Genomic DNA, 57,489 nt, shown 5'->3' with positions numbered 1-57,489 from the left:
GCTTCTCATCTGATGAACATTTTGCAGCCCATGAATATTAAAAGAAAATATCGATTGAAAAAGTGATTTATCCACATGGAATAATAGGTCCTTTAGAAACTCCTCTTCTCCCCTTGTCCCATCTTCTAAAATAACACTTACATCACCAGCTGCCTTTCCCTTTATACGTTCAATCACAGCTCTCCCTTTTTCCGGGAAGAAAGCAGTTATTTGCCCTCCGTACTTTGTTCCTTCTTTCGGTTCATATCGAAGCTCTGATTGCTGCTTAGTTGGAAAGCCAAATAAAATGCTATGGATAAACGACATAATCGTTGACTTTCCTGCTTCATTTTCTCCAAATATAACTTGAAGTTCATGCAAATTAGAAATCTTCAAATTAGAGAGCTTGCCATACCCATAAATATGAATATCTGTAATTCTCACGTTTTCACCTCCACTACTTTCATGTTGCATCTTCTATTGTTTAAACAAAAGATTTACTAATAGGGTCTCAGCCTCTTTAGCTAGTTCTATTGTTTCTTCTGCTGAAAATGGATCCAAATACTTTTTGGCTACGGGATGATTATACAGTGCTGAAATATAGCCATCGAGCATATCATACTGATCTGTGTTGGTAAAAAGCTCATGAAAGAAATCAGATTCTTTTGCTAACTGATCACGATTCCAATTTATTTTTTCGGTAATGGATATTTTAGAAACCCATACAAACTCTTCTTCGTCCTTTTCTTCCTCCTGCAAGGTTTCTAGTAGCTCACCATTCAAAATGCTCTTCATTTCTTGAGGAAGGAGATAAATATTATCAATAAATAAAGACAGAATGATTCCCTTATTGTCTTTACGGTTCTCTTCGATTAAATTTTTGCAAAGAAGATATATGTCCTGAAATGATGCCGCACTAGAAGCTTCGATTGTCTTTTCCCCCCAAATAACAGAGGATGTCTCGATAAATTCAAAATCTGCTTCTAATTCCGATAAATGAATTAAATAACACCCTTTTGAACCCGTTTCCTTCCTATTCCGTCCTTGAATATTGCCGGGATAAACAACCGGAGGCTTCACATTTAAAATATTTCGTTTATGTATATGACCAAGTGCCCAGTAATCAAAGTCTTTTTCATACAAATCATTTAGTGAGAAAGGTGCATATTTATCATGGTCACTGCTTCCTTCTAAATTTCCATGGAGAATGCCAATATGAAAATCTGCTCCTTGCTTTTTTGAATAATAGTTAATCATCTGATTATACACATGCCTTTTTGGATAGCTAAATCCATATAAATGGACAGAGACTCCCTCATTTTTTGAAAATCTCATAACCTCTACCTCGTGTGAGAAAATATGAACATTATCCGGCATTGATATTTGTGTCCAGTTTCCTTCCATATGATCATGGTTTCCATGGATCACATAAACTGAAATATTTTTCTCAGCTAGTCTCTCCATTTCTTTACGGAATCGTATTTGGGCACGAATACTTCGATCCTCACCATCGAATAAATCCCCTGCAAAAATAACGAAATCCACCTGATGAATAAGGGCTGAATCAACAATTTTAGTCAATGCTTCAAATGTACTTTCTTGAAGCTTTTTAAAAAGGCTCTTGGGCAAATGGTTCAATCCTACCATTGGGCTGTCCAAGTGCAAATCTGCTGCATGGATAAATGTCACCTTTTTCATATATGAATCCTCTCGATCTCTTTTTTTCCATTTTAGCCGATTTCACATACGAATGCACGTTCTTATATAATTAAAATTTCTTTCATAATAAAAAGTTCTGCAAATACATGCAGAACTTTTTACGGCTTTATTCATTTTTCGTCAGCTGTATAGCCTTTTTAATATCTTTAAAGGAATTCGATTTTCCGTACATTAGTACTCCGCCTTTATATACCTTGGCACCAAAAATAGCAAGAATGATTATGGTAATAATCAGAATGGCAATTCCAATCATTGGCTCCCAAACTGGCAGAGTTAGCATCCCAACACGCATAAACATCAGCATAGGTGTAAAGAAAGGAATATAAGATGCAATCGTAATAAAGGATGTATCTGGCTGACCAAGGCCAAACATAGCAATCATAAAGCCAGCAACTACTAGCATTGTCATTGGCATAATCATTTGCTGTACATCTTCAATACGGCTAACGAGTGAACCAAGAAACGCTGCTAAGGTTGCATATAAGAAATAGCCGAGCAAGAGGAAGACTAGAGCATATATGATTGTCGAAATTGGAATATCATTAAATCCGAAAAATTCAAAAAAGCCACCTTGCATCGATTCTAAATTCTTTTTGACGAAATAGAAGCCGACGACAAAAAGAACTACCATTTGTGTTAGGCTTAGCAATGCTATGCCGATAATTTTGGCAAACATTTGCTTAACAGGGGAAACACTTGAAATAAGAATTTCCATAACTCTTGACGATTTTTCAGTTGCTACTTCCATTGCAATCATATTTGCATACATGAGAACGGCAAAATAGATGATGAATAAAAGAACATAGACAAGCCCTCTCGCTTGGTTCAATTCCTCTTCGGTTTTTGCATTTTCCTCAAGTGCCGTTTTACTAAAAGAAATTGGCTCATAGAGTTTGGTTAATTGATTCTGTGTTAAATTAATATGTGAAGCGGCCAGTTGGGTCTTCATTTGCTGCAAATATTGCTGAAGCTCAGATGGAAGTGTAGTATCTGCAATGCTTCTAGCCTTATATGCTGCTTCAGGCAGCTTCTCATCGTTGAATGATAGAATTAGCAGTCCATCATATTCATTTTCTATTACAGCTTTCTCAGCTTCTTCTACTGTCCCTTTAAACTGCTCAATAAGGATGCTGCTGTCATTCAGCTTCAACTGCTCCATTAAAGGATTTATCAGCTCACCAGATTCATCAATAACAGCTATCTTTTCTTCATTTTCATCACCTTTATTAAAAAGGTCCATTATTCTTGACATATTTGTCAATCCAGCAACGAGCAGTACGGTAATTAATGTTGTAATAATGAATGATTTCGATTTAAGCTTTGAGAGATAAGTATGCCATAGAATAATCCAAAAATTACTCATAAGAAGCACCTACCTTTTCAATAAAGATATCATTTAATGAAGGCTCTTCGAGGACAAATTTTCGAATAAACCCTTTTCCTACAATCTCTTTTAATACACTCTCTGCTATTTCTTCACCCGAAATTTGTAAATGAATCCCTTCTGTTGTTTGCCGTACCTTTGTGACACCAGGGTGGCTTTTAAGAAATTCCAGATCAAAATCGGCATGGATAACTAAATTCTTTTTCCCAAAGGCACGCTTAATTTCTTTTAAAGTCCCTTTTACAACAGGCTTTCCTTTATGCATAATGCATAGATGCTCACACATTTCTTCCACATGCTCCATCCTATGAGATGAAAATACAATCGTGGTGCCTTTATCCTTCAATTCCAAAACAGCATCTTTCAACTGCTCGACATTAACTGGATCTAAACCGCTGAAGGGTTCATCAAGTATTAACAATTTCGGTTTATGAATGACGGCTGCAATAAATTGAATTTTTTGCTGATTCCCTTTCGATAGCTCTTCCACCTTTTTCTCTGCGTATTCAGGTACTTTAAAGCGGTTTAGCCAATAATCCAGTTCTTTTATTACATCTTGTTTTTGCATTCCTCTTAATCTAGCCAAATATACTATTTGATCCTTTACTTTCAGCTTTGGATATAAGCCTCTTTCTTCAGGTAAATATCCGATCAGTGGGCTAGTTGAATAATCAATCGAATTTCCATCCCAGGTGATTTTTCCTTCACTGGCATCAATCAACCCAAGAATCATCCGAAAGGTTGTTGTCTTTCCAGCACCATTTGCACCAAGGAAACCGAACATTTCCTTTTCTGGGATGGAAATAGAAAGATCATCCACAGCTGTAAACTTTCCAAAGCGCTTCGTTACATGCTCAAGCTGTAATCCCATTCTTTAACTCCTCCTTTACTCTCCATATGTTTTTACGAATAACTAGTTAAAAAGGTTCAAAATTAATCTATTTTTTTCTTTTTTTTCCAAAACAATAATGCTTTGCACAATGACAGAAGTTATGTAAGAATAATAGTAATAATCTGATTTTTTAACATGGAGGGATAAAGATATGAAAACATACAAATTAACGGTTTTTGAAAAGAATGGTGAAAAGCTTCTAAATGAATCTTTTCAAGCTGCAGATGATCATGAGGCAAAAGGAATGGGAGAAAAAATGTTAAAAGAAAAAGGTTTTGATGAAAAGACATTTCGGTGCACATCACCTGCAGGAAAGCTAATATTATTTCATTCATAGAAAAGAGCTAGGGGCCATCAAATAAATTAAAGTCATGCTTTCGTTTTTAGAAAACAGGGAAATCCAATTCGGAACTCCCTGTTTTTTTAACTTCACCGGAAAGATTAATGACCTTTATATACAGGTCTTCTTTTTTCTATAAATGCTTGTATGCCTTCTTGGTGGTCTTTTGTTTGTCTCATTTTAGATTGGCCATCTTTTTCAAGCTCTAATACTTTAAGCAATTGAGGCATATTTTTTTCAGCATATATTTTTTTCGTTTCTATCATAGCCTTTATAGGGCTGTTAAGCAGTTTTTGCAGTAATCCCTCTATGGCTTCTGTTAATTGTCCGTCTACAATCATTTGGACTAACCCTAAATGATATGCTTCATCTGCTGTTAAAGGCTTTCCTTCCCAAATCAAATGCTTTGCCTTATCTTCGCCAAGTCGCTTTTCCAAAAAGAAATGACCACCACCATCAGGAATTAATCCTATCCCAATAAAATTCATGGCAAATTTACTAGCTTTATCTGCTATTATGTAATCAGTTGCTAAAGCAATACTAAGTCCCAGACCTGCTGCTGCACCTGTAATAGCACTAAGCGTTAATTTCGGCATATCGTAAAGGGCTGTAACGACTTCACTAATACTCTCCATGACAGCTGGGAACACACTTTCATCTGCTTCAGCAAGCATTGTCTTTATATCTCCGCCAGAACAGAATGCCCGCCCCTTCCCAGATAAAACAACAATATCTACTTCATCTAAAAGACTAATCTCCTTTAAGATAGCGGCCAATCCCTTAAGCATTTCGATATTTAGCGCATTTAATGAATCTGGCCTATTCAATTCTACAGTGGCAACTCGTCCATTGACATGTAAATGGACTGTATCTGTTTCAAATTTAATAGTCAAAATATTCCCTCCCTTTATATTCTAACCTCATTATAATAAAAAATATTATATTTAAAAACCTTTTTAAATAAAAATTCAAAATATTCGTTATGTTTTTTCTCGATTTGAATGACAAAAATGGAAAACAGCCGGAATTTTTCTTTCGGCTGTCTTCTTCCTTTATTTTTTTGCTTCTTCTAGATCCTTCTGAACTTGATCTCTTAATGCCATTTTCAAAAACTTCCCAACTGAGGTTTTCGGGATTTCTTCGAGAAATAATATTTCATCAGGAAGCCACCATTTAGCAAACTGAGGTTTCAGGAATTCGTAAAGCTCCTGTTTTTCAATTTTTCCTTTATAAGCATCCTTTAATACAATACACGCAACAGGACGCTCTTGCCATTCCTCGTGCGGTACGGCAACAACCGCTGCTTCAAATACTGCTTCATGCGCCATTAACGCATTTTCAATGTCTACAGAGGAAATCCATTCTCCTCCGCTCTTAATCAAATCCTTTGTTCGATCCACAATTTTCATGAAACCTTCTTCATCGACTGTGACAACATCCCCTGTAAATAGCCATCCATCCCGGAAGGCTTCTTCGGTTCTAGCATCTTTATAGTATTCAGAAGCAATCCATGGACCACGGATTGCGAACTCTCCCATCTCTTTCCCATTCCATTCTACTTCTCCGTCCTTGCCGACAATTTTCATTTCTAGACCAGGTACGAGAATGCCTTGCTTCGCTCTTATATCAAGGCGTTCTTCATAGGAAAGCTCCTCCTGATAGCTTTTCAAAGTTGAAATGACTACAATTGGGCTTGTTTCAGTCATTCCATACGCATGCATGAAAGGAATATTATGTTTTTGTTCAAATGCTTTAATCATGCCTTTCGGTGCGGCTGAACCACCACAAAGAACTCCTCGTAAGGAACTCATATCATAGTTATGTTCATCCAGCTCCTTTAAAAGTCCTAACCAAATAGTTGGAACTCCTGCTGTAATCGTTACCTTTTCTTCCTGAATTAGCTCAGCTAAAAGCTTTGGTGTGAAATATGGACCAGGCATAACCAAGTTCGTACCAAACCAAACAGACGCAAACGGCAATCCCCATGCATTCACATGAAACATTGGAACAACCGGCATAGCAATATCCTTTTCACTGACACCTGCAGTATCTGCCATACCTAACGCCATGCTGTGAAGAACAATGCCTCGATGTGAATAAATAACACCTTTCGGATTCCCTGTTGTTGCAGAAGTATAACACATTCCAGCTGGCTCATTTTCATCAAGATCATCTGGATACTCATATTCTCCACTAGCTTCTTCTAGCAATTTTTCATAGTGATAAACGGGTGAGAGTGTCGTTTCAGGAAGCTCTGGCTCATCCGTCATAATAATGAATGCCTTAACAGTCGGCAACTTGTCCTTACAAGCCTCAATTAAAGGAACAAGATCTGGATCTATTAAAAGCACTTTATCCTCAGCATGATTAATAATGAAAACAATATGCTGTGGTGAAAGCCGAATGTTAATCGTGTGAAGAACAGCACCACTGCATGGAATCGCAAAGTAAGCTTCTAAGTGGCGATGATGATTCCATGCAAGTGTACCGACCTTATCTCCTCTTTCTACTCCTAGCTTTTGAAGACTTTCAGCTAGCTTTCTAGTCCGTTCCGCTATCTGCTTGTATGTAAATCTCTGTATCCCGCTTGCAGTTCTTGATACAACCTTTTTCTTTGGAAAAAATCTTTCTGCCCTCTTGATCATTTGCGTCATTGTCAAAGGTGTTTGCATCATCATACTGATTCCTCCCTTAATAAAAGCGATTACATTTCATTCAATGAAGTTTATGATCTTTTGTACCTGAATCATTCTATTTATTTTGAAAAAAACCTTTATTTTTGTTTCAATTTTTCAGAAAAACTAAGGCATTCGCCAAGTCCTTTTTGGCGAATGCCTTAGTTTTTCTTATGCGATCTTATTAGCAGATATTTAATTGAACACGCACTTTACTTTAGTACGCTAATTCACTTAAATTTTCCTATTAGCCAAAAAATAAAAAATCCCTACCAATGTGGTAAGGAAGTCTTATTTTTCAAGTTTTGTCCATGACTAGGAAAACTATTTATTAAATAATTCATTTAGTATTTTTAACTTTTCTTCTGTATATTTTTCATAGCTATCATTATAAGATTTCGGATCTTTTGGATTGGCAAAATGAGTAATTTTTCTTGTTAGTGGATGGACAAATTTACTAGCTGCCCCACAGCCTAGGCCAATGATCGTTTGCTGTTCTTCCATAATCATAATATTATAGATGCTCTCTTGGTTAGGAAGTGAGTATCCAACATTCTCTAGATTGCCAAGAATATTCTTTTGTCTGTATAGATAATAGGGTGCATATTGATGCTTTTTCGTCCAGCTCTCTGCCATTTCCATCATTTTTTCAACTTCGCTTCGATCTGCTACCTTATATTTTTCCTTATTTTTCGTCATCTCAGATGCACGTTTGAAAGAAAGTGTATGGACAGTGAGTGATTCAGGCATCAGCTTTTCGGTTTCACTAAGTGTATAAGCAAATTCTTCTGTACCTTCTCCAGGCAGTCCAATAATTAAGTCCATATTGATATTGTTCATTTCCATATCTCGTGCTAAATAAAACTTTTCAATCGTTTCTTCAACAGTATGATGCCTTCCAATCGCTTTTAACGTTTCCTGGATATATGACTGAGGATTGATGCTGATGCGGTCTATATGCCATTTTTTCAATACTTCTAGTTTTTGAGGTGAAATCGTGTCCGGTCTTCCAGCTTCTACAGTTATTTCACGGATTTTTTCAACTTCAGGAAAAGAAGCATACATTTCCTCGTAAAGCATGTCCATTTCTTCTGCAGTAATACTTGTTGGTGTACCGCCACCATAATATACGGTTGTAATTTTTATCTTGTTCTCTTTAAGCCATTGTCCAACTTTTCTCATTTCAAAATGAAGACCACCAAGAAAAGAGTTTACAGAGCCTTGTCTGCCATTAATAGCATAAGCTGGGAATGTGCAATAAGCACACTTCGTCGGGCAAAATGGGATTCCGATATAAATGCTTACCTCATTTTGAAGCTCGTAAAGATCAGGAACGACAACTAACTGTCGATCAACAATCTGCTGCATAAGCTGGATTTTTTCATCAGTGATTAAATAATCCTGTCTTAATTGTTGATGCGCAGAAGATTGAGGGGTTTTCAATTGCATATGGCGATGGAGAAGTTTAGTTGGCCGTATACCAGTAAGAATTCCCCATTTTTGAATGACACCTATCCAATCTTGAAGTACTTTCAAATATACATGCGAAACTGTAGTTTTTATAAGCTTAAAATGCTCTTTCTCTGACTCAAAAGAAGGAACTAAAGTTTCATAGAATGCTGCTTTCTCATTATTCTCTCGATCTGTAAGGGTTGCATGAACTTGAATTGAATCTCCAATTTCTATCTTAAATTGAATCTTTAAGTCTGCATTATTCTGAGAATCCAGAAATACATGACATTCCTCAAAAAATAAATTTGCAATTAATTGAAGCGGGCGATGAAATCGTTCATCCTGTATACCATAAATCGAAATTTCCATAATAATCACCTTTTGTTCATTATCTTGTAATTAAAATTCATCAAAAAAAGATGGAATATTTTCGTCTTCATTTCTTGAAGATAATTAAATAAGCTCTTTATGAACTTATATCAGTGTACAAAAAATGACTAATTAAGGTCAATGATAATACTAAAGGCAATAATTAAAAGAAGGATTTAATAATTTAGTAAACAAAGTAAAACTTGAGGATAAAAAAATCCTCAAGCATAAAGAAGGCTATTTTCAATTCTACTTTTTCAATATATTCATTTTACGTAAAAATTCGATTGGCTGTTGTTTTCGAAAATGCTCCTTGACCATATAAGTAACTCCGTGCTGGTTATTCGGACGAGTAATCCAATCAGCCGCTTTCTTCAATTCTACTGGTGCATTCCCCATCGCTACACCAAGCCCTGCTTCTTTAATCATGTCGAGATCATCGATTCCATCTCCAATTACGACCATTTCACTGCGTGAAATATTTAAATGGTCTCCCAAATATAACAATCCATTAAGTTTAGAAACTCCTGCAGGCATAATATCAAAACGAAGATTATTCAATTGAAAAATATCGATTTCACTAAACATCCCTTTTATGGCTGCCTTTGCATCTTGTAAATCAGTTTCTTCCTCAAAATAAACTTCAATCATTGGAGGGGTGACTGGCTCATCGAGAATCGTATCGCTTAAAGAATCAACAAATTGCTGGGAATAAAAAATAGGATCACCTGATGAAAAAACTGTTTTAGCTAATAAATTGTGATTTAGCTTTGATTTATTTGCAAGTGAATACTTCTCATGCACTAATCTGATTTGGCAGGAAAAACCTTCAAGCAGACGGACGATTTCATAAGTAACGTCCTCTGCTATCCGCTTCACAAAGATTGGCTTATCTCGCGAACTGGCAATATATGCTCCACTATGAGCAATAATCAATGAGTTTAATTTAAGCGCCTTTGCTACTTTTTTCGCTGAAGGAAAGCTTCTTGAGGTGACTAATGTTACATAGATTCCCTTTTGCTGTACATATTCGATTGCATCTTTTGTAGATTTATGAAGTCTTCCATTCGATTGAAGAAGAGTACCATCAATATTTATAGCTAACAGTCTGTATATCATCGTAATGCCCCCTATTCGTGGTGTAAAAATGTTCTATTACACATTTATGAAAATATAAAAAGGAATAGAACAATCGTAGGACAATGTACGATTTTTATTTAAGCAGGTAAAAGCCCTCAGTACACTGAAGTCTATTCATTGAAGTTTTCACAAATGTGAAATAATTACCAATAAAATCATTGTATAAATATTAATATTCCACAAAAAACTAGTATTGTAACATTTAATTACACCAAAGGAGATGATTTACATGGCAAGAAGCAATAATTCAAATCAGCTAGTAGTACCAGGAGTTTCTCAGGCAATTGAGCAAATGAAGTACGAAATTGCATCAGAATTCGGTGTAAACCTTGGCCCAGAAACATCTTCAAGAGCAAATGGTTCTGTTGGTGGAGAAATTACGAAGCGTCTTGTTCAAATGGCTGAGCAGCAGCTCGGAGGCAGATTTTAAAACCAAATTTAATGCTATAATAATTACAAAAACCGCTCCTATATAAATATAGAGCGGTTTTTATCATCAATTATTTTATAATCATTAACCTAATGGACCGTATAGCTCTTCAAGAGGCTTCATAATAATTTTATTCATTTCCGCTATCATCATGCTCATCCGCTGTTCAGCTTCCATAAGCTGAGCAATTTTTGCATTTTGCTGAGCAAGTGCAACTGTTCTTTGAGCCTGCTCCACTTCTTCCTGAGTAATGTCCTGACCCATCATTTGCTTCTGCTGAAGGTGCATTTGTATATTACGAAAGTTATCAAACATTGCTTTAGCAGCTGGATCTGCATTTAATTCATTATATGTTTGCTTTAAAAATTTATATTCATTACTTTGTCTAACAGTTTTTTCTAATTCATAAGCTGAATCATATAAGTTTACTGCCATAATTTCCACTCCTTTTTCTATTTGGGCAATTCACTTCACTTTAACAAATTATGCTATTAAAAGCGAGACGTGAATACGAAAAGCGCAAGCGCCTTTATATGAATAGGGCTATGAGTCCTTGGAAAAGTCCGATTATTCCTCCTAGTAAAGCTCCTAAATACGTAATCATCTTTAATTCGCTTTTGGTAATGGAGAGAACCATTTCCTCTAGTCGTTCAACTGAAAAGGTTTCTACCTGATCTCGGACAATTTCCTGTAAACGAAGTCGTTTCATTAGCTCATCTACCCGATTTGAAAGCCAATCAGAGAGAAGCTTAACAGTACTTGGGGCAAGCGTCTCAATGATTTCTGTGCGGTAAGGATCGGTAAGATTCGAAATAGGCGCTTGGAAATAGTGATCTAACTTAATTACTTTATTTACGCTGTTTTTGATAAATGAGAGGACATTCTCTTTCTTAAATTGTTCTTCTATCTTTACAGCTTTCCATTCTAACACCTTCTCCCACTCGTTTTTCAATAAAGTGGTGATAATGTCAGCAGTTCCTTCATTTCTTAGGAATTTAATAATTTCTGGTTGAATTTTGTCAGCAATATTTATGTTACCCATAAACATTTGCAACATGCTCCCGAGAACTCCGCTTCTTTCCTTTAGGAAATCATCTGCCATTCTTTGAATTCTTAAGTTCCCTTCATAGCTTGAAAAATAATCAATTCCCTTTTGTAGAATAAAATTGCTAATACTAGGAATTTTCTCATTCACTTTATCCCTGAGATTTTCAGGAATAATCTGTTTCAATGGCTGCTCTCGGTATTTCTCCATTAAATTTTCATACTTTTGTTCAATTGCTTCATTCAACCGTTTTTCTATTTTGCCTTGTACATCCGAAACACCAAATTTTTCTAACAATTCAGCTGGAGATATAGTTGTTTTTAAGAAATTCTCCATTTCATTCTGAACAACACCGGTAAACTCCTTTTGAAAACCTTCATTTAAAAATTTCCTTTGAATACTTTCTGGAGTCAGTAGATGATTTACAACCATTTTTCCCATTTGTTCAGCCAATTCATCTCTTCGCTTCGGAATTAAGCCCGGGGTAAATGGGACCCTCCATTTTCCTACATATAAAGCTTTATATGGCCTAAAAAGCATTTTTATCGCAAGGGCATTTGTAACTCCACCGATAATGGCTCCAATAATGACCATTAATATTATAGTAAGCATGATTTGCATTCGATTAAACATCTGCCTTCCATCTGGACTTGCGCACCATTTTAACTTTTTTTACATACGATACTTTATCAGCTTTTGCCTATTTTTTCATTAATAATGTCTTACTTTCCTATACTCTAACCAATTCTTATGTAAAAGAGGAATGATCATGACTTTATCATTATTACCTATTACGATTGTTCCGATTAAAACGTTTCAAAATTCTTTGAAAATTAGCCACTCTTTAATTAATTATTGGAAAATAAATACGACAAAATCATTAATTATTGCTGTTGGAGGCAATCGAGTCGAAGTAACAGTTGAGGGAGCAGCCATTACGAAAGACGAAATTCATCTGGATGAAAATTTATTTTATGAGTTTTTGATACCTCTACAAGAAAGACAGCTAATCGCAAGCTATTCAAATAAAGTAAACTCTTTGTTCCTTGGACCAATTATTGGATTATTAACGGAGATCAGCGATTCAACTGAAGAGGAACCCTATTTTCCTTCCATTCAGGACTTTTGCAAAGAAATGGACAATCAAGTATCAGAAATAGGCGGCTTTTTCTTTGTATTTCAACTACAAGATTATACTGAAGGGAAAATCAGCGGTTATTATATTCAAAATGAAATATGGCAGAAATCTACTGTACCCCTTCCAGATGTCATCTATAATCGAATACACTCTCGCAAAATTGAAGCGAGTCCTATTTTTCAAAAATTCAAGGAAAGTACAATTGCTCATAATATTCCATTATTTAATGATCAATTTTTATCGAAAGAAAAAGTTTACGAATTATTAAATTCTGAGGAATATATGCAGCCTTATCTTCCAGAAACTGTTTCTGTCACAAAAGACACGTTAGAAAACATGATTAGTAAATATGATTCTTTATTCATTAAACCGATCCATGGGAGCCAAGGCAGAAATATCATAAAAATATCAAAAGAAAATAACCATTTCATTTCAGAAATATCCACAGGTAAGGGGCTTGATAAAAATTCCTTGTTCCTAGACTTTGATCAACTATTTAAGTGGATAAAGCCATTCCTTAAGAAGAGATCATATCTTGCACAGCAAGGTATTAATCTAATGAAATATAAAAATAAACAGCTTGATTTTCGTATCCTTTGCCATCGGAATTATCAAAATGCATGGGAAGCAACTTCTTCTGTAGCGAGAATTTCCGCCGATGAGCAATTTGTTTCAAATATCGCAAGGGGCGGAGAAGTAATGAGGCCATTACAAATCCTTTCACAATTATCAAATAGAAAAACAGCTATCCAGCAGCTTGCCCTAATAAAGGAGCTTGCTATCGAAGTATCTTCCATTATAAGCCAAAATACAGATGGTATAATTGGTGAACTTGGAATTGATATCGGTGTTGACGAAAATGGAATGCTATGGATTATTGAAGCGAATGTAAAACCTTCAAAGAACTTGGATGTCTATGACAAAAAGGTTCGCCCATCAGCCAAGGCACTAATTGAATACATGACATTCTTATCATTCTCAAGGAGGTATGAATGATGCTTTCATTCGGACTGTTAACCTTACACACAAATAATGAAAAAACATATTTCATGGAAATTGCAAAACGTGCACACCTACTCGATATTGAATGCTTCCGGTTTATCCCCTCTAATATTATTCCAAATTCAGAAAAGGTGCACGGTGACAAATTTAACCCACTTACAAATGAATGGATGCCAAGTGAATTTCCCATACCAAAAATCCTCTATGACCGCTGTTTTTACGGGGAAGATACTCACTCCAAACAGTGTAAAGCGATTGTAAAATGGTTAAAAACAAGAAACGATCTCCTCTTTTTAGGCCATGGACTGCCGAATAAATTAGATTTATACAATGCTCTTGCAAATTCGAAATTGTCACCATATTTATTGCCTTCAAAGCTTGTAACTTCAGGTGAAAGTATCGTTCACCGGCTTATTCCTCATAAGCCAGTCATGATCAAACCGATAAGCGGCTCACAAGGTCGAGGAATTTATTATTTAGAGAAAAAGAATAATGAAATAATTGTGAAAACAGATAAACAAAAAAAGTCAATAACCCGAACTTTTCCTTATGAAGATAAAGCAATTGCATGGATTAATTACCTTATCAAAGATCGTAGTTATCTTGTTCAGGAATACAAGGAGCTCACAAATGAAAACAATCAGCCCTTTGATATTAGGGTTTTATTACAAAAGGATGAATATGGAAATTGGCATGTGATTACAAAAGGGATACGAACTGGAAAGCAGGATGGCATAGTTTCTAATGTAAGTGCAGGCGGAACTATTTCCCCATTTGAAACTTGGATTGAATCGTTTTCTGTTTCAGAAAAAGAGTATTTAGTTCAAGAGATGAGCGACATACTTGATAGCATGCCCATTATTCTGGAACAGAATTTCCCCCCACTCTTTGAATTAGGTATAGATTTGGGTGTAAGTAAAGATCATTCCATTTGGATTCTTGATATTAATTCTAAGCCTGGTCGAAAAGTGGCTTTAACAATCAATCCTTTTCTTGAGGAAAAATTATATACCGCACCCCTTCTTTATGGGAAAACATTAGTAAAATAAAGGAGACTTTCAAATGAGACGACAATATCAAGTAGAAATTCTTCACGACATCTCCCAAAAAGTCCGTATTCCAAAAGATTTTAACCATAAAAAGAAATTATCGAAGTTAGCGTTTGGTTCTCACTCAATTGATATATTAATTGAATATCAACCAAGCGGCAGAAATGTTATTAGTTTAAGTAAAGATGTAGCAGATCAACTTAAATTCCCAAATATGAATGTTCCACTTCATTTATTCACTGATAATGAAACCTTATTCCTTGGCCCGCTTGTAGGTATATTCACATCAGGCTTTACATTCTTTCCAATGAGACCAATAGGAGAGAGAAGTATGTTTTTCGCTAAATTGCTTTCTGTCAAAAAGTCAGTAGGTGCTTTACCATTTGTATTCGGTGAACAGCATATTAATTGGGAAGATGGAACAATACAGGGATTATTTTATCAAAAAGATGGCTGGGAGATTTATGAAGTTCCCTTTCCTAATGTTATATACGATCGTCTGCCAAATCGAAAAAGTGAACGGCTGACCGAACAAAAAAAAGTTAAAGAACGGTTGCAAATAGAATATTTAATCCCATGGTATAACCCTGGCTTTTTCAATAAGCTTGATGTATATGAAAGGCTTCTTCAAAATGATCAAATTTCAATGTATTTGCCAGAAACACATTCCTTTACGTCTTTTTCAGGAATAGAAAGAATGCTTGCAGAATACGGTCATGTTTATATTAAGCCCGTAAATGGAAGTCTCGGTCTAGGAATTCATCAAATTTTATACAATAAAGCAGAGGGTTTCTATTATTGTCGCTTCCGTGATCATCTTGGTGAAAATAAACTCCAAAAGTATAGCAGCTTAGAATCCTTAATGAGCCAAGTCTTTGCAGGAAAAAAACTAAACCGAATGCTTATCCAGCAGGGGATTCATTTGATTCGAACAGAAGGTCGACCACTAGATTTTCGAATTCATACAAATAAAGATGACCATGGCAACTGGGTTGTTACAGCAATTGCTGCTAAGATTGCGGGGGCTGGAAGTGTGACAACACATGTCAACAGTGGTGGAGTAATAAAAACAATTTCCGAAGTATTTACTTCCATGGAAGAACAAATTCTAGCGGAATCAAAATTAGAAGAAGCTGCCCTTTCATTGAGTAAAGCTCTAGAAGAGAATATAGAGGGAATCATTGGTGAAATAGGCTTTGACCTCGGACTGGATCGAAAAGGGAACGTCTGGCTATTTGAAGCAAACTCAAAGCCTGGAAGATCTATTTTCAAACATCCTCAGCTAAAGGATTTCGATTTTCTTACTAGGAAACTTTCACTTTCTTTTGCAGTATTTCTTGCTGAAAGAGCTATTACTAGTCCAGAGGAAGTTTTTAAATGAATTTATATTATTCCTTAGAGAATAAAGAATGGTTTACTCATTCTAAAGAAAAGCTCATAACGATTGGCAGCAATCTGCACCAAGTGAAAAAATATCATACAATTCCAGCAGAAAATCTTCTTGCCTTTAGCGTCGACACAATTAATTCCATTCCACTAATCGGCATTCTAACAGGAAGAAATAAGAGTAATGACGTCATAGGAAATGGACAATTATTTAAAGAGCTGCAGAAAGAAATCTTAAAAAACGGCGGAATTTCCGTCGTTTTCACTCCTCAAAATATTTCTGATAGTCTAAACGGTTTTATTTACGTCCCAAATGAGGATAAATGGTTTCCTGTAAAATGTCCTCTTCCCCATGTTGTCTATAATCGTGTTCCCTTTCGAACACAAGAAAAATCTATTTCTTTTTATCAAACCTATCATTATTTTCAAAGTAAAAAAATTCCCTTTTTTAATGCCTTTTTTCTTAATAAGTTTGAGGTTAATCAATTGTTATCTCGAGACCCTTTTCTTCAGCCATTCATTCCTGAAACCATTATGGCTGCTGAAGAATCCTCACTACTTCAGCTCCTAAACAAATATAATAGTCTATATTTAAAACCAGCACTTGGATCAAAGGGGAGTGGTATCTATAAGATCTATTTGAATCAGGATGGATCTATCAAAATGAATGGCTTAAAAAATTGTTATGCATTTAAAGATTTCCCTTCATTTTGGGCAGAGTGGGGTTCGAAGCTTTTAGAAAAGACATATATCGCTCAAGAGGCTATTACTCCATTATTATATAAAGGTAAGCGTTTTGATTTCCGTGTACTCGTTCATTTTTCAAAGAATAGATATCAGCCGACTGGAATTGGCATTAGACAATCTCAGAAACAGGAAATTACTACACATATACCTAATGGCGGTCTTTTAATTCCCTATCATCATATTCAAACGAAGGAACATGATCAATTTTTTGCAGATACTGCAGATCGTATCGGTCTTCTTTTGTCAGAAGAAATGGGTTTTTTTGGAGAATTTTCAATTGATGCTGGTATATCTTCTAACGGGAAGTATGTCATTTACGAAATTAACTCAAAACCAATGCAATTTGATGAAGAAGAAATTGAGAAGAATCGAATTCATTCACTTACTCAGCTTTTCTTTGAGTTCGCTGGCTTAAGATAATCTCTTTTTGAAGAACTTGGCGAATGCCTTAGTTTTTCTTATTCGATCTTATTAGCAGATATTTAATTGAATACACAGTTTACTTTAGTACGTTAATAAACTTAAACTTTCCTATTAGCCAAGTAAGCCCGATATCTTTTTAAAACCGGGCTTACGTTTTTATTTATCTCCTTCTTTTGGACGGACCAGCGAATGAACGAAATTGCTTTTTTAATTTTTGACGAGATTTATCATTTCTTAATAAATAAGCGGTTCCCAATGCTAATGTCGTCAATGCTACTTTATTTCTATTCATCTAAGGCATCCTCCTATTTGTACATAAAGTGAAACTTCCATCAGTGGGGGTTTTCCGACGCATAGGACGTGCTAGTGCCGACGTTGCCACAGGACGTGGCGTTCTTAGTCGGCTTTCATCCCCCACTGATGGTTAGTTACCAATCACGCTCAAAACGCAACGTCCTGTGGCTTTCGCCTGACTAGGACATCGTGTCCGTCGTCGGGCCTTTACGGGCAGTTGATCCACCACTTAGGTTTCTTTGATCTCTCGCAACCTTGAAGTGGGGGTCTTACTGCCCGTTAATCTGCGATAAACAATTGTACATTCTTCTTATTCCCCTGTTAATAAGGAATTAAACTGGATTAAAATTGCAACAATTTTTATTGGGTTGTTTGACAAGATTGGGTAAAATGGTATTAAAGGGGGCAGCGATTTGTTAACACATTTTCAATACAAGCCATTATACGAAAATAAACAATTGCCAGGATGGAAGTTTTCATTTTACTATAATAAGCAAATGTTTAATGGAATTTATCATCAAAATGGAAAAATTGAATGGACATCCGCTACTCCAAATGGAGAAGATGAAATTCAGCTAATGGACCAAATTCATGAATTGATGCTTTTCCATGTATATGATCAATAATTTTGTATGTTTCGGAACCTTCTTTGGAAAAATATCTTAAACGGTCAAAGGAGGAATCAACATTGTCCAAAAATAAAAAAGTACAAGAGGATTCGCATCATCAGGGCAGAGACAAGGCCTATATGGATATCGATCGAATGATTAACGAAGGAATGTCTGGCGGGTCTGTCCATATGAGGGAAGAAACGACGAACATTGAGGAAGCTAGAGAGCTTTATCATGAAGAACCACCATTTAAAGCTGAGTAAATATATCTGTCAAATGATTAATTATGGTAGAATAAACGAAAAAGGAACCCTTCTTAAAAGGTGTTCCTTTTTCGTTTATTCTTTTATAAGCCTCACCACATTCATCCCACAAACAGCGCATTTTAATAAATGTGGGCATTCTCTATTTTCATAATCTGCTGGGTAACCATCCTCCATTTTCATTTGATCAATAGGCATGTATGGACTGTAATCATCATAATAATCCATGATCCTGCCATTATCCATTAATGCATTTCCACATGAGGAGCAAGCTATTTTAATTTCTTCAAATCCATTGCAAATTGGACAAAAAGCCATATCTCTTTCCTCTCCGTTCAAAATAATTTGAAATTAGCTTCGTGCCTTTTGGGAAATGGCTATGTTAAGCTTCCCTGTTGATTTCCGCTGTAGGCACTTAGCGATCGCGGGCGGTCCGGAAGCCTCCTCGTCACTATCGCTCCTGCGGGGTCTTCCTTCGACTCGCTTCTCCCGCAGGACGTTGAAAAATCTTCCTCGAATAAACACCGCACGAAGGAAATGCGTTAGCATTTTCGAGGAGCTCGCGCCTTCCGCTCCAATCAACAACAAAATAGCATTATCTACACTAAGCTTTAAAACAGCCTAGGAAATTAGACTTAACAAAACTTCCGTTTACTTATAGCGTTCGTTTCTCTTTCTATAGTTATGTAATTTTCATTAGGGAACAATTCCCACTATTTTTTCAAGAATAATCTTCGCGAAAACAAACATAATAGAGAGTAAACACAGGGACATACAGCTTACTACTAACCGCTGGGTTAAACCACGAAGAGGTAACAAGTTTAACTTGTGTCGGTGCAATTCCGGCTAGCCCAACCAATATTAAAATTATTATGAGGAGATGAAACATTATGAATAACCAAACATCTAACAGAAGCGATTCCTCAAACCAATTACTTGTACCTGGAGTAGCACAAGCACTTAACCAAATGAAGTTTGAAATTGCAAATGAATTTGGAGTAAACTTAGGTGCTGATACTACATCTCGTGCCAACGGATCAGTTGGAGGAGAAATTACAAAACGCCTAGTGCAAATGGCTGAACAACAACTTGGCGGTTTTCAACATTAATAAATTTGTTTAATATAATTTAATATGATATGGCTTGGCCCCCAGTAAATGGGGGCCTTTTCATTGCTAGAGAAGAGTATTAAAGAATGCTCTCTAGAAAAATCATTACGATTTTACATTACAACATCTTTTTAGGATCAACCCATTCTTCATACTGCTCATTCGTAACATATCCGGACTTTAAAGCAGCAGATTTTAATGTACTATTTTCTTTAAAAGCTAGCTTGGCAATTTCAGCAGCTTTTTCATATCCAATATGTGGATTTAGCGCGGTAACAAGCATAAGTGACCTTTTCACATGTTCGTCAATTACCTCTTCATTTGCCTCTAAGCCTACCATACATTTCTCATTGAATGATCTCATTCCATCAGCTAATAGACGAATACTCTGGAGAAGATTAAAGATAATGACTGGTTTAAAGACATTTAATTCGAAGTTTCCTTGGCTTGCCGCAAAACCGATCGTTGCATCATTTCCGAAGATTTGACACGCAACCATCGTCAATGCTTCACTTTGTGTTGGGTTCACTTTTCCAGGCATAATTGAACTACCGGGTTCATTTGCTGGAATCGATAATTCTCCTATCCCACTTCTTGGTCCACTCGCTAGCCATCTAACATCATTGGCTATCTTCATCAGGTCTGCAGCCAGAGCTTTTAATGCTCCATGGACATGAACAATTTCATTATGACTTGTTAGTCCTTGGAATTTATTAGCTGACGAACGAAATGGGTGACCAGTTAGATTGGCAATTTCTAAAGCCACTTCATCACCAAATGATTTATGTGCATTAATTCCTGTCCCAACAGCAGTTCCACCAATTGCTAAATCGAGGAGATGGGTCATCGCCACTGAAATCATTCGTTCGTTTTTATCTAACATGGCCCTCCAGCCGCTTATTTCCTGCCCTAATGTTAATGGTGTAGCATCTTGTAGATGGGTTCTCCCGATTTTGACAATATGTGCAAACACTTTTTCCTTTTGATCGATCGTCCCTTTCAATTCTTGAAGTGATGGAATAAGCTTTTCTGCTATTTCGATATAAGCAGCAACATGCATGGCTGTTGGGAATGTATCATTCGAGCTTTGAGACATATTAACATCGTCATTTGGATGGACACTATCTCCATTATCTTGTAGCAATTCATTCGCCCTTCTAGCAACCACTTCATTAATATTCATATTTGTTTGCGTTCCGCTCCCTGTTTGCCAAACGGCTAGTGGGAAATGTTCATCAAACTTTCCTTGTAAAATTTCTAGGGTTGCTTGAGTTATTACAATCTTTTTTTCCTCTTGTAGGTTTTCAAGCCTATGATTTACAATGGCAGCTGCATTCTTTATTTTTGCAAAAGCATAAATAACCTCCATAGGCATTTTTTCAATCCCAATTTTAAAATTGTCTTTACTTCTTTGAGTTTGTGCTCCCCAATATTTATCAGCTGGAACACTCACTTCCCCAAGTGTGTCTTGTTCAATCCGAAATCCAGTCATTTAATACCTCCTTAAAAATTGAAGTTTCACTATATATTCTATTCCCTATTTTTCAATTTTTATGGGCATAAAAAAAACTGCTTTGCAATTAAGCAAGCAGTTTTAGTGTTTTACAACTGTATAACCTATAAAATAACCAAGTACCATAATACTAGCTATTGCTAATGTAATTGAGAATTGTTCCATTATGAATCCCCCATACTAATATAAATTTGATTTATACCATAAAAATAGCATATTTATTGGGGGAATTTTCGAACAGATAGCAACATTTCGTGACAAGAAAGTGAATATTTTATGAACTTTTAATCCACAATTACTGCTGTTCCATAGGCAATAATTTCTGAGGCATTTTGCATGACTGCAGCAGATTGCAGACGCATGCCAATGATTGCATTTGCGCCTTTTGCTTTAGCATCCTCTACCATACGCCCAATTGCTATTTGTCTTGCCTCTTCCATCATTTCTGTATATTCACTAATTTCTCCACCTACAATTGTCCTTAAGCCGGCCATAATGTCTTTACCAATATGCTTGGATTGAATACAACCTCCTCTTACAAAGCCTATTATCTCCTTTATCTCTTTCCCTGGAACCGAATCAATAGTTACGATAATCATTACGTCTCTCCTCCAATTTTTCATTCTTTCTCTCCATGATTAAAATGATAAAAATGATGATCATTAGAAATGCATAGATCGCAAAAATAAATATTGCTGCTTTTATATTTATAAACAACATTACAATCCCGAGTAGCTGGCAAATAGTGCTTAGTAATAGAAATAACTGCTTGGATTTTCTCACTAGCCCTCATCCCTTAATTCAGTTTTTTACTTCTTTTTATGCCAAAGCTTCCTCACAAAGTAAAGATAGACAAGGGTTGGCATGGGTGCCTGTATCAAGCCAAGTATACCCCATAACCAATAATTATGCCCATGCTTCCTAGCATTTGAAAATAAAAAGATACTTTGACTTATGAGAATGACTGCAACAACAATGAGTAATGGGACAGAAATTTCTTCATTCATGTTTCCTTCACCTGTTTAACATGCTGAATCGTAAAGTAAACGACAATAAAAATTGTTACACATCCTTGGATAGTAAAAAAGACAACCGGAATGCTATATAAAGCAAAGAGTATAGTACTCAATACAAGCATGGCCACAACGGTAAACAGTGTTACATCGAATATTAGCTTTTTTCTTATATTCCTTTTTTCTTCTACTACTAAATTTTCAAACCATTCAATATTAGGTGTATAAACTAGATCACTTTTTTCAACAGATTCTAGTCCAAGCTCAATTTCCTTTATAACTTCAAATAATCCCTCATCTAGTTGCTCGTTATCTCTCAAGTCTCTCTGTTTCGTCATTTAGCCTCAGCTCCTTTCTTACAGCCATAATTCCATTATGAACTCTTGATTTAATTGTCCCAGGTGACAGCTTCATCATTTCCCCAATTTCATCATATGAATAGCCATAATAATGTTTTAAAATAATCGGAATGCGTACATCATTAGCAAGCTTAGCTAATGCGGACAATGCATCATTCCACTCTTCATTTCGGCTTTCCATTTGCCATTTAAGCTTGCGAAAATTTTCCTCTTCCTGCTGCCAGCTTTTTTCTCTTTTCTTTCTCCGTTGCTGATCAATATATAAATTAGTTGCGATGGAAATGAGCCATGAGGAAAATTTCGATTTATATTGATATAAATGAATTTTCTCTATACATCTTGCCATTGTTTCCTGTGCGAGCTCTTCTGATAAATCTGGATTCAATGTCACCTTAATTAAATACTTGACCAAGAAGGGATAATTATGTTGAAAAAGCGTAGCAAAGGCGCGCTTATCTCCTGACTTTGCGCTTTGAATGAGCACTTTCTCCTCCATCTGATTTTGTTCCTCTCTTTCCTTACTTCCGCTTCTTCCATTCAATACTTCAATTGTTAGACGGCTAACACCATAAATTCGTTCACTTATGTTAAAAATTTTTTTAAAACCTTGGCTATGTTAAACTTTCCTGTTGATTTCCGCTGCAGGCACTCCCTTTCCGTGGGCGGTCCAGAAGCCTCCTCGAAGAGCGCTCCTGCGGGGTCTCCCTTTGACTCGCTTCTCCCGCAGGACGTTGAATAATCTTCCTCGAATAAACATCGCACGAAGGAAATGCGTTAGCATTTTCGAGGAACTCGCGCCTTCCGCTCCAATCAACAATAAAATAGCATTTTCAACACTAAGCTATAACACTGCCAAATCCTTTATAAACAAAATTTTACCAAAAAAAAAGCACGGCCACATAATAGGACCGCACTTTCTAATCATTTTTTTCACCCTTATTTTTCTTCCACTTCTTTTTCCATTTTTTCTGTTCTTTTTCTATCTTCTTTTTCCATTTGTCTGCATTTTTCTTCATGTCATTTTCTAATTTATTAATTTGTTCTTCTTGCTTTCGCTTTTCCATCAATGGTGCAACATGGGGAACTTGAAAAGATACTGACTCTTCGTTATATAATGCTTTAGACATTATTTCTCTAAATATAGGAGCAGTACTCTCTCCGCTTGTTGTTGTCAAATAATGATTACTATCCGTTTTGTCATATCCTACCCAGACCGCTCCTACAAGCTGAGGTGTATAGCCAACAAACCATTGATCTTTTATCCCGTTAACACCATCAATTGGCACTTGAGTTGAGCCTGTCTTTCCTGCTACTTCTCTCCCCGGAATTTGTGCGGCTTTCCCTGATCCATGTTCAACGACACCAAGGAGCATAGTAGTGATTTTATCTGCAACTGCCTTCGTTGTAACCCGTGTCTTTTTACCATCCCATTTTGCGATTTCTTTACCATTTGAATCCAAAATTTTCAAAATGGAGTGGGCTTCGTATTTTTCTCCTTCATTAGCAAAAACAGTGTAAGCTTCCGCCATGGTTAATGGGGAAACACCTTTGTTTGTTCCACCAAGAGCTAGTGCGAGATTTTCATTAATGGCTTCTTCTGGAATCCCGAATCTCTTGGCAGCATCAACTCCTTTTTCAATCCCTATCTCATTGAGAAGCCATACAGCAGGAATATTTAGAGAGTCCATTACTGCTTCATACATTGGAACTTGGCCACGGAATTGAAAATTATAATTATTGGGCTCATAATCACCGAACTTCATTTTTTCATCTTTTAATTCATCCGTAATTTCCCAGCCATTTTCAAGTGCAGGTGTATATGGTACTATCGGCTTCATTGTTGAGCCAGGTTGTCCAACAGGATGGATTGCCCGATTATGGCCAAGCAATGTATGCTCACCTCTGCCTCCTACAAGTGCACGAACACCCCCGCTTTTCGGATCTATAAGAATAGCTCCGCTTTGAACGATTTGATCCTCTTTTCCGACAGGAAACATCGAATCATTCGAATAGGTGTCTTCTACTGCTGTTTGCATAGATGGATCTAGCTCTGTATAAATCTGATAACCACCCGTTAATAAATCCTCTAGCGTAAGTCCGTACTTTTTCATCCCTTCCTCTAGAACATAGTCAACATAGTAGGGATATTTACCTTTAAAAGGATCATCGCTTTTATCAACAAAAACTAGTTGTTCATTTTTAGCTTCTTCATATTGCTCTTTCGTAATAAAACCGTTTGTTTTCATTTGCTGCAAAACGATATCCCTGCGTTCTATTGCTTTTTTTTCATTTTTATATGGATTAATCGCAGATGGAGCTTTAATCAAACCTGCTAATAGAGCTGATTCACTTATGGTCAGATCCTTGACTTCTTTTCCAAAATACTTCGCTGCTGCCCGTTTTATCCCCCATGCTCCTTCTCCAAAATAGATTTGATTTAAATACATTTGAAGAATTTCTTCTTTTGAATATACTTTCTCGATTTCTCTTGCAAGAAAAAACTCCTCTATTTTACGCTTATATGTTTTTTCAGAAGAGAGCATAGCATTTTTCGTTAATTGCTGTGTGATTGTGCTTCCACCTTCCACAATTTCACCAGCTTTCAAATTTGTAAAAAACGCCCTCCCTATGCCAATAATATCTATGCCATTATGGTCATAAAAACGGTGATCTTCAATTGCAATTACCGCATTTTTCATATGGTCAGGTATTTCTTGAATGGGTACTCCTTCTACTTTATTAGATGTGATTTTGCTTGCAACCTCACCATTCACATCATAAATGATCGTCGATTGATCAAGGCCAGCATTCAATGCACTAATATCCGCATTTTTTGAGAAATAATAAAAAAAGCTCAAAAATGCTAATACTGCCATAGATGCAGATAATATAGCAATCTGAGTCATATGCCTCTTCTTCCAGAACCTCTGGAACTTTTTTAAAAAATTTCCCATATTACCTCCAAAACAATTCATAGCTGCATGATTCATAGTTGTTCAATAAAAGATTCGATGATAAAAGGAGATTTATGAGGGTAAGTATTTATCTTTGGATATTTTTGTAAAAAAACAAGGGCAAAGTAAAAAGAGGCAGCTACTTTACTTCACTTAACCCAATTTTTACAATCCCCTGTTTTTTTCAATCACTAATTCTGAAAATCTTTCTTTTGAAGAAGCTTCATCAAAACTGCTAAAAATACGGAAATGATCCTCATCAATAATCCGAAAATGCTGACTAATCATATTTTGCTGGAGCAATAAGCCATTATGCTTATCTATTTCTCTCCACCATATTTTTCCGCCCATTGTTTTTTCTTTTCGATAGTCAATCCCTTCACGAGCAATTATTTCTAGAACCTCAAGGGGCTCATTTCCGAATAAGAAACGTACTGTTTCAGTTTCCCGAAATAAAGCACAAATCGTTACGACTGTAGACCATCCTGCCTCTACTCGGCCTTTTTCAATTTGTACGAGAGTTTTCTTGGATACACCGATAATTTCCGCCATTTTGTCCTGTGTATACCCTGCCTCTGTACGAATAAGACGTATTTTTTCAGATACTCTAAAAATAATTTCATCTCGAGTCAATGTCTGCCTCATCCCTTTAAAATATTGTGTACAATCACACGTCCTTCAATTATAAAGATGTAATTAAGAATTGACAATTAGAAAAACTTTACATTTGCCAAATCCTATCGGAAAATGATTATTTTTCCTTTGGTAATATCCTTTAGCAAATGTCTATAGATACCTATTATTTACTTTTGAATATCTGAGATTGAGCTGCATGAACTTGAACAGGATTTTTTCAGTGAGCAGCTTGTACATTTTCCATTCTTGGACTTTTTTATAAAATTGAATAAAGCCCAGCTCGCATATCCGAAAATCAATACTCCAATTAAAATATTTGCTGCCATTATCATCACCCCTGACTTTGACTTCTTACTTTATATTAGAAAAACTTGGCGTTCACCAAGTCCTTTTTGGAGAATGCCTTAGTTTTTCTTATGCGAACTTATTAGCAGATATTTAATTGAATACACGCTTTATTTTAGTACGTTAATAAACTTAAACTTTCCGATTAGCCAAGACCAAGCAGCTTTCCTCCCTGATAAATCACGAAAGAAAGAATATAGGCAATTATTAATGCATATCCAATCGAGAACACGGTCCACCTTTTCGAACCTGTTTCTTTATAAATCGTTGCTGTAGTAGCAAGACATGGAATGTACAATAAAATAAAGATCATGAAGCTGTACGCTGAGAGGGGGGTGAAATAATTAGAAAGCAGCCCCTGTAAACTTGCTTCATCTGGAACAAAATAAATAATATTCATCGTAGAAATAATTGCTTCTTTTGCCAAAAATCCTGTAATAAGTGATGCCCCCGCTTGCCAAGAATTAAATCCGATAGGTTCAAATAATGGAGCTATGAATCCTCCAATCACTGCTAAGTAGCTATCATCTAAAGCTACATCCATTCCGCTAGGGCCTGCATAGGACAAGAGCCAAATAAAAACAGAGCCAGCAAATATAAATGTTCCAGCTTTCTTTAAAAAGCCTTTTCCTTTATCCCATGTGCTTCTCCATAACGCCCGGAACTGCGGCAAACGATATGGAGGCAGTTCAATAACAAATAATGAAGTCTCACCTTTTAAGATAGTGGAAGAAAAAACTTTAGCGAGAATAAAGGCAACAGCAATCCCTAATACATAAATCGATAGAACAATTAAGGCTTTTTGTTGAACAAAAAATGCACCTACAAAAAGAGCGTAAATAGGTAATCGTGCAGAACAGGACATTAATGGTGTTAACAATATCGTTAATAACCTTTCCTTTGGTGTTTCAATCGTCCTAGCAGCCATAATCCCAGGTACATTACATCCGAATCCTATCATCATTGGGATAAATGCTTTCCCATTTAAGCCTACTGCTTCCATCAAACGATCCATTACAAGGGCAACCCGTGCCATGTAACCTGAATCCTCAAGTAAAGAGATGAAAAAGAAAAGAATAAATATTTGTGGAACAAAGACAAGTACTCCCCCTACACCAGCTACAATGCCATCAAGAATTAATGCATGAATGAAATCAGAGGCTCCAACAGCACTTAGCAAGCTTTCAATTCCCGAAGCAATAGGACCAGTTATTAATCCATCTAGGTAATCAGATAAAGGAAATCCAAGCCAATCAAAGGTTAGCATAAACATCAAGTACATAAGTAAAAAGAAAATCGGCAAACCTAATATTTTATTTGTGACTATCGCATCAATTTTTTCAGACAAAGGCGTCTTTGTTAGATTCCTTTTAATAGCTGAATCAGCAATAATCCAATCAATTTTCGCTTTTCTCTTTTGAAAAATGAATTGCTCCAAGGAAGTCTGATAGTTTGTGTTTATCGTTTTTTCAATTTGCTGCAAGAAAAAATTGAGCCTCTCTTCACCTATTACACTATACAAATATTGTTTCACATATTGATTTCCTTCAAAGAGTTGAAGAGCAAGCCAACGAACAGAATGGTTCTGTTTGCCTTCCAATAATTCTTCTAGCTTTTCAATTGCTTCCTCAATTTCTGTCCCATAATGAACGAGAGATGGGTTTGGGTTTGGGATATCCCCTTCTATAATAGTCGCAGCAAGATCTGTACAGCCCTTGCCACTTCTAGCAACAACAGGAGCAACAGGTATACCAAGTGTTTGCGATAATTTCACTGGATCTACATGAATCCCTCTTTTTGAAGCAACATCCATCATGTTTAAGCCAATAATAGTAGGCTTCCCATATTCTAAAAGCTGGATCGTTAAATGCAAATTCCGCTCTATTTGAGAAGCATCTAGAATATTTAGCATTTTATCAACTATTTCTGTTAATAAAAACTGTGTTACAACCCCTTCATCCTTTGAAAGTGGATTAAGTGTATAAATTCCAGGCAAATCAATTAATTTATCTTTATTATTCTTAAAAATCCCTATCTTTTTTTCTACAGTAACTCCGCTCCAATTCCCCACATATTCATAGGAACCAGTTAAATGATTAAAAAGGGATGTTTTCCCTGTATTCGGATTCCCAATAAGAGCAATTTCCATTATAATCTCTCCACTTCAATTTGGATTGCTTCTTTTCTGCGAATGCCAATACATTGTCCACAAGATTCAACCATGATCGGGCCTCCAAAAGGCATGACACATTTCAAACATACTTCTGAACCCTCTGTTATTCCAAGGTCTAACAAACGGCGGCGTACTAAATGATCAATACTAGATATATGAAGAATTCTACCTTTTTCACCTTTTTTTAATTTTCCAAGCAAGATAATCACCTGTTTTATTTAATATTTTTTAATTGAGAATGATTATCTTTATATATAACAAGCTTGAAGAATAAATACTGTGAAAAAAATCACAGATTCTTATTGAAAATGTGACAATCAATTTTTCCTTACACATTTTTATCAGTTATTTAAAATACGTACCATTCCATATTTATCAATTCTTCACATTATGATATTTTCTGACAAAGAAAGAGTAGGCTCGAAGAACTGTTTTTTTATTCGTTTTATTTCGACAAAGGAAATTTCAAAAAAAGATAGAAGTTTATATAAATATGAAAGATATTAAAGAATAAGGAATGGAGAGAAAAATGTTAACACAGACAAATAGTATTGTAGTTGAGCTTTTTCAAAGTGAGAAGGAAAAAATGCTGACTGACTGGGAACAGAAAATATTAGTTTCGTCTAATGATCCTTTTAAAGATAGAATGAAGGAAAATGGTGAAGTGTTATTTTACCTTCTTACTCAATGCTTTACAAAAAAAAGGGATGATTTAAAAAAGATCATTCGTTCTTTTTCAATTTCAATTGCGGATCAACGTGTAAAAGCCGGAATGAATATTGGAGATTTTGTATACAATGTAAATCTTGCCCGCTCCATCTTCCAAGAAAGTCTAAATCAAATGAATCTTGATTGGCAGGAAATTCAGGAGTATACGCAAAATATCCAATTTTGCTTTGATCAGTTTTTATATTTTTCTGTATCCTATTACAGTGATGTAAAAAATCAGATTATTGAGGAAAAGACTAAGTTTATCGATACGAGCCATAAAGATCGACTTACGTTGTTAGGGCAGATGACCTCTAGTTTCATCCACGAGTTTCGTAACCCACTTACCTCTGTACAAGGCTTCATTCAATTGCTAAAGGCTGAAAATCAAAACATGAAGTATTTAGATATCATTTCAATTGAATTAGACCAATTGAATTTTCGTATTTCACAGTTCCTCTTACTATCTAAGAAAGAATTGATTGGCAAAGAGAAAGTTTTCTTTTCATTTAATGAAATGATTGAGGAAGTATTAGTTTTCCTATATCCAAGTATTTTAGATGGCAAAGTTAAAATTGTTAAACATCTCGATGAGGAAATCCATCTATGGGGTTATGCAGATGAAATCAGACAGGTTCTAATCAATATTATTTTTAATGCAATTGACGTATTGCATATGGATACAACAGACCCTCTGATCAAAATTACTAGTCATTCCTTAGATAATTCCTATATAAAGCTTGAGATCGCTAATAATGGACCTAAAATTCCACAGCATCTTGTCCAGTCAATCTTCGAACCATTTGTTACGACAAAATCACTGGGGACGGGCCTTGGGCTATTTGTCTGTAAAGAAATAATTGAGAAGCACAAAGGCAATCTTGAATGTGAAACACATGAAGAGTTAACCGTTTTCAGTATTACCCTTCCTATTGCCGAATCGAATACTAATCAGTCGGACCCAATAAATGTTTAAATCAACTGTTTTTTCTAGATTGATCAACGTTTAAAGCCAGTAAAAAATAGATTTAAATCTGAATTTTCCTTTTTTCGAATAATTTTGTGTACATTCCCAGGTTTTCGTTTTATGATTGGATATACTTCTAATTATTGCAAAAAAGGAGAGTTTGCTGTGTTTGTATTAAAAGTTGATGAAGATATTGAATTGCAGTTATTTCAACTCCATCATTCTGAAGAGCTTTATCATCTTGTCAATTCTAATCGAAACCATTTAAGACAGTGGCTTCCATGGGTTGATAACATGACATCTCCCATACAATATCATTCGATTATCCCTATGTGGCTAAAATCACTCGCTGAAAATAACGGTTATAATGCCGGAATTCGTTATAATGGCGAGCTTGTTGGCTGTGCTGGTTTTCATCAAATTGATTGGAATAACAGACAAACAAGTATTGGCTACTATCTTGCTAAAGGATTTGAAGGCAAAGGCATTATGACGAAAACCGTACAAGCTCTTGTCAATTATGCCTTTTTAGATTTAAATCTAAATAGGATTGAAATCCGCTGTGGTGTTGGGAATAAAAAGAGCAGAGCAATCCCAGAAAGATTAGGTTTTGTACAGGAAGGAATTATTCGTGACGGTGAAAACCTGTATAATCATTTTCACGATCTTGTCGTATACGGAATGCTTGCCCGTGATTGGAAAAGCTAAAAAAATTAAAATTACAAAAGGTTGTTTTCGTAAAGTTTTTTGTTTTTAATGCACTTTTTATTTAACTATCTGAGTTGATTGGAGCGGAGGGCACTTGACTCCTGCGGGAATGGAGGGAAGCGTGAGACCCCACAGGCGCAAGCGCCGAGGAGGCTCACGTCTCTCCCCGCGGAAAGCAAGTGACCGCAGCGGAAATCAACGGGCAAAATTTGAAGGCAAAAGCAACAATATATGCGAAAAGATCCTTACAAAAAGAAGGACCCTTGTGAGGATCCTTCTTTTTGTATTTTGATGATCATGGCGTAATTATTAGCTCAAAAGAGATTCAAGAGGACATGTTTTAAAGAAAACTCGCCGATTGACGAGCCTTGGAAAGGCGATGACAGAGACGTAGTTGCACTTATACTTAATTCCTAAAATTGGCAGCTGCGTCGAAACGTCTTCTACGCTGACAATTTATACTTTCTTAATGTATCAAATAAAAAAATATAGTTTCGGGAAAAGTACCTTTAAGGAGGTGAAAATGCCTTACATACTTTGTGAGGAATTAATGATGTTACTCAATCTTTTTCTTCTTTTCATTTTAATTGCTTTAACTGCCTTTTTTGTTGCATCTGAATTTGCAATGGTGAAAATACGGTCATCACGTATTGATCAATTAATTGCTGAGGGTAACATGAAAGCCAATGCAGCTAAAAAAGTGATTTCCAATCTTGATGAATATTTATCAGCTTGCCAGCTCGGAATCACGATCACTGCTTTAGGTCTAGGCTGGCTTGGTGAACCAACGATCGAAAGGCTTTTAAGACCTGTTTTTGAAAAGATTGATTTACAGCCTTCGATTACCCAGATTCTCTCATTTATGATTGCATTTTCTGTTGTAACATTTTTACATGTTGTCATTGGCGAGTTAGCCCCAAAAACATTTGCCATTCAGAAAGCAGAAGCCATTACTTTAAGCTTCGCAAAGCCATTAATTTGGTTTTATAAAATTATGTTTCCATTTATATGGGCATTAAACAGTTCAGCTAGATTTGTAACCGGCTTATTTGGATTAAAGCCAGTATCTGAACATGAAATAGCTCACTCTGAAGAAGAATTAAGAATTATCCTTTCAGAAAGCTTGAAAAGTGGCCAAATTAATCAATCTGAGTATAAATACGTAAACAATATTTTTGAATTTGATAATCGTATTGCTAAGGAGATCATGGTACCGCGAACAGAAATTATCAGTTTAGATGAGAATGCCACTCTGTCTGAAGTTCTAGAGGTTATCATGAATGAAAGATATACAAGATATCCTGTTACTGGCGGGGATAAAGATACGATACTTGGCCTAATCAATGTTAAAGAAATCCTTACAGACTGTATACGAAAAAAATGCCAAGAAGAAAAGCCAATCATTCAATATATAAAACCGGTAATAAAGGTAATTGAAACAATCCCTATTCACGACCTACTTCTAATGATGCAAAAAAATCGCTCTCATATGGCGATATTATTTGATGAGTATGGAGGTACTGCTGGACTAGTAACTGCAGAGGATATCCTAGAGGAAATAGTAGGAGAAATTCGTGATGAGTTCGATACGGATGAACTTCCATTCGTGCAAAAGATTGACAAAGACCACTATATTTTAGACGCTAAGCTCCTTATTTCAGAAACCAATGATTTACTTGGAACGAATTTGGATGAAGTTGAGGTAGATACAATTGGGGGATGGATTCTTACCCAAAAATTTGATCTGGAGAAGGGGGATGCCATTGAACATGAAGGGTTTCAATTCATAATTAAGGAAATAGAAGGTCATCATATTTTATATGTTGAAGTAAAAAAAGCAGAAGCAGATTCACCAATGGATCTTAAATACTAAATGAATAGCCATTTTTACTAGCTACATCATTTTTTATGAGATCCATTTTGATTTGCTTTTATTTATTATCTGAAAATTCAAATCATATTTGCCGTTTTTTTAAAATAAATTAAAGTAATTAATCTTATCAAAACTGTTACGTTTGACTGTATGGTTTTATGTAACATATAATAAATTTAGGAAGCTATACTCAAGAAACGAGTGAGTAAAAATTTTTATATTGGGGTGATTTGATGGGGCTGTTTATCGTATTGGCGAATTAGCGAATATTGCAAACCTTTCGAAACGAACCATTGATTATTATACAAATATAGGGCTAATTCAAGCCCATCGTACAAAATCAAACTATCGTATGTATTCCGAGGAAGTCCTTATAGATCTTAGATTTATAGAGGAATGCAAGAATATGCATATTCCGCTAGATGAGATTAAGAGAAAGCTAGAATTAAAATCAAATACCATTATGCATACAAGGGATGTAGAGAGGCAAATTGCTGCAGTAACCCAGCAAATTAAGCAGCTTCATAACGAGATAACTGTATTGCTTCCATTAATTAATTGCTTGGATGAAGAGCAAATAGGTGACCTCTCTAAAAAGCTTAATACAGAAGGAACAACATTAATTAAGTCCCTTGTAAGCTTAACGAGTTAATCTATTTTCCATATTATCAGGAGGTGACTCCTTACCCGAATATTTTCGGCTAAGGGAACTTATTTGGACATATTAAACTTGGTTATTATTGCCATTTTAATTGCTTTGACGGCATTTTTTGTTACTTCAGAATTTGCCATTGTTAAAATTAGAAGTTCAAGGATTGATCAGTTAGTTGAAGAAGGAAATAAAAGTGCAATACAAGTAAAGAAAGTGATTAGCAATCTCGACGAATATTTATCAGCCTGTCAGCTGGGAATTACGATTACTGCGTTAGGGATTGGGTGGCTTGGAGAAGAAACGATTGCTCATATTCTCCATACATTTTTTGGCGAACTAAATATTCCAAGTTCCGCTTCACATATCCTTTCTATCGGCCTTGCCTTTGTATTGATTACCTTCTTACATGTGGTTGTAGGAGAGCTAGCACCTAAGACGCTTGCCATTCAGAAAGCTGAATTCGTTGCATTAATGACAGCAAGGCCATTAATTTTGTTTTATAAACTAATGTATCCATTCATCAAGGCGTTGAATGGCTCAGCACGTTTTATTACTGGATTATTTGGCTTAAAGCCTGCAAACGAACACGAACTAGCTCACTCAGAGGAAGAACTTCGCATTATTTTATCTGAAAGCTATCAAAGTGGCGAAATCAACCAATCAGAGTTTAAGTATGTAAATAAAATCTTTGATTTTGATGACCGAATTGCGAAAGAAATAATGGTTCCACGAACAGAAATCGTTTCTTTCTCGAAGGATGATATATTAGAAGAGTTTTTACAAACTGTTTATGAAGAAAAGTTCACTCGCTATCCTATTATTGACGGCGATAAGGACCATATTATCGGAATGGTTAATATTAAGGAAGTGATGACTGACTTAATAAAGAATAGGCAAGTCACTTCGAATAAGCTCGAAGATTATACACGCCCAATAATACGCGTAATTGATACAATACCAATTCATGATCTTCTTCTTAAAATGCAAAAAGAAAGAATTCATATGGCCATCCTAATGGATGAGTATGGAGGTACTTCTGGACTTGTGACAGTTGAAGATATTCTTGAAGAAATTGTAGGGGAAATTCGTGATGAGTTCGACATGGATGAGGTCCCTGAAGTTCGGAAAATAAGTGAAGACCATTATATAATCGATTCCAAAGTGCTTGTAAGTGAAGTAAGTGACTTACTTGGTATTGATATCAATGATGAAGATGTAGATACAATTGGTGGATGGATTTTAACGGAGAATTATGAAGCTAAGCAAGGAGATGTAATTCCTTTAGATTCTTTCGCTTTCAAGATTGTGGATATGGAAGACCATCATATTAAATATATTGAGGTAACAAAGCAAAATAATGATGAGAAGTCACCACCACTTCCGTTAACAGAATCACAAGTTGTTTAAGATGTCACTAAATCTAATTAACAAAGGGTGTCTCCCATGTCGATTTTTCGGCTTAGAGACACCCTTTCTTTTTTACTTCATAGGAATGCGAATTGTAAATTTCGTGCCTTCCCCTTTTATACTACTAACTTCTATATTTCCATTATGCAGATGGACAAGCTGCTTTACAATGGATAATCCAATTCCAAATTCACCAAACGATTGTCCAGTTCTTGAGACATCGGCTTTATAAAAACGATGCCAGATAGACTCAATTTCTTCTGGATCAATCCCTATTCCATTATCCTCAATTTCTATGATGGTTTTCTCCTCATCCTCTTTCCCTTTCAGGATAATTTGTCCATTTTCTGTGAATTGATTACTGTTCTTAACAATATTAATTAAAATTTGGATAAGTCGATCGTAATCAGCAAATACCATAATGTGATCATCACATGAAACAGTTATTTGATTATTTTTCTCCATCGCCTGCATGATTAATTGATCTTCCACAATCTCGAGCACTTCAGCTAAGTTTATTTCCACTTTATTTAGCTTAAGTTGATTGGAACGAATCTTTTCATAATCTAAATTTTCATTCACAAGGCGAATTAATCTTTTTGCTTCACGATCAATTAAATCCATTCCTCTCCCGATATCCTCTTCTGGAATTAATTGATTTTTAATCCCTTCTGCAACACCGCTAATTGTTGTTAGTGGCGTACGCATTTCGTGAGACACATCCGCAATAAATTTCCTCCGTCTATTTTCCAGCCGCTCAATTTCCTCATTGGATCCCTTTAATTTTTCCACCATTTCATTAAAATCTTTAGCAAGCTGTCCAATTTCATCCACGGAAGTATCTGGAACATGAACATCATAATTTCCTGCTGATATCATCGAAGTGGCATTACGAATATCCTTAATTCGTTTGATTAAACTTTTGGAAAATACAAGACTTATCAAAATCGATGCCGATAATGAGATAACAATCGTGTACAATAAGAACTTATTTAATTGGCTGATCATTTTCATTGTCCCTGTAATAGGTGACAGCAATAGGATTCCCCCTGTCAACTTATCCCCTTGCATAAGCGGTATAGCTACAAGAGACACTTCTTGACCAAACCTTTTAATATCATGCTTTACCGACACTTTATTTCCTTTTGATATTTCTTTCCACTCACTCTCGGTTAACTGTATTAATGGCGAGCTTTGTAATTTTGGGTAAACAACTTTTCCCTCATTATTAAAAAGGAGATATTTAATATGTCTAGTATCTAACAGCTGACTATACTCAGCTAGGAATTGCTCGTCCCCCTCCATGCGAACAGTCAATTCTTCTAATATTTGATCCCCGTACGCTTCTAGTTCCTCCACCTTGTTTTGAAAAATATAACTTTCTACAAATTGTGAAAATGACAGAGTTAAAATGATAAAGGCTAGAATGAGAATACTAATATGACTTATTAGGAGCTGGTAGAAAAATTTAATCTTCATTACCAGCCACCGTTTCATCAAATTTATAGCCGATTCCCCATACTGTTTGGATAAATGGCTGCTGAGGCGTTCCAATCTTTTTTCTTAAGCGTTTGATATGGACATCCACAGTGCGCTCATCCCCATAAAATTGATAGCCCCAAACACGATCTAATAGCTGCTCCCTTGAAAAAACCTGCTTTGGATTTTTCACAAAGTAATAGAGCATATCAAATTCCTTAGGGGTTAGATTTGAAAGAAGGTGGCCGTTATAATAAACCTCTCGCGAATCCTTACTAATTCTAAAATATTGGCTTGTAATAACATTTCCCTCATCCTTCTCTGAGACTTCCGTTTGATAACGTCTAGTCACTGCTTTTATTCTTGCCATAAGAGCGAGTGGGCTGAATGGTTTAGTAACATAATCATCTGCTCCCATTTCAAGACCTAGTACCTGATCAGAATCACTGTCCTTTGCAGTTAACATAATAATCGGCACTTGACTGAGCTCTCTTATTTTTCTGCAAAGTGTCACTCCATCCATAATTGGAAGCATCCAGTCAACAATAATTAAATCCCATTTCTCCTTATTAAATCGCTCGAAGCCCTCTTGACCATTATGAACAAATACTCCTTTATAACCTTCTTTCATAAAAAACATTTCTAGCATGGAACATACACTTTCATTATCTTCAACTACAAGTATTTTCATAAATGAATGCACCTTCCTATATTGAATCCATTATCTAATATTTAATCGAACTCTCCTCTATTTTACAATAAATATTACTTTATCGCAGATTAACGGGCAGTAAGACCCCCACTTCAAGGTTGCGAGAGAATTAAAGAAACCTAAGTGGAAGATCAACTGCCCGTAAAGGCCCGATTGGTTCAACTAACCATCAGTGGGGGATGAAAGAAACCCCCCACTGATGGAAGTTTCACTTTATCGTTTTTTCTTTGAAAAGCAGTCCAATTTTTCCCACATTTGTTTGTGATTTTTGGACATGATATACCAGTAAACTATTTATTGTCAAAAAGGAGAGCAAATTAATGAAAAAGAATAAGATGATTCTTTGTACAATAATCTTCATGCTATTTGGAGCAATTCTATGGCAAGCTCCACTTACAACCAACGCAGATAAGAACACAGAACTGGAACAACATCATCATGACTTTATTACAAAAGAGGATTTTCAACGTCTTTTGGACAAAGGCTATTCGAAAAAGGATATTCGCAAAGCCGCGCATATTGCCAAATACGCAAATAAAAAAACGGACGATGTCTTAAAGTTCTATAAAGAAAACAATTCCTCCTGGAAAAAAACCGCAGAGCACTACGGACTTGATATGAAAAAGCTAAAGGAAGAGTGCCATGAGCATAAGGAAAAATTTTTAGAAGAGCATAAAGAAACCGTCATCGAAAAAGTAGCTGAATTCTCTGGGAAAACAGAGAGTGAAATTCAAGCTTGGTTAGATGAAGGTGTTCACTTAAGATTTATTTTAATTGGTGCCGCAATGGCGAAAGCAAGTAATAAGGATTTAGCAGAGGTAATCAAGTTAAAAAAAGAAGGACAATCGTTTAAGGATATTAAGCAAAATCTCAATATTGATAGCGAAAAAATGCGTGATGAAATGAAGGCATTAATGAAAAATATTAAAGATGATATTAAAGACTGACATAATGATATTATTCCTGCGCTTGCACCACAGGATTTCTATTTTTTATAGAAAAGACTGCCTAATCATAGGCAGTCTAATTATTCTATGATAGATAAATAAAATATCCTATAAATGCAATACATAACCCGTACATGATAGGGTGAATTGCTTTTGCTTTACCTAATGCAAGCATGGTAATTGGATAAAGTACGAACCCAAAGGCGATTCCAGTTGCTACACTAAATGTCAATGGCATCATTAGAATCGTTGCAAAAACTGGAATGGCAATCTCAACTTTTCCCCACTCGATATTCTTTACCTCCATTGCCATCAATGCACCTACAATGATAAGTGCTGGCGCAGTAACCTCTGCTGTAACGACACTTAATAACGGAGAGAAGAATAACGCAATAATAAAACAACCCGAAATTATTACAGATGTGAAACCAGTTCTTCCACCTGCAGCTATTCCTGCTGTGGATTCAATCATTGAGGCAGTAGTGGATGTTCCTAAAATAGCTCCGATCACCGTTGCACTTGAATCAGCAATAAGTGCTTTTCCAGCATTCGGTATTTCATTATTTTTCATTAGTCCAGCCTGGCTGGCAATAGCAATCAGTGCACCTGCTGTATCAAAAAAAGCGACAAACAAAAAAGTAAAAATAACGGCTATCATACTTGGGGTAAAGATTTGATCAAGATGTAAAAAAACTTCTCCAAATGTTGGCTCAAGACTTGGAATGGCACCAATTATTTTTTCTGGTTTATCAATAATCCCTGCAAACATACCGATGACTGCAGAAATCGCCATACCTAAGAAAATAGCTCCTTTAACTCCCCTTACAATCAAGACAACAGTTAGTATAAAACAAAAGATCGCTAACATCGTTCCAGACGATTTTAAATTTCCGATTGAAACAAATGTGCCTTCATTCCCAACAATAAGACCAGCATTCTTTAAACCAATAAAGGCGATAAAAAAACCGATTCCTGCTCCTATTGCATGCTTTAAATCTTTAGGAATTACATTGATTATTTTTTCACGGATTTTTAGAAGACTTAAAATAACAAATAAAATCCCTGATATAAAAACTCCAGTTAGTGCAGTTTGCCACGGAATACCCATGCCTATACAAACTGAAAAGGTAAAAAAGGAATTCAACCCCATACTTGGCGCTATTCCTATAGGGTAATTTGCAAGGAGACCAATTAATAAAGAGCCAATAATGGCTGATAGAGCTGTTGCCGTAAACACCGCACCCTTATCCATCCCTGCTTGGCTTAAAATGATAGGATTCACGATTAATATATAAGACATTGATAAAAAGGTCGTTACTCCTGCTATTGTTTCCTGTTTATAAGACGTACCTCTTTCTTGGAACTGAAAAAACTTATCCATTGGCCCTTCTCCTTCTAATAAAAATAAAAAAAGCCTCGCATTAAGCGAAGCTGCAAAAATACATGGGAGTAAAATAGCTACTAAATATTTTAGTTAGCTAAATTCATTCCTCTGTAGTCAAGCTATTTACGGCAGCTCGGTAGAAACGTCCAGTCCTTATTACTAGACATATACAGGTCAAGTTAATTCTAAAATAATATTTTACATTCTAACACCATGAATAAACCCCGTCAATTTAACTATTTTTTCTGATATAAGAAAAGCGGAAGGACTGCTCAATTAATGAACAGTCCTTCATATATCTTGCTATACCGCTTGATTTTCTTGATTTGCGCTTGAAAATACAACCTGCTTTGGAAGCTTGGAAAGAACTAATTGAAAATGGCCCTTTGAAGTATGTACGGTTATGTTCATGCTTTGATCTTTATCCAACGAGAGGATTGCATTTTGTTGGACAGTTTGCGGGTCCATATCTAATTCAATTCCATAGTTAGACATATTTACTAAGTATATTCCGTTATGTAAATTTAAAAATTCACTGACTGAAGCTTTTGCTAATTCATCTACCTCTGTTAATTCCTCTTCTGCATAGATAGATGCAATCTCTAAGAAAATCTTTTCATCCGCAGCAATCGCTGTATGCAAAATTTCTTCTCCCTTTATTTCTTGAGTTACTAGCCAATCTGCCTTCAATTCAGAAGTAACTGGGCTTAATTCGATGTATGCTTGCTCATCAATAAAACGAATCATATTTTTCACGAATAATGACAAATATTGAGCATACTCTTGTTTTTCCGTTTCGGCTAGATGAAAGATACTTTTGACGATCGCATCAATATCACCATTCTTAATGGCTTCAAAACTTTCATCAGATAAATGATGCATTTTTTTATAATCATTTAATGCATTTGAGAATTCATCCATCGTCATATAATTTTGGTCAACAATCGCTTGAGCAAGTAATAAATGATTGCTTTTTTGCACATTAAGCATTTGCTCCACTTGTTCATTGGTTAAAAACCCTAGTTCAACTGCAATTTCTCCAAACCGTTTATCCTGTTGTTTTTGCCTTACATGAACTTCTTCCACTTGAGCAGTAGTCAGCAGGCCTTCATCAACTGCAATAACACCGAATTTCACATGGGTTGTTTTTTGAAGCTCCAGTGCTGCTTTAAGCTGTTCGGAGGTAATCAGTCCCTTATTTAATAAATAATGTCCGAAGTATTGACTAAACATGGGTAGGATCCTCCTTTTCTCCTTTTATAATTTTTTCAATAATTGAAGTAACAGCTTCAAGCGTGATTGGCTTTTGGATAAAATCGTATGCACCTTTATCAAGCGCTTTTTTCAAATGAGACTGTGTCCCAGCTGAGGAAGCCATGACTACTTTAATATTTGGTTGTTCTTTCTTTATTTCTTCTAAAGCCTCGATACCATCTTTCCCTGGCATGACAATGTCCATAAAAATCAAATCAGGTAGAAAAGAACTAGCCTTTTGAACAGCCTCTTCTCCATTTTCAGCTTCTTCTATTTCCTTACACTTACACAATTCTAATATATTTTTTAGTTTTTTCCTTATTAATGCAGAATCATCACAAATTAATACTTTCAATTGCTTTTGCATGATGCATCACTCCTAACTTCGTTGATATAGGATAAAAGTTCTACATTTTATGAAAAATTCCTTTCTGAAATAAAAAATATATTCCTTTTTAACTAATTTTTTGTAACATTTTCGACATGGGTAATCATTCCATCAACTGAGTAAAAACAAATAGTGTTATAATAAAAGGAGAAAATATGAAATAAATTGGAGGAAGAATATGACCGAATCAAATGAAAATGCAGTCTCTCAAACTATTCATAAAGCCTTATCGAAAGCAAAAATAGCTAAAATCGTGTTTTTTATATGCCTTGGCTCTGTTTTAATGGCTGTGAGCCTCGAAGAATTTTTAGTACCAAACAAAATATTAGATGGAGGCATTACTGGTATTTCCATCATGCTCTCCCATTTAACTGGCATTAAATTAGGCTTATTTATCTTCATTTTGAATATCCCCTTTTTCTTTGTAGGCTATAAACAAATTGGCAAAACCTTTGCTCTATCCACTTTATTAGGGATTACCGCCCTCTCTGTTTCAACTACCCTTCTTCATGATGTTCCCGTTTTTACGGCAGATCCCCTTCTTGCAACCGTTTTCGGTGGAGTAACTTTAGGTGCTGGAGTAGGTATTGTCATTCGATATGGTGGTTCCTTAGATGGAACGGAAATTTTAGCGATTATTGCGAATAAGAACCTGCCATTTTCCGTTGGTGAAATTATCATGTTTATCAATGTTTTTATTTTTACGTCTGCAGGTTTTATTTTTGGGTGGGATCGTGCCATGTATTCTGCTCTAGCTTATTTCATTGCCTATAAAACAATCGATATTGTGATGCAAGGACTTGATGAATCAAAGTCGGCTTGGATTATTAGTGAAAATCACCAATTAATCGGACAGGCGATATTAGCTAGACTTGGCCGTGGAGTTACCTATTTAAATGGAGAAGGCGCGTACACTGGAGATGATAAAAAAGTCATTTTCTGTGTGATTACTCGTCTAGAGGAAGCCAAGCTAAAATCAATAGTGGAGGAACTTGATTCTAATGCATTCCTTGCAGTAGCTAATATCACTGAGGTTAGAGGTGGACGATTTAAGAAGAAATCGATACATTGATATCTGCATGGGTGCCGCAATATGATTGCCGCACCTTTGCTTATTTTTGAAATAGATTATTTATTTCAAAACCTTATCATTTGATATTTCATCATAAAAACTGTATATTTTTTTTTGGCTAATATGAAAGGAAAGGTAAAAAATGGAAAAAACACATAAGAAAGAAAGTAAAAAACATATTATTTATCGTTACATCATGTTATTGGTTGGGGCTTCATTAGCTGCCTTATCCATTGAATTGTTTTTAATTCCTAATTCCATTATTGATGGAGGAATAATCGGTATCTCCTTGCTTGTAAACCATCTAACAAATATTAGTTTTGGAATTCTTGTATTTCTTTTTAATGTTCCTTTTCTATATTTTGGATATAAACAAATTGGGAAAAACTTCGCTTTTTCTTCTCTTTTTGGCATTATTGCATTAGCTATAATAGAACCTCAATTGCATCATCTCTCACCATTTACTCAAGAACCTTTATTAGCTACCGTGTTTGGAGGATTATTACTAGGTACAGGGGTTGGAATTGTCATCCGACATGGCGGAGCTTTAGATGGAACTGAAATTCTCGGAATCCTACTGACAAAAAAGCTTCCTTTTTCTATCGGGGAGTTTGTCATGTTTTTTAATATCTTCGTTTTTAGCTGGGCAGGCTTTGTATTAGGATGGGAGCAAGCGATGTATTCAATTATTACATACTATATTGCATCGAAAATGATTGATACGGTTGTTCAAGGCTTTGAGGGAGATACTAAAGCCGTCATCATTGTTTCTGACCATTATGAAGAAATCTCCGACGCTATCATCGGGCGCTTAGGCCGCAGTGTAACAAAATTAATGGGCAAGGGCGGCTTTAAAGACAATGAAAAAGAAGTAATCTACGTTGTGGTTACCCGCTTAGAAATATCCAAGCTTAAAAGCATTATCGGCGAAATCGATCCAAATGCTTTTACAACGATCATGGATACACAGGAAGCTCATGGAAGTAAATTTAAATCTGCAATACATTAGTAAAGGACAAAAAACAACGACAACTTAAGAAGATGTCGTTGTTTTTTGTCTTTTATAGATATTTACGATGAATCCCTTTCCCATCGTAGGTAAACAGCATATTTTTAGCTTCTACGATCGTTTCAATGTGTACGCTTCTGCCCCATAGCTGGTGAATATATGGGAGAACTTTTTCTAAATATTTGAGGTCAAGCTCAATACCTTCGAACCAGTGTTTTAAGTATAGCTCTCCATTTTTTAGATAATCCCCGTCATTGACTGTTAAATACGGAAAACCTCCGTTTACGCGCATATTGACAAGCTTATCACGGACATTTTCCCATTGCTTGTCAACAACCTTGTAATCCTTCCCTTGTTTCTGGAATAAATACATATCCTCCTTCATAACAAGATCCTTTGTTAAATAGTTGCGCAAGAAGGATATATCTGATTCGATTTCACGCACCTCGAACATTTTTTCTCTGCCTGATCCTGGTTCAACCCCACGTTTTTTCATCTTTTCTGTTGGATTATTATATCGATCTTCTATATCCTCGAAAATCTTTAAGCCTAAATAATACGGATTTATGCTTGTTCTTGATGGCTGGACGACGCCAGCATTCAGCTTTGCAAATTCTAATGACTCTCCACTCGTTAAATCCATTTCTCGTAAGATGCGCTGATGCCAGTACGATGCCCAGCCTTCATTCATGATTTTTGTTTCGAGCTGTGGCCAGAAATAAAGCATTTCTTCTCGCATCATTGTTAAGATATCTCGCTGCCAGTCTGATAATTCTCTGCTGTAGCTTTCGATAAATAAAAGTAAATCCTTCTCAGGCTGAGGGGGAAATTTCTTTCTCTTCTTTTTTTGTTCAGGTTTTTTATTATTTCTATCATCAAGATTCCATAAATCATCATATGGAGAGGATAAAGCTGTTTCTTCCTCTTCTTCTTCAATATCATCCATATTCCATGCAAGCTTTGGTCGCATTAGTGAGGGATCAATATGCTCCTCAATAGCTAGAACAGCATCAAGAAAGGTTTCCACTTCTTTTTTTCCATGCAAAATTTCATATTGTCTAATTCTTTCGGCTGTAGCCGCCATACTTTCTACCATATCGCGTTTTGTGTTTTGAAAGCGAACATTATTTTTAAAGAAATCACAATGAGCTAGGACATGTGCGACAATTAATTTATTTTGGATCAGTGAGTTGGAGTCGAGCAAAAAGGCATAGCATGGATTAGAGTTGATCACGAGCTCATAAATCTTTGAGAGCCCAAGATCATAGTGAAGCTTCATTTTGAAAAACTGTTTGCCAAAGCTCCAATGGGAAAATCGTGTCGGCATTCCATAGGCACCGAATGTATAGATAATGTCTGCCGGACAAATTTCATAGCGCATCGGATAATAATCTAATCCAAAGCCTTTAGCGATTTCAGTAATTTCCTCTATGGCATATTGCAGCTCTTTACTTTCCTCTTCGATCATTCCCTACTCCCCCTTTTTGTTCTTATCACAATCTATGTAAAATTAGTTAGAATGATGAATTGGAGTTGAACTTATTCAAAAAGAAGAGGCAAGAGAATGAATATTCTCTTACCCCTTTTGTTCTTCGACAGTCATTTTTAGAAACTTTTTAATTTGTGGACTATGCCATATTTTCACTATTACTGTGACAGGTTTAGTATTCTCTTTCACTTGAAAAGTAAAGATATCCATAACATCTGATTCAGAAACTTTTTGCCTTCCTTTATACTGATATTCCACAACTGCCTCACCTGGGTAGTCCTCTTTAACAACTGCGATTGCGATCCGGCCGTATTTTTCGTAATCTGGCTGTTCGGAATTAGCTAATACCCTATTTCCAGTATTCATAAATAAGCCAACCATCACAATAATTAAGAAGATCCTTTTCATCAAATTCCTCCAATAAGAATATCTTTTCCTTTATTATCTGTATGCCTTGATTTTTTATGTATCTATTTAGGCTGGAGTTATTTTTTCAGGATTTATACAGGTAAAAGATGAAAACCCTTTAAAATCAATATGTCCAACATTTACTGAGCGGATTTTCTTTGGAAAGACATAAGCTATACTCAACTCCTTAAAGAGGAGGAAAGGACAAATGAATAAATTAGATTATGACCGAGCGCTATATTACACCCATCGGTCTGAATGGGATAATTTATTAATTTTGATGGTACGGACTGAAGATCAATTCCTTTCGAAAAAAATTGAATACTTTCTGCATGCCTATAATTTCGAAAAAGATTACTCCACCATTGAAAAACATTTATATTCTTTACTCAGATACATCGAACATGCAAATGATTCATCATTTAACGAACTGTCTGATACGCTATACCAGTTGCCTTAAAAATGATTTTGCAGGAATTCCACCAATATTTAAAACACGGTTCCAAAAGAGGACCGTGTTTTTTGTCCCTGTTGAATTCCGCTGTAAGCACTCTCCTTCCTCTCCAATTAACAACAAAATACTAACTAATCAAACCGTTACGTACAGCGAAAAGTGCTGCTTGGGTCCGATCGGCAAGCTCAAGCTTTGATAGAAGATTGGAGACATGTGTTTTAACAGTTTTTTCTGTAATAAATAAATCTGCAGCAATCTCTTTATTGCTCTTACCATTAGCAATTTCCTTCAAGACATCAATTTCTCTCTTTGTCAGTGCATCTAAAGGCTTTCTCTCTTCTTTGTTTTGAGCTGATAAATGGGTTAAAAGATGCGACGTTGCTTTTGGGTGTAATTGGGATTCTCCTTTCATTAATTGTCTAATTGCCTTTACAAGCTCATCCGGTTCAATATCTTTTAATTGATAGCCGGAAGCACCAGCCTCAATGGCAGGGATAACATGATCTTGATCAGAAAAGCTTGTTAACATCATAATCTTAATGTCTGGACATAATATTTTTATTTTGCGTGTTGCTTCAATTCCATTCATAACAGGCATTTCTAAATCCATTAGTAAAATATCTGGCTTTAGGCTGACTGCCAATTCTACAGCCTCTTTTCCATGCTGAGCTTCCCCTACTATTTCAATATCCGGTTGAGTTTTCAGAAAAAAAACCAGTCCGCGCCTTACAACATGATGATCATCTGCAATGAGAACTCGAATCGTCATGAATATCCTCTCCTTTTATATAGGTATCCTTATTTCAATTCTCGTCCCTCTATTCGGGGAACTTTGGAGTATAAATTGCCCATTTAACGCCTCAGTACGATCTTTCATACTTTTTAAACCGAGCGAAGGAATTATCGTTTGTACATGATCATAATAAAATCCATAACCACTATCCGAAATAATCATGACTAATTTTTGATTTTCAATAGTTAAAAATAAATCAACTTTGGTTTGCCCTGAATGCTTTTTGCAATTTGCTAGAGCTTCTTGACCGATTCTCCATAATCCCTCTTCTACCTTACTTGGCAAAGAAACAACACCTTTTACAATCGGTCGAACTTTCAGCCCTAACATTTGACCATAACCAATAAGAGCACTTGTAATTCCATTCTCAAGGCCCCTAGGACGCAGCTGCCAAATTAATGCTCTCATTTCACTTAAAGCTTCCTGTGCTAAATCTTGAATATAGGAAAAGGTTTCCTTTGTTTCAGAATCCTTTGCCATTTCAGCACCGCCCCTTGCCGTTAAGCTTAAAGAGAAAAGGAGCTGATTAACCGAATCATGAAGATCTCTTGCTAATCGATTTCTTTCCGCAGTAAGAGCATTTTCCTGCTCAAGTTCCGTTAGTTTCATTCTTTTTAATGCCGTTCCTATTTGAAAGGCAATAGCTTCTAATAATGCCAACTCTTCATCTGAAAAATGACTTTTATAAGGTGCCCCAACGTTAAGAAGACCAAAGCGTTCATCACCTGCCCGAAGCGGAACTGTTGCATGATGAGTGAGATGATTAGTATCATTCCTTTTTGCCAGAAGTGCATCCTCTATTCTCTTGCACTCAATAATATTGATTGCTTTTTGCAGCCTTCCCTTTTTATAGCGGTCAATACACCAGCAATCTCCTTTACACATCGGTTCATAATCACTGTGTGTTAAAGCAGGAGGCAGCTTTTCCATTGCTGCTAGCTCATAACTCCCATTCGGCTGGATTAAAAAAATCCACCCCGTCTCTAATCCGGTTACATGCAGTAATTTAGCAAGTACCTCTGATAATAATGCTCTTACTTCTGTTCCCTCATTTAATAATTCAGCAATTTCCTTTAATATCCGAATATTTGAATGCCGTTTATCCAACGTCACCTTTATTCCTCCCGATTGATGTTAATACCATTATTATAATACTTTACCTTTATATAAGCCTTAGCAAATAGAATGAGATACTGTACAACTAAAGTCTTAAACTTTTTGATGGATTGACTAGACAACGGGAGCATAGACAAGAAAAAAAGCACAAAAGAGTAATTTCTCTTCAGTGCTTTATTAATAGTTCATAAAAACGCGATAAGCTGCGACTTCACTTTTCTTATGCAATCGGATAATTTTGTACAAAAGGATGGAGGACAATTTCGTCGATCATCATATGGCTTGGAGCGGACGCCATATATACAACCGCATTTGCGATATCTTCCACTTTAAGCCAGTCTTTTTTCTCCTCAAGCCCTTGCTGTGATTCTGCAAAGTATGTATCAACCATTCCAGGATTGATCGTTCCTACTCTAATTCCAAATTCTCTAACTTCCTGTGCCAATGAACCCGAGAAGCCTTGAACAGCATATTTTGTTGCTGTATAAGCAGAGCCATTTGGGATCGTGTATCTAGCTACATCTGATGAAATCGTAATAATCGTTCCCGATTTGCGTTCTTTCATATGCGGAAGAACAGCCTTAGCTCCAAGGAATACTCCTTGAACATTTACATCGAAGACCTTTCTCCATTCATCCAGCGTCGTTTCTTCAACCTTTTTAAAGAAGCCTACACCTGCATTATTGACAAGGAGATCAATTTGCTTATATTCATTTAAAGCTTTTTCAATGACTGTATTTACTTGATCCTCAAGCGTAACATCAGCTTGAATGGCAATCACATCATTATATCCCTTTTGCTTTAATTCTTCAGCTGATTGAAAAATACTGTTAGAGCTGCCTACAATAGCAAGCTTCATCCCCTGTTTAGCAAGCTTTAAAGCGATTTCTTTGCCAATCCCTCTTGATGCACCTGTAACGATTGCAACTTGTCCTTTTAACAAAATATTTCATCCTTTCGTTTTTCATGATGTCATTTGGTTTGCGAAATCAATTATTACTTCCTTCGCAAATCCTTTCCTCTTATTTTACAGAAGAAGAGCTCATTTTTTGTTCAACAATGGACATGAAATCATCTTTAATCGCAGTTAATTTCTGTTTACTATCTTCAAAAGTTATTCCATTGATCCCAAAATAAAATTTAATTTTTGGCTCAGTACCTGATGGCCTTAAGCAAACCCAAGTTCCGTCTTCAAAAAAGTATTTTATTACATTTGATTTTGGAAGGTCAATTGATTTTTCTATTCCATTGCTTTCACTTCGTACACTCGTTAAATAATCCTCTACGGCAATAACCTTAATTTCACTTAGCTGTTGTAATGGAGCCGAACGGAAGGAGGCTAATATTTTTTGGATTGTCTCAGCACCAGTCTTTCCTCTAAGTGTTAATGATTGGAGGTCTTCAAGGAAATAGCCATACTGATCAAAAAGGGCAATTAAACCTTCGTATAAGGACATACCTTTTTTCTTATAATAAGCAGCAGCCTCTGCAGCTAATACGGCAGCTTGAACAGCATCCTTATCCCGTGCAAAATCTCCAATTAAATAGCCATAGCTTTCTTCGTAACCAAATAAAAATTGATATTCCCTTGTAGTATCGTATTCCTTCATTTTTTCAGCAATAAATTTAAACCCTGTCAAGACATCAACTGTTTCAACACCGAATGAGGAGGCGATTTTTCTTCCTAACTCAGATGTAACAATCGTTTTTAAGATAATTCCGTTTTCTGGTAGGCTATTTTTTTCTTTTTTCTGTGACAAAATATAATGAAGAAGTAATGCACCTGTCTGGTTTCCAGTTAAAAGCACGAATTCTCCAGCTAGATTACGTACGGCAATTCCTAGTCTATCCGCATCTGGATCTGTAGCAATTAACAAATCTGCATTCTTCTCGTCTCCTACCTTAATCGCCAGCTCAAAAGCTGATTTTTCCTCTGGATTCGGACTCTTTACAGTGGAAAATTCAGGATCAGGAAGTTCTTGTTCTTTAACTACATGAACATGTTTGTAGTTTAATGCTTGTAACGCATTCCTTACCGGTTTATTTGCTGTTCCATGCAATGGTGTGAAAACGATTGAAAGATCTACTTCATTACCAAGAGAAGGATTCTCCGAAATCGTAACGAGCTGATTCAAATACTTACTGTCAACCTCTTCCCCAATCATTTTGATTAATCCCTGCTTCTTTAATGCTTCTTCCTCCATCACATTAATCAAAAGTTCATTTTCAATTTCATTCACTTTTGAAATAACAATATCCGCTACACTTGGAGGAAGCTGAGACCCATCAGCTCCATACACCTTAAATCCGTTATATTCTGGTGGATTATGGCTTGCTGTTATAACAATACCGGAAAATGCCTTTAAATCACGTACAGCAAAGGATAATTCTGGGGTAGGACGTAATTCTTTAAAAACATATGTTTGAATACCTTTAGTCGCAAGTGTTTTCGCTGCCTCCATCGCAAATTCAGGTGACATATGCCGGGAATCATATGCTATAACAACTCCTTGCTTCTTTGCTTCTAGCCCATTCTCTTCTATGTATGCAGCTAATCCTGCGGAGGCTTTTCGCACAGTGTAAATATTCATCCGATTTGTTCCAGCTCCGAGTTCCCCGCGCATTCCGCCAGTTCCAAACTCTAAATCTTTATAAAAAGCATCTTCAAGTCTCTTTTCATCCTTTTTTAAGGAGTGCAATTCCTCTTGTAAATGTTGATCTAAATATTCATTTTGAAGCCAACGTTCGGCTTTTATTTTCCAATTCATTCGATTCCCTCCCAATACAGTCAATACTACTAAAAATTAATTCGATAGAAAATAGTTATATCCTTTTTATATTGTATGTGCTTTTATGACAAAATAATGGTTTAGCCTTGACTACAATAGATATTATACCTTTTCGCTATTATCGTAAACAGTTTAGAACATTCCATATAGTCCTATCGAACAAATAATTGAAATACATTTACGATTTCCTTAAAATATTTATTAGTGGAATTACTAATGACAAAAACATGACGAAATATAGAACAAACAATGAAAATCTGTTATAAATAATTTACAAAGTAGAACAAGTCACTCTATAATTTTCTTTACTATGTACATTTCGCCGCTAAGTTACGCGACAAGTTTTTCAAAGAAATGATATGATAAGGAGTGCATTATGGAAAAAGCAAATAAAGATAATCGTGAATCTATACTTTTTATTTCATGGGCTGCATCTGTCATTGCTATGTTCGGAAGCCTTTATTTTTCAGAGATTCGTCAATACGAGCCTTGCACACTTTGCTGGTACCAGCGAATTGTCATGTACCCCTTTGTTATTATATTAGGGATTGCGGTTATTCGAAAGGATTATCGAATCAGCCTCTATACAATGATTCTATCTGCCATTGGTGCTTGTATTTCACTTTACCATTATTCGATCCAAAAGATTCCATTTTTAGCGGATCACGCTGCTTCCTGCGGCAGGGTTCCATGTACTGGTCAATATATTAATTGGTTAGGGTTTATTACAATTCCCTTTCTAGCATTGACTGCCTTTATTATAATATTTATTTGCAGTTATTTACTTTGGAAAAAAACAAGAGAGGTTAAATAAGATGAAAAAAGTAATTATATTTCTTGGAATTATTGTCATTCTCTTCGCAGCTATTGGAATACTAACAAAGATGCAAAATGAAGAAAAAGTTTCAGAAAAAAATCCATATGGCAAAGATGCACTTCATCCAGAAACGATTAAACAGCTTGATGACCCAAATTATCAAAATCTGATTCTTCCAGATGAATTAAAAGAAAAATTAGATAATAAAGAGGATGTTACTGTCTATTTTTACAGTCCTACTTGCTCTCACTGCCAAAGAACAACTCCGGTTGTAGCTCCTCTGGCAAAAGAGATGAAAGTAGATCTTGTTCAATATAACTTACTGGAATTTGAAAACGGGTGGGACAAATACGGAATTACTGAAACACCAACAATTGTCCAATATAAAGATGGTGAAGAGGTAGAGAGAATTACCGGTTATCAAGATGAAGAAGTATTTAAAAAATGGTTTAATGAAAACAGCAAATAAGTATTCAAAACAGAAGAAGGGATTGACCCAAAAGCAAAGGTGTCAGGCATGTGCCTGGCACCTTTGCTTTTGGGTCAACCCATTTTTATAACTATATTAGTAATTGATTTGCTGCTTTAATGTACAGACTCATAATTTCATCCTTAGCCATTCTTACTCCAAAAAAATGGCTAAATGAAAATGGAAAAGAAAGTCCGAAATCTTTTAAGATTTGAACATTATTTTCGAACATGCTTTCATACCTTGCGTCTAGATTTTGGGATTTCAGAATCGCTATTATTGTTTGCAAGCTACCGATAACCTGATATGCTTCTTTTAGAGTTCCAAAGTATTCAAAATGTCTTGTCGTAGTATGTAAAATCTTCAGGCGCTCATATTCCTTTATATCCTCATCTAAAAAATAAAGAGGAAATATATTCGAATATACGTATTGAACGAGTTCCTTGATTTCCTGTTCTTGTTCAGGAGTTGATGCAAAGACGACTTTCACCTTAAAACCACCTTTTTTCGCAGATTAACGGGCTGTATATCCCCCACTGATTATTAGTTGAACTTTATCTTTTCTGTAATCAGTTTGTAATATATATATGATAAGAATATCATACTAACTAGGTCATTCAGGGTGGTAATAAAATACAAATGGCATACTTTTTACATTTATTAAGGAGAATAGTACGATGCAAACAAAAAGGTTTGGAGAATGGTATGAATTAACCATTCCGCTTGATTGGGATGGGTTAACAATAGATTTCATTATGAGAAATGTATGGAAAGCATCTAAAAAGCAAATTCATACGATGAGAATGGAAAAACAAATAAAGGTAAATGGAGAGTTCATCAATTGGAATAATCCCCTCCAACCAGGAGACAGGCTGCAATTAAGGTTATTCCTTGATGAAGATTTTGGTGTAATTCCTGAATATGCAGAGGTGGAAATTCTATATGAAGATGACCATATGATTGTTTTTAATAAGCCTGCAAATATGGATACTCATCCTAATGAGCCTGAGCAAACAAATACATTATCAAATGCAGCTGCCTTTCATTTACAGGCACAGGGCGAATTTCGGAAAATTAAGCATGTTCATCGCTTAGACCGTGATACAACTGGAGCCGTTCTATTTGCGAAGCATGCCCTTGCAGGGAGTATATTGGATAAGATGCTTGAGGAGAGAATCATTAAAAGGACCTATCTAGCCCTTGTGCATGGTAAGATTAAGACGAAGAAGGGCTCTATTCATGAGCCAATAGGCCGTGATCGTCATCATCCGACGAGGCGCAGAGTTTCTCAGAGCGGTCAGCCAGCTATTACCCATTATGAATTAATTAAATCATATCCAAAACAAAATTTATCTTTGCTAAAATGCCAGCTGGATACTGGCCGTACACATCAAATTCGTGTCCATTTAAGCCATATTGGACATCCCTTAGCAGGTGACCTTTTATATGGCGGACAACCAATTTTTAATCGCCAAGCCTTACATGCGGTAAAACTTGAAATTCCTCATCCATTTACAATGGAAAAAATAAGCTGTTTTACTAATCTTCCGAAAGAGGAGAGTCATACATCCTTTAAACTAACTAATTATCTGCAAGTTTTGCCCGAAGAGCTTTAAACTAATGAAAGCCTTCCGATTTGGAAGGCTTTCATTAGTTCTTTCGCTTTTCTTATTGTCTAGCTGCAGCTTTCGCTTTTCTGTCAATCAGTTGTTTTTCTGAAGGATTTCATGATGAGGCTTAGTAGGAAAACAAGCAGTACTGCACCGATTAAGGCAGGAATAATTGCAAAACCAGCAATATCTGGACCCCAATTTCCAAAGATTAAAGCACCTAACCAAGCTCCGACAAATCCTGCAATAATATTACCAAAAACACCACCAGGTATATCACGCCCTACAATCATGCCTGCAATCCAACCTATAATTCCACCTATAATTAATGACCATAAAAAGGTAAACATTGAATCACTCCTTGCTGTTTTAATAATAGTTTTTCTCGTTTTTTTCCTTTCATACAAAAAATATTTAATCTATTTTTTGGGAATTCCTGATTTAGACTCACTCTAGAAATAATTTACCCACTACCGGAAAATTAATAACACCATTTTTCGAGCTTTATCGCTTATCGCTCAAAACAAAACGGCTACCTCTTCAGGTAACCGTTTATCTTTGATTTCGATTTTCTTATGGGATTTTCGGGGTCTCTGCCTTTGGCAATTCTCCACTTAAGCTTTCTAAAAAACCTACAAGAGAATCAACTTCACGATCCGTTAAGTTAAGTGGTTTCATTAATTCACTCTTATTTGAATGATTCCCTCCACCTTCATTATAATACTGAACGACATCCTTTAATGTTTCAAGACTGCCATCATGCATATATGGTGAAGTATGAGCAACACCTCTTAAAGCAGATGTTCTGAATTTTCCTTTATCCTCTTCATTACCTGTCACTGCAAAACGTCCATCATCACCGCTCATGCCTAAGTTATGATAATTTTGGTCAGATAAAAGAGGACCTGCATGACAAGAAATACAGCCTGCCTCTCCAGCGAATAGCTTCATTCCGTCCTTAGCATCTGCACTAATTGCATCCTCTTCCCCTTGAAGATATCGATCGAATGCTGTATCAGCAATAACGATTGTCCTTTCGAATGCAGCTATTGCTTTGGCAATATTGTCTGCCGATATTTTATCGTTAAAAACCTTGTTAAATTCTTCAACATAGGTAGGAACACCATTTAGCTCGATCACCAATTCATCAAGATTTTGATTCATTTCAACTTCAGACTGAATCGGTCCTAGAGCTTGCTCCTCTAGGCTTCCTGCCCTGCCATCCCAGAAATTCTCATCATAATAACCTGAATTGATAATCGTCGGGCTATTTCTAGGGCCATTGAATCCTTCAAAGCCTATAAACTTCGCCATCCCATCTCCATAACCCGCTCCCGGAGCATGACATGACATACAGCTTTGAACATTATTTCCTGATAAACGTGGATCAAAGTATAGCTTCTTTCCTAATTCAATTTTTTCATCTGTCATGGTATTATCCGCTGGAACGGGAATATCGCCGAGGACTTCAAATTTTGCTTTTGCTTCTTCAAGCTCCTTATCAATCACTTCTTCTTTAACATTTTTCTTATCCTCTGGTGCAGCTGTTTCCTCATTATTGCTGCAAGCACCTAGAATAGAAAGTACTACAATTAATAAAACTGCGTATGCTTTTTTCATCCGTACTTCCCCCTAACCAAACTGTAATCAATGGAATTAATGGAGAATATTTACTTTATTTCCATCAATAATGATTATAGTATTAAAGTTATTATAAAATTTGAGGCAGTTTCGAATATATTGTGACATATTTCACAAATTAAGATTTTCCCATTCCTTATATTGAAAACATATCCTAAAGAAATTTACACATAATAAATTGAAAGTTTTTTTTCATTTTAATAGATAAAACTATCTTATTCGACGATTTTCGTATAAAATTATTTCGTTTGGATGAAATTTTTTTGATGGAGGGTATACAATGGTTTTCAAAAAGAAAGACAAGTTTAATACATTATTAAGTGAAATTGCACTAAACATGAAAGAAGGAGCACACTATTTCGCAGATTATAAGCTAAAGAATGTTAGTGATTTAAAAATATTTTCTGAGACAATGAAGAATTATGAAACGAAGGGTGACACATTTGTCCACGAAGTGATTAAAGAGTTAAATAACGCATTTATCACTCCAATTGAGCGTGAAGATATTCTACATCTAGCAATGAGCTTAGACGATGTTTTAGACGGTATCGAGCACTGTGCGGCACTTTTCGAAATGTATTCGATTACACAAGCAGATGATTTTATGCTTAAATTTGTGGATGCAATTAAAAATTGCTCTGATGAAATTGTTAAATCTATTGAGCTTCTTTCAAGTAAAAAATTATTAAATATCCGTGATCATGCCATAAAGATTAAGGATTATGAATCTAAATGTGATAATGTACTTCGCCAGTCCATTAAACATCTGTTCTCAATTGAAAAGGATCCCATTCGAATTATTCAATATAAGGAAATATACGAAAATCTTGAAGATATAGCGGATAGCTGCCAAAGTGTCGCAAATACACTGGAAACCATCATAATGAAAAACGCATAAGGAGCCGAAAAGCAAATGGATGGAGTATTAATTATTACAATCTTAATCGTCATCGGAGCCTTAGCATTTGATTTTATAAACGGTTTCCATGATACAGCTAATGCAATCGCTACAGCTGTTTCAACGAAAGCACTAAAGCCTAGACATGCTATTATTTTGGCTGCAGTCATGAACTTTCTTGGAGCAATGACTTTTACAGGGGTTGCTAAAACCATTACAAAGGATATTGTCGATCCGTTTACATTGCAAAACGGATCATTAGTGATTTTTGCTGCTCTTATCGCTGCCATCTTTTGGAATTTAATCACATGGTATTATGGGATTCCGAGCAGTTCCTCCCATGCGATTATTGGATCAATTGCCGGTGCTGCTATTGCTGCAGCTGGTTTTTCAGCCCTAAATTATTCGGGATTCCTTAAAATCCTGCAGGCACTCATTTTTTCTCCAATAATTGCTTTTGTTGTTGGATATATTATTTATAGCATTTTTAAAGTAGTATTCAAAAATAATAACTTAACAAAAACAAATCGAAATTTCCGTATACTACAAATTTTTACTGCTGCTTTACAAGCCTATACACATGGAACGAACGATGCTCAAAAAGCAATGGGAATCATCACAATGGCCTTAATCGCAAACGGTTATGCAACAAGTACAGATATCCCGCTCTGGGTACAATTCTCCTGCGCACTCGCAATGGGACTTGGTACATCTGTCGGTGGTTGGAAAATTATTAAAACCGTTGGCGGAAAAATTATGAAAATTCGACCTATAAATGGAGTGGCTGCTGATTTAAGTGGAGCAATGATTATTTTCGGTGCTACATTTATTCATTTACCAGTTAGTACTACACATGTCATTTCTTCTTCTATTTTAGGTGTCGGTTCAGCTCATCGTCTGAAAGGTGTAAAATGGGGTACCGCTCAAAGAATGCTTATAACATGGGTCATTACATTACCAATATCTGCAACAATTGCAGGATTAATTTATTTACTGTTAAATGCATTTTTTTAATAAAATTTTAAAGGGTTTTAAGAAGGTGGACTGCTGTCACCTTCTTAAAACCCTTTTTTAGATTTTTTCCTCTTCTATTCATTTCTCTTTCTTGACTAATCGGAAAGTTTAAGTTTGTTATCGCCTAAAGTGAATAAATAGGTATGATATTATTTTGCTTATAATATCGCATAAGTAAAACTAAGTCATTCCCCAAAAAGGACTTGGCGAAGGCACAATTTTACTAATAAAATAGAGGTAAATAATCATTGTGGGAGGTTATCATTTTGCCTGATTGGTCCTACCACCCCTTATTTAAGCCTTGGCTTTCAATTCTTCCAGGTGCCTTTGGCAGAGAATTCATTCACCGGGGAATGAATTCCATTGTAATCATACCGGGCGGAAAACAATTGATTGAATTTTTAGGCCATATGGAGCCCTCTACAAAATTAAAAAAAAGCTTATTTAGCAGTTCCTTTTCGAGTCCAGTTGGTTTAAGTGGAAAAATAGATCCTAATTTATCTGGAACAACAGCTTTTTCTTATCTTGGATTTGGGTTTATTGAAGTGGGCCCGGTATCCTTATTTAAGAATGCCTCTTCAGAAAAAGCGACATTTAATAAAAGAACTCAAGCAATTGACTTCCCAAATCCGCTCGAGTCAATTGGAATTGAAAAAACACTTATCATGCTTAAAAAGCATAAGGCTCGTACTCCTATTTTTATCCGTTTAAATATAGAGCAAAATGATCCTGAAGATATCTTAAAGCTTACCAAGCATCTTCAGCCCTTTGCTGATGTATTTATTGTTGAATGGGGTCAGTTTAAGGATAACATTGATTTGATTGAGCAATTAGCAACAGATTGTGAAAAACCGATAGTACTTGCCATTTCTCATCATATTATGCAAGAGATGCTACGTGAATACCGACCATTTTTTTATACCGAAGCAATAAAAGGAATATTGATTGATGAAGCAAATAGTCATTCTACAGCTGAATTAGTTGATTCCTT

At 35.8% G+C, this 57,489-nt stretch carries 61 protein-coding genes and 1 riboswitch (2 of these 62 cut by a window edge); of the genes, 24 read left to right on the top strand and 37 right to left on the bottom strand.

What is annotated here, in order from left to right; genetic code table 11:
• From FSZ17_RS07620 to FSZ17_RS07605, 4 genes are all read right to left on the bottom strand, one after another.
• A protein-coding gene (locus tag FSZ17_RS07620; RefSeq protein WP_057774532.1) for an ATP-binding protein crosses the window boundary here: on the bottom strand, window positions 1–423 show its 5' end (the start). 2,577 nt of this gene lie to the left of the window's left edge; only the first 423 of its 3,000 coding nucleotides appear in the window; it begins with the start codon at window positions 421–423; its stop codon lies off the left edge, out of view.
• Between the two features lie 33 nt (window positions 424–456).
• The gene (locus FSZ17_RS07615; RefSeq protein WP_057774533.1) at window positions 457–1,677 is read right to left on the bottom strand and encodes a metallophosphoesterase family protein; all 1,221 of its coding nucleotides are present in this window, start codon (window positions 1,675–1,677) and stop codon (window positions 457–459) included.
• 127 nt (window positions 1,678–1,804) lie between these two features.
• On the bottom strand, window positions 1,805–3,061 hold the full coding sequence (locus tag FSZ17_RS07610) for an ABC transporter permease (RefSeq protein ID WP_057774536.1): 1,257 nt from the start codon (window positions 3,059–3,061) through the stop codon (window positions 1,805–1,807).
• Window positions 3,054–3,953 carry an ABC transporter ATP-binding protein gene (locus tag FSZ17_RS07605; protein ID WP_057774538.1) on the bottom strand — a complete coding sequence of 300 codons (900 nt, stop codon included), beginning with the start codon at window positions 3,951–3,953 and terminating at the stop codon, window positions 3,054–3,056. The genes FSZ17_RS07610 and FSZ17_RS07605 overlap by 8 nt, the downstream gene beginning before the upstream one ends.
• A gap of 172 nt (window positions 3,954–4,125) precedes the next feature.
• On the opposite strand from FSZ17_RS07605, the gene FSZ17_RS07600 reads away from it, so the two are divergent.
• Window positions 4,126–4,311 (top strand): YhzD family protein, encoded by a 186-nt coding sequence (locus FSZ17_RS07600; protein ID WP_057774541.1) that lies wholly within the window; start codon window positions 4,126–4,128, stop codon window positions 4,309–4,311.
• A 104-nt stretch (window positions 4,312–4,415) separates the two neighbouring features.
• On the opposite strand, the gene FSZ17_RS07595 is transcribed toward FSZ17_RS07600, so the two are convergent.
• The 4 genes from FSZ17_RS07595 to FSZ17_RS07580 form a co-directional block, all read right to left on the bottom strand.
• A complete protein-coding gene (locus FSZ17_RS07595) occupies window positions 4,416–5,207 on the bottom strand; it encodes an enoyl-CoA hydratase (protein ID WP_057774543.1) in 792 nt (263 codons plus the stop codon).
• A 159-nt stretch (window positions 5,208–5,366) separates the two neighbouring features.
• Window positions 5,367–6,989 (bottom strand): long-chain fatty acid--CoA ligase, encoded by a 1,623-nt coding sequence (locus FSZ17_RS07590; protein WP_185150708.1) that lies wholly within the window; start codon window positions 6,987–6,989, stop codon window positions 5,367–5,369.
• Window positions 6,990–7,313: 324 nt separating this feature from the next.
• On the bottom strand, window positions 7,314–8,810 hold the full coding sequence (locus tag FSZ17_RS07585; RefSeq protein ID WP_057774549.1) for a coproporphyrinogen III oxidase: 1,497 nt from the start codon (window positions 8,808–8,810) through the stop codon (window positions 7,314–7,316).
• 249 nt (window positions 8,811–9,059) lie between these two features.
• Entirely contained in the window at window positions 9,060–9,929 is an 870-nt protein-coding gene (locus FSZ17_RS07580; protein WP_057774552.1) for a Cof-type HAD-IIB family hydrolase, read from the bottom strand.
• A gap of 250 nt (window positions 9,930–10,179) precedes the next feature.
• Here FSZ17_RS07580 and FSZ17_RS07575 point away from each other — a divergent pair, with 250 nt between their 5' ends.
• Window positions 10,180–10,380 (top strand): alpha/beta-type small acid-soluble spore protein, encoded by a 201-nt coding sequence (locus FSZ17_RS07575; RefSeq protein WP_057774555.1) that lies wholly within the window; start codon window positions 10,180–10,182, stop codon window positions 10,378–10,380.
• 84 nt (window positions 10,381–10,464) lie between these two features.
• On the opposite strand, the gene FSZ17_RS07570 is transcribed toward FSZ17_RS07575, so the two are convergent.
• Window positions 10,465–10,815, bottom strand: coding sequence for a YlbF/YmcA family competence regulator (locus tag FSZ17_RS07570; protein ID WP_057774558.1), 351 nt, complete (start codon window positions 10,813–10,815; stop codon window positions 10,465–10,467).
• A 94-nt stretch (window positions 10,816–10,909) separates the two neighbouring features.
• Window positions 10,910–12,058 carry a DUF445 domain-containing protein gene (locus tag FSZ17_RS07565; RefSeq protein ID WP_228460302.1) on the bottom strand — a complete coding sequence of 383 codons (1,149 nt, stop codon included), beginning with the start codon at window positions 12,056–12,058 and terminating at the stop codon, window positions 10,910–10,912.
• 136 nt (window positions 12,059–12,194) lie between these two features.
• Here FSZ17_RS07565 and FSZ17_RS07560 point away from each other — a divergent pair, with 136 nt between their 5' ends.
• Genes FSZ17_RS07560 through FSZ17_RS07545 form a run of 4 tightly spaced genes read left to right on the top strand, consistent with a single transcriptional unit; the run spans window position 12,195 to window position 17,167 of the window.
• The gene (locus FSZ17_RS07560; protein WP_228460301.1) at window positions 12,195–13,559 is read left to right on the top strand and encodes a YheC/YheD family endospore coat-associated protein; all 1,365 of its coding nucleotides are present in this window, start codon (window positions 12,195–12,197) and stop codon (window positions 13,557–13,559) included.
• The gene (locus tag FSZ17_RS07555; protein ID WP_228460300.1) at window positions 13,556–14,614 is read left to right on the top strand and encodes a YheC/YheD family endospore coat-associated protein; all 1,059 of its coding nucleotides are present in this window, start codon (window positions 13,556–13,558) and stop codon (window positions 14,612–14,614) included. The genes FSZ17_RS07560 and FSZ17_RS07555 overlap by 4 nt, the downstream gene beginning before the upstream one ends.
• Window positions 14,615–14,627: 13 nt before the next feature.
• Window positions 14,628–15,995, top strand: coding sequence for a YheC/YheD family endospore coat-associated protein (locus FSZ17_RS07550; RefSeq protein WP_057774563.1), 1,368 nt, complete (start codon window positions 14,628–14,630; stop codon window positions 15,993–15,995).
• Complete coding sequence (locus FSZ17_RS07545; RefSeq protein WP_057774566.1) at window positions 15,992–17,167, top strand: YheC/YheD family endospore coat-associated protein; 1,176 nt, start codon at window positions 15,992–15,994, stop codon at window positions 17,165–17,167. The genes FSZ17_RS07550 and FSZ17_RS07545 overlap by 4 nt, the downstream gene beginning before the upstream one ends.
• 163 nt (window positions 17,168–17,330) lie before the next feature.
• Here FSZ17_RS07545 and FSZ17_RS23895 read toward each other — a convergent pair whose 3' ends face one another.
• A complete protein-coding gene (locus tag FSZ17_RS23895) occupies window positions 17,331–17,462 on the bottom strand; it encodes a hypothetical protein (protein WP_267128899.1) in 132 nt (43 codons plus the stop codon).
• Between the two features lie 415 nt (window positions 17,463–17,877).
• Here FSZ17_RS23895 and FSZ17_RS07540 point away from each other — a divergent pair, with 415 nt between their 5' ends.
• Both FSZ17_RS07540 and FSZ17_RS07535 read left to right on the top strand, forming a co-directional pair.
• Window positions 17,878–18,090: a YheE family protein gene (locus FSZ17_RS07540; RefSeq protein ID WP_057774569.1), complete on the top strand. Its 213-nt coding sequence runs from the start codon at window positions 17,878–17,880 to the stop codon at window positions 18,088–18,090.
• A 62-nt stretch (window positions 18,091–18,152) separates the two neighbouring features.
• Entirely contained in the window at window positions 18,153–18,338 is a 186-nt protein-coding gene (locus FSZ17_RS07535; RefSeq protein WP_057774572.1) for a hypothetical protein, read from the top strand.
• A 75-nt stretch (window positions 18,339–18,413) separates the two neighbouring features.
• On the opposite strand, the gene FSZ17_RS07530 is transcribed toward FSZ17_RS07535, so the two are convergent.
• Window positions 18,414–18,656 carry a hypothetical protein gene (locus tag FSZ17_RS07530; protein ID WP_057774574.1) on the bottom strand — a complete coding sequence of 81 codons (243 nt, stop codon included), beginning with the start codon at window positions 18,654–18,656 and terminating at the stop codon, window positions 18,414–18,416.
• A 572-nt stretch (window positions 18,657–19,228) separates the two neighbouring features.
• Between FSZ17_RS07530 and FSZ17_RS07520 the strand changes: the two genes are divergently transcribed.
• On the top strand, window positions 19,229–19,447 hold the full coding sequence (locus FSZ17_RS07520) for an alpha/beta-type small acid-soluble spore protein (RefSeq protein WP_057774577.1): 219 nt from the start codon (window positions 19,229–19,231) through the stop codon (window positions 19,445–19,447).
• Window positions 19,448–19,565: 118 nt separating this feature from the next.
• On the opposite strand, the gene fumC is transcribed toward FSZ17_RS07520, so the two are convergent.
• The 11 genes from fumC to FSZ17_RS07465 form a co-directional block, all read right to left on the bottom strand.
• On the bottom strand, window positions 19,566–20,939 hold the full coding sequence (gene fumC / locus FSZ17_RS07515; protein WP_057774580.1) for a class II fumarate hydratase: 1,374 nt from the start codon (window positions 20,937–20,939) through the stop codon (window positions 19,566–19,568).
• A gap of 305 nt (window positions 20,940–21,244) precedes the next feature.
• Window positions 21,245–21,559: a YbjQ family protein gene (locus FSZ17_RS07510; protein WP_057774582.1), complete on the bottom strand. Its 315-nt coding sequence runs from the start codon at window positions 21,557–21,559 to the stop codon at window positions 21,245–21,247.
• On the bottom strand, window positions 21,540–21,743 hold the full coding sequence (locus tag FSZ17_RS07505; RefSeq protein WP_057774584.1) for a hypothetical protein: 204 nt from the start codon (window positions 21,741–21,743) through the stop codon (window positions 21,540–21,542). Before FSZ17_RS07505 ends, FSZ17_RS07510 begins: the two co-directional genes overlap by 20 nt.
• Window positions 21,744–21,769: 26 nt before the next feature.
• Window positions 21,770–21,967 carry a hypothetical protein gene (locus tag FSZ17_RS07500; RefSeq protein WP_057774587.1) on the bottom strand — a complete coding sequence of 66 codons (198 nt, stop codon included), beginning with the start codon at window positions 21,965–21,967 and terminating at the stop codon, window positions 21,770–21,772.
• On the bottom strand, window positions 21,964–22,311 hold the full coding sequence (locus FSZ17_RS07495) for a YxlC family protein (protein WP_057774590.1): 348 nt from the start codon (window positions 22,309–22,311) through the stop codon (window positions 21,964–21,966). The genes FSZ17_RS07500 and FSZ17_RS07495 overlap by 4 nt, the downstream gene beginning before the upstream one ends.
• Complete coding sequence (gene sigY, locus FSZ17_RS07490) at window positions 22,283–22,828, bottom strand: RNA polymerase sigma factor SigY (protein ID WP_057774867.1); 546 nt, start codon at window positions 22,826–22,828, stop codon at window positions 22,283–22,285. Before sigY ends, FSZ17_RS07495 begins: the two co-directional genes overlap by 29 nt.
• A gap of 421 nt (window positions 22,829–23,249) precedes the next feature.
• Window positions 23,250–25,286, bottom strand: coding sequence for a transglycosylase domain-containing protein (locus tag FSZ17_RS07485; protein ID WP_057774593.1), 2,037 nt, complete (start codon window positions 25,284–25,286; stop codon window positions 23,250–23,252).
• Window positions 25,287–25,451: 165 nt separating this feature from the next.
• Entirely contained in the window at window positions 25,452–25,919 is a 468-nt protein-coding gene (locus tag FSZ17_RS07480; RefSeq protein WP_057774595.1) for a helix-turn-helix transcriptional regulator, read from the bottom strand.
• A gap of 170 nt (window positions 25,920–26,089) precedes the next feature.
• Window positions 26,090–26,248 carry a FeoB-associated Cys-rich membrane protein gene (locus FSZ17_RS07475; RefSeq protein WP_057774598.1) on the bottom strand — a complete coding sequence of 53 codons (159 nt, stop codon included), beginning with the start codon at window positions 26,246–26,248 and terminating at the stop codon, window positions 26,090–26,092.
• Window positions 26,249–26,412: 164 nt separating this feature from the next.
• Window positions 26,413–28,416 (bottom strand): ferrous iron transport protein B, encoded by a 2,004-nt coding sequence (gene feoB / locus FSZ17_RS07470; RefSeq protein WP_057774601.1) that lies wholly within the window; start codon window positions 28,414–28,416, stop codon window positions 26,413–26,415.
• Window positions 28,416–28,640: a FeoA family protein gene (locus FSZ17_RS07465; RefSeq protein WP_185150678.1), complete on the bottom strand. Its 225-nt coding sequence runs from the start codon at window positions 28,638–28,640 to the stop codon at window positions 28,416–28,418. Before FSZ17_RS07465 ends, feoB begins: the two co-directional genes overlap by 1 nt.
• A 329-nt stretch (window positions 28,641–28,969) precedes the next feature.
• Here FSZ17_RS07465 and FSZ17_RS07460 point away from each other — a divergent pair, with 329 nt between their 5' ends.
• From FSZ17_RS07460 to FSZ17_RS07440, 5 genes are all read left to right on the top strand, one after another.
• Window positions 28,970–30,124 (top strand): histidine kinase N-terminal domain-containing protein, encoded by a 1,155-nt coding sequence (locus FSZ17_RS07460; RefSeq protein WP_057774604.1) that lies wholly within the window; start codon window positions 28,970–28,972, stop codon window positions 30,122–30,124.
• Window positions 30,125–30,280: 156 nt separating this feature from the next.
• Window positions 30,281–30,823 carry a GNAT family N-acetyltransferase gene (locus FSZ17_RS07455; RefSeq protein WP_057774608.1) on the top strand — a complete coding sequence of 181 codons (543 nt, stop codon included), beginning with the start codon at window positions 30,281–30,283 and terminating at the stop codon, window positions 30,821–30,823.
• Window positions 30,824–31,373: 550 nt separating this feature from the next.
• Complete coding sequence (locus FSZ17_RS07450) at window positions 31,374–32,696, top strand: hemolysin family protein (RefSeq protein WP_057774873.1); 1,323 nt, start codon at window positions 31,374–31,376, stop codon at window positions 32,694–32,696.
• Window positions 32,697–32,946: 250 nt separating this feature from the next.
• Entirely contained in the window at window positions 32,947–33,348 is a 402-nt protein-coding gene (locus tag FSZ17_RS07445) for a MerR family transcriptional regulator (RefSeq protein WP_082625329.1), read from the top strand.
• Window positions 33,349–33,411: 63 nt separating this feature from the next.
• Complete coding sequence (locus FSZ17_RS07440; RefSeq protein ID WP_057774613.1) at window positions 33,412–34,755, top strand: hemolysin family protein; 1,344 nt, start codon at window positions 33,412–33,414, stop codon at window positions 34,753–34,755.
• Window positions 34,756–34,827: 72 nt separating this feature from the next.
• On the opposite strand, the gene FSZ17_RS07435 is transcribed toward FSZ17_RS07440, so the two are convergent.
• A complete protein-coding gene (locus tag FSZ17_RS07435; RefSeq protein WP_057774616.1) occupies window positions 34,828–36,234 on the bottom strand; it encodes a sensor histidine kinase in 1,407 nt (468 codons plus the stop codon).
• Window positions 36,224–36,925 carry a response regulator transcription factor gene (locus FSZ17_RS07430; RefSeq protein WP_057774618.1) on the bottom strand — a complete coding sequence of 234 codons (702 nt, stop codon included), beginning with the start codon at window positions 36,923–36,925 and terminating at the stop codon, window positions 36,224–36,226. Before FSZ17_RS07430 ends, FSZ17_RS07435 begins: the two co-directional genes overlap by 11 nt.
• A gap of 341 nt (window positions 36,926–37,266) precedes the next feature.
• Between FSZ17_RS07430 and FSZ17_RS07425 the strand changes: the two genes are divergently transcribed.
• Window positions 37,267–37,893 (top strand): hypothetical protein, encoded by a 627-nt coding sequence (locus tag FSZ17_RS07425; protein WP_057774621.1) that lies wholly within the window; start codon window positions 37,267–37,269, stop codon window positions 37,891–37,893.
• An 85-nt stretch (window positions 37,894–37,978) separates the two neighbouring features.
• Here FSZ17_RS07425 and FSZ17_RS07420 read toward each other — a convergent pair whose 3' ends face one another.
• The 3 genes from FSZ17_RS07420 to FSZ17_RS07410 form a co-directional block, all read right to left on the bottom strand.
• Window positions 37,979–39,274 carry an NCS2 family permease gene (locus tag FSZ17_RS07420; protein WP_057774624.1) on the bottom strand — a complete coding sequence of 432 codons (1,296 nt, stop codon included), beginning with the start codon at window positions 39,272–39,274 and terminating at the stop codon, window positions 37,979–37,981.
• A gap of 94 nt (window positions 39,275–39,368) precedes the next feature.
• A riboswitch (purine riboswitch) is annotated at window positions 39,369–39,470 on the bottom strand.
• A 110-nt stretch (window positions 39,471–39,580) separates the two neighbouring features.
• Window positions 39,581–40,510, bottom strand: a complete 930-nt coding sequence (locus FSZ17_RS07415) for a cyclic di-GMP-binding domain-containing protein, MshE-related (RefSeq protein WP_057774626.1) — start codon at window positions 40,508–40,510, stop codon at window positions 39,581–39,583.
• A complete protein-coding gene (locus FSZ17_RS07410; protein ID WP_082625330.1) occupies window positions 40,503–40,898 on the bottom strand; it encodes a response regulator in 396 nt (131 codons plus the stop codon). Before FSZ17_RS07410 ends, FSZ17_RS07415 begins: the two co-directional genes overlap by 8 nt.
• A 199-nt stretch (window positions 40,899–41,097) precedes the next feature.
• Here FSZ17_RS07410 and FSZ17_RS07405 point away from each other — a divergent pair, with 199 nt between their 5' ends.
• Window positions 41,098–41,991 carry a YitT family protein gene (locus FSZ17_RS07405; RefSeq protein ID WP_057774632.1) on the top strand — a complete coding sequence of 298 codons (894 nt, stop codon included), beginning with the start codon at window positions 41,098–41,100 and terminating at the stop codon, window positions 41,989–41,991.
• A 142-nt stretch (window positions 41,992–42,133) separates the two neighbouring features.
• Window positions 42,134–43,000 carry a YitT family protein gene (locus tag FSZ17_RS07400; protein ID WP_057774635.1) on the top strand — a complete coding sequence of 289 codons (867 nt, stop codon included), beginning with the start codon at window positions 42,134–42,136 and terminating at the stop codon, window positions 42,998–43,000.
• Between the two features lie 52 nt (window positions 43,001–43,052).
• Here FSZ17_RS07400 and FSZ17_RS07395 read toward each other — a convergent pair whose 3' ends face one another.
• Window positions 43,053–44,468, bottom strand: coding sequence for a SpoVR family protein (locus FSZ17_RS07395; protein WP_057774640.1), 1,416 nt, complete (start codon window positions 44,466–44,468; stop codon window positions 43,053–43,055).
• 108 nt (window positions 44,469–44,576) lie between these two features.
• Complete coding sequence (locus FSZ17_RS07390; RefSeq protein ID WP_057774642.1) at window positions 44,577–44,897, bottom strand: DUF3889 domain-containing protein; 321 nt, start codon at window positions 44,895–44,897, stop codon at window positions 44,577–44,579.
• A 208-nt stretch (window positions 44,898–45,105) separates the two neighbouring features.
• Between FSZ17_RS07390 and FSZ17_RS07385 the strand changes: the two genes are divergently transcribed.
• Window positions 45,106–45,357, top strand: coding sequence for a YhdB family protein (locus FSZ17_RS07385; protein ID WP_057774645.1), 252 nt, complete (start codon window positions 45,106–45,108; stop codon window positions 45,355–45,357).
• A gap of 121 nt (window positions 45,358–45,478) precedes the next feature.
• Here FSZ17_RS07385 and FSZ17_RS07380 read toward each other — a convergent pair whose 3' ends face one another.
• From FSZ17_RS07380 to FSZ17_RS07365, 4 genes are all read right to left on the bottom strand, one after another.
• On the bottom strand, window positions 45,479–46,120 hold the full coding sequence (locus FSZ17_RS07380; RefSeq protein ID WP_057774646.1) for a response regulator: 642 nt from the start codon (window positions 46,118–46,120) through the stop codon (window positions 45,479–45,481).
• Between the two features lie 15 nt (window positions 46,121–46,135).
• Window positions 46,136–47,257, bottom strand: coding sequence for a GAF domain-containing sensor histidine kinase (locus FSZ17_RS07375; RefSeq protein WP_146846416.1), 1,122 nt, complete (start codon window positions 47,255–47,257; stop codon window positions 46,136–46,138).
• 223 nt (window positions 47,258–47,480) lie between these two features.
• Entirely contained in the window at window positions 47,481–48,203 is a 723-nt protein-coding gene (locus FSZ17_RS07370) for an SDR family oxidoreductase (protein WP_057774654.1), read from the bottom strand.
• Between the two features lie 79 nt (window positions 48,204–48,282).
• The gene (locus FSZ17_RS07365; RefSeq protein WP_057774657.1) at window positions 48,283–50,028 is read right to left on the bottom strand and encodes a phospho-sugar mutase; all 1,746 of its coding nucleotides are present in this window, start codon (window positions 50,026–50,028) and stop codon (window positions 48,283–48,285) included.
• Between the two features lie 397 nt (window positions 50,029–50,425).
• Between FSZ17_RS07365 and FSZ17_RS07360 the strand changes: the two genes are divergently transcribed.
• Both FSZ17_RS07360 and FSZ17_RS07355 read left to right on the top strand, forming a co-directional pair.
• On the top strand, window positions 50,426–50,863 hold the full coding sequence (locus FSZ17_RS07360) for a disulfide oxidoreductase (protein ID WP_057774662.1): 438 nt from the start codon (window positions 50,426–50,428) through the stop codon (window positions 50,861–50,863).
• A 1-nt stretch (window position 50,864) separates the two neighbouring features.
• Window positions 50,865–51,335, top strand: a complete 471-nt coding sequence (locus tag FSZ17_RS07355; RefSeq protein WP_057774665.1) for a thioredoxin family protein — start codon at window positions 50,865–50,867, stop codon at window positions 51,333–51,335.
• Between the two features lie 91 nt (window positions 51,336–51,426).
• On the opposite strand, the gene FSZ17_RS07350 is transcribed toward FSZ17_RS07355, so the two are convergent.
• Window positions 51,427–51,825: a YhcU family protein gene (locus tag FSZ17_RS07350; RefSeq protein WP_057774668.1), complete on the bottom strand. Its 399-nt coding sequence runs from the start codon at window positions 51,823–51,825 to the stop codon at window positions 51,427–51,429.
• Window positions 51,826–52,012: 187 nt separating this feature from the next.
• On the opposite strand from FSZ17_RS07350, the gene FSZ17_RS07345 reads away from it, so the two are divergent.
• Window positions 52,013–52,951, top strand: a complete 939-nt coding sequence (locus tag FSZ17_RS07345; protein WP_057774670.1) for an RluA family pseudouridine synthase — start codon at window positions 52,013–52,015, stop codon at window positions 52,949–52,951.
• An 83-nt stretch (window positions 52,952–53,034) separates the two neighbouring features.
• Here the strand turns inward: FSZ17_RS07345 and FSZ17_RS07340 are convergent, their stop codons facing one another.
• Both FSZ17_RS07340 and FSZ17_RS07335 read right to left on the bottom strand, forming a co-directional pair.
• Entirely contained in the window at window positions 53,035–53,295 is a 261-nt protein-coding gene (locus tag FSZ17_RS07340; protein WP_057774673.1) for a GlsB/YeaQ/YmgE family stress response membrane protein, read from the bottom strand.
• A gap of 223 nt (window positions 53,296–53,518) precedes the next feature.
• A complete protein-coding gene (locus FSZ17_RS07335; protein WP_057774677.1) occupies window positions 53,519–54,565 on the bottom strand; it encodes a cytochrome-c peroxidase in 1,047 nt (348 codons plus the stop codon).
• Window positions 54,566–54,866: 301 nt separating this feature from the next.
• Between FSZ17_RS07335 and FSZ17_RS07330 the strand changes: the two genes are divergently transcribed.
• The 3 genes from FSZ17_RS07330 to FSZ17_RS07320 all read left to right on the top strand — a co-directional run.
• Window positions 54,867–55,484, top strand: coding sequence for a DUF47 domain-containing protein (locus FSZ17_RS07330; RefSeq protein ID WP_057774680.1), 618 nt, complete (start codon window positions 54,867–54,869; stop codon window positions 55,482–55,484).
• A 15-nt stretch (window positions 55,485–55,499) separates the two neighbouring features.
• Window positions 55,500–56,498: an inorganic phosphate transporter gene (locus FSZ17_RS07325; protein ID WP_057774683.1), complete on the top strand. Its 999-nt coding sequence runs from the start codon at window positions 55,500–55,502 to the stop codon at window positions 56,496–56,498.
• Window positions 56,499–56,764: 266 nt separating this feature from the next.
• A protein-coding gene (locus tag FSZ17_RS07320) for a dihydroorotate dehydrogenase (protein WP_057774685.1) crosses the window boundary here: on the top strand, window positions 56,765–57,489 show its 5' portion. It continues 1,117 nt past the right edge of the window; 725 of the gene's 1,842 nt are visible here — the first part of the coding sequence; it begins with the start codon at window positions 56,765–56,767; the stop codon falls past the right edge of the window.

The sequence above is a fragment of the Cytobacillus dafuensis genome (assembly GCF_007995155.1).
In the GTDB taxonomy this organism is placed as follows: Bacteria; Bacillota; Bacilli; order Bacillales; family Cytobacillaceae; genus Cytobacillus; species Cytobacillus dafuensis.
The sequence above is the reverse complement of the archived record's forward strand: the minus strand, read 5'-3'. Positions and strand labels throughout refer to the sequence as shown.

What these genes read in the sequence shown, in the direction of transcription:
- FSZ17_RS07615 (WP_057774533.1), bottom strand. Translation starts at nt 1,677, where the DNA reads ATGAAAAAGGTGACATTTATCCATGCAGCAGATTTGCACTTGGACAGC.
- FSZ17_RS07610 (WP_057774536.1), bottom strand. Translation starts at nt 3,061, where the DNA reads ATGAGTAATTTTTGGATTATTCTATGGCATACTTATCTCTCAAAGCTT.
- FSZ17_RS07605 (WP_057774538.1), bottom strand. Translation starts at nt 3,953, where the DNA reads ATGGGATTACAGCTTGAGCATGTAACGAAGCGCTTTGGAAAGTTTACA.
- FSZ17_RS07600 (WP_057774541.1), top strand. Translation starts at nt 4,126, where the DNA reads ATGAAAACATACAAATTAACGGTTTTTGAAAAGAATGGTGAAAAGCTT.
- FSZ17_RS07590 (WP_185150708.1), bottom strand. Translation starts at nt 6,989, where the DNA reads ATGATGCAAACACCTTTGACAATGACGCAAATGATCAAGAGGGCAGAA.
- FSZ17_RS07585 (WP_057774549.1), bottom strand. Translation starts at nt 8,810, where the DNA reads ATGGAAATTTCGATTTATGGTATACAGGATGAACGATTTCATCGCCCG.
- FSZ17_RS07580 (WP_057774552.1), bottom strand. Translation starts at nt 9,929, where the DNA reads ATGATATACAGACTGTTAGCTATAAATATTGATGGTACTCTTCTTCAA.
- FSZ17_RS07575 (WP_057774555.1), top strand. Translation starts at nt 10,180, where the DNA reads ATGGCAAGAAGCAATAATTCAAATCAGCTAGTAGTACCAGGAGTTTCT.
- FSZ17_RS07570 (WP_057774558.1), bottom strand. Translation starts at nt 10,815, where the DNA reads ATGGCAGTAAACTTATATGATTCAGCTTATGAATTAGAAAAAACTGTT.
- FSZ17_RS07565 (WP_228460302.1), bottom strand. Translation starts at nt 12,058, where the DNA reads ATGTTTAATCGAATGCAAATCATGCTTACTATAATATTAATGGTCATT.
- FSZ17_RS07560 (WP_228460301.1), top strand. Translation starts at nt 12,195, where the DNA reads ATGACTTTATCATTATTACCTATTACGATTGTTCCGATTAAAACGTTT.
- FSZ17_RS07555 (WP_228460300.1), top strand. Translation starts at nt 13,556, where the DNA reads ATGATGCTTTCATTCGGACTGTTAACCTTACACACAAATAATGAAAAA.
- FSZ17_RS07550 (WP_057774563.1), top strand. Translation starts at nt 14,628, where the DNA reads ATGAGACGACAATATCAAGTAGAAATTCTTCACGACATCTCCCAAAAA.
- FSZ17_RS07545 (WP_057774566.1), top strand. Translation starts at nt 15,992, where the DNA reads ATGAATTTATATTATTCCTTAGAGAATAAAGAATGGTTTACTCATTCT.
- FSZ17_RS23895 (WP_267128899.1), bottom strand. Translation starts at nt 17,462, where the DNA reads ATGAATAGAAATAAAGTAGCATTGACGACATTAGCATTGGGAACCGCT.
- FSZ17_RS07530 (WP_057774574.1), bottom strand. Translation starts at nt 18,656, where the DNA reads ATGGCTTTTTGTCCAATTTGCAATGGATTTGAAGAAATTAAAATAGCT.
- FSZ17_RS07520 (WP_057774577.1), top strand. Translation starts at nt 19,229, where the DNA reads ATGAATAACCAAACATCTAACAGAAGCGATTCCTCAAACCAATTACTT.
- fumC (WP_057774580.1), bottom strand. Translation starts at nt 20,939, where the DNA reads ATGACTGGATTTCGGATTGAACAAGACACACTTGGGGAAGTGAGTGTT.
- FSZ17_RS07510 (WP_057774582.1), bottom strand. Translation starts at nt 21,559, where the DNA reads ATGATTATCGTAACTATTGATTCGGTTCCAGGGAAAGAGATAAAGGAG.
- FSZ17_RS07500 (WP_057774587.1), bottom strand. Translation starts at nt 21,967, where the DNA reads ATGAATGAAGAAATTTCTGTCCCATTACTCATTGTTGTTGCAGTCATT.
- FSZ17_RS07495 (WP_057774590.1), bottom strand. Translation starts at nt 22,311, where the DNA reads ATGACGAAACAGAGAGACTTGAGAGATAACGAGCAACTAGATGAGGGA.
- sigY (WP_057774867.1), bottom strand. Translation starts at nt 22,828, where the DNA reads ATGGAGGAGAAAGTGCTCATTCAAAGCGCAAAGTCAGGAGATAAGCGC.
- FSZ17_RS07485 (WP_057774593.1), bottom strand. Translation starts at nt 25,286, where the DNA reads ATGGGAAATTTTTTAAAAAAGTTCCAGAGGTTCTGGAAGAAGAGGCAT.
- FSZ17_RS07475 (WP_057774598.1), bottom strand. Translation starts at nt 26,248, where the DNA reads ATGGCAGCAAATATTTTAATTGGAGTATTGATTTTCGGATATGCGAGC.
- feoB (WP_057774601.1), bottom strand. Translation starts at nt 28,416, where the DNA reads ATGGAAATTGCTCTTATTGGGAATCCGAATACAGGGAAAACATCCCTT.
- FSZ17_RS07460 (WP_057774604.1), top strand. Translation starts at nt 28,970, where the DNA reads ATGTTAACACAGACAAATAGTATTGTAGTTGAGCTTTTTCAAAGTGAG.
- FSZ17_RS07450 (WP_057774873.1), top strand. Translation starts at nt 31,374, where the DNA reads ATGATGTTACTCAATCTTTTTCTTCTTTTCATTTTAATTGCTTTAACT.
- FSZ17_RS07435 (WP_057774616.1), bottom strand. Translation starts at nt 36,234, where the DNA reads ATGAAGATTAAATTTTTCTACCAGCTCCTAATAAGTCATATTAGTATT.
- FSZ17_RS07430 (WP_057774618.1), bottom strand. Translation starts at nt 36,925, where the DNA reads ATGAAAATACTTGTAGTTGAAGATAATGAAAGTGTATGTTCCATGCTA.
- FSZ17_RS07425 (WP_057774621.1), top strand. Translation starts at nt 37,267, where the DNA reads ATGAAAAAGAATAAGATGATTCTTTGTACAATAATCTTCATGCTATTT.
- FSZ17_RS07420 (WP_057774624.1), bottom strand. Translation starts at nt 39,274, where the DNA reads ATGGATAAGTTTTTTCAGTTCCAAGAAAGAGGTACGTCTTATAAACAG.
- FSZ17_RS07415 (WP_057774626.1), bottom strand. Translation starts at nt 40,510, where the DNA reads ATGTTTAGTCAATACTTCGGACATTATTTATTAAATAAGGGACTGATT.
- FSZ17_RS07410 (WP_082625330.1), bottom strand. Translation starts at nt 40,898, where the DNA reads ATGCAAAAGCAATTGAAAGTATTAATTTGTGATGATTCTGCATTAATA.
- FSZ17_RS07405 (WP_057774632.1), top strand. Translation starts at nt 41,098, where the DNA reads ATGACCGAATCAAATGAAAATGCAGTCTCTCAAACTATTCATAAAGCC.
- FSZ17_RS07400 (WP_057774635.1), top strand. Translation starts at nt 42,134, where the DNA reads ATGGAAAAAACACATAAGAAAGAAAGTAAAAAACATATTATTTATCGT.
- FSZ17_RS07395 (WP_057774640.1), bottom strand. Translation starts at nt 44,468, where the DNA reads ATGATCGAAGAGGAAAGTAAAGAGCTGCAATATGCCATAGAGGAAATT.
- FSZ17_RS07390 (WP_057774642.1), bottom strand. Translation starts at nt 44,897, where the DNA reads ATGAAAAGGATCTTCTTAATTATTGTGATGGTTGGCTTATTTATGAAT.
- FSZ17_RS07385 (WP_057774645.1), top strand. Translation starts at nt 45,106, where the DNA reads ATGAATAAATTAGATTATGACCGAGCGCTATATTACACCCATCGGTCT.
- FSZ17_RS07380 (WP_057774646.1), bottom strand. Translation starts at nt 46,120, where the DNA reads ATGACGATTCGAGTTCTCATTGCAGATGATCATCATGTTGTAAGGCGC.
- FSZ17_RS07365 (WP_057774657.1), bottom strand. Translation starts at nt 50,028, where the DNA reads ATGAATTGGAAAATAAAAGCCGAACGTTGGCTTCAAAATGAATATTTA.
- FSZ17_RS07360 (WP_057774662.1), top strand. Translation starts at nt 50,426, where the DNA reads ATGGAAAAAGCAAATAAAGATAATCGTGAATCTATACTTTTTATTTCA.
- FSZ17_RS07355 (WP_057774665.1), top strand. Translation starts at nt 50,865, where the DNA reads ATGAAAAAAGTAATTATATTTCTTGGAATTATTGTCATTCTCTTCGCA.
- FSZ17_RS07345 (WP_057774670.1), top strand. Translation starts at nt 52,013, where the DNA reads ATGCAAACAAAAAGGTTTGGAGAATGGTATGAATTAACCATTCCGCTT.
- FSZ17_RS07340 (WP_057774673.1), bottom strand. Translation starts at nt 53,295, where the DNA reads ATGTTTACCTTTTTATGGTCATTAATTATAGGTGGAATTATAGGTTGG.
- FSZ17_RS07335 (WP_057774677.1), bottom strand. Translation starts at nt 54,565, where the DNA reads ATGAAAAAAGCATACGCAGTTTTATTAATTGTAGTACTTTCTATTCTA.
- FSZ17_RS07330 (WP_057774680.1), top strand. Translation starts at nt 54,867, where the DNA reads ATGGTTTTCAAAAAGAAAGACAAGTTTAATACATTATTAAGTGAAATT.
- FSZ17_RS07325 (WP_057774683.1), top strand. Translation starts at nt 55,500, where the DNA reads ATGGATGGAGTATTAATTATTACAATCTTAATCGTCATCGGAGCCTTA.